This is a genomic window from Leucobacter sp. gxy201 (assembly GCF_051043335.1).
Lineage (GTDB): Bacteria > Actinomycetota > Actinomycetes > Actinomycetales > Microbacteriaceae > Leucobacter.
In genome coordinates, this window is record NZ_JAMXWS010000003.1 from 343165 (window position 1) to 399287 (window position 56123).

Annotated in this window: 55 protein-coding genes (2 of these 55 only partly in view); 45 read left to right on the forward strand and 10 right to left on the reverse strand. The window is 71.8% G+C overall.

All coding sequences use genetic code 11. From position 1 onward, the window contains the following. Positions 1 to 716 carry the 5' portion of a glutamyl-tRNA reductase gene (locus tag NHL51_RS06695; RefSeq protein WP_434142631.1) on the reverse strand. Its footprint begins 502 nt before the window's first position, so the window shows 716 of its 1218 coding nt (coding positions 1–716); the start codon lies at positions 714 to 716; the stop codon falls past the left edge of the window. Between the two features lie 115 nt (positions 717 to 831). Between NHL51_RS06695 and hemE the strand changes: the two genes are divergently transcribed. The 6 genes from hemE to NHL51_RS06725 are packed head-to-tail and all read left to right on the forward strand — an operon-like array spanning position 832 to position 7488. Then, the gene (gene hemE / locus NHL51_RS06700; protein WP_434142632.1) at positions 832 to 1950 is read left to right on the forward strand and encodes a uroporphyrinogen decarboxylase; all 1119 of its coding nucleotides are present in this window, start codon (positions 832 to 834) and stop codon (positions 1948 to 1950) included. Further along, positions 1940 to 3355, forward strand: a complete 1416-nt coding sequence (locus NHL51_RS06705) for a protoporphyrinogen/coproporphyrinogen oxidase (protein ID WP_434142633.1) — start codon at positions 1940 to 1942, stop codon at positions 3353 to 3355. Before hemE ends, NHL51_RS06705 begins: the two co-directional genes overlap by 11 nt. Next, positions 3352 to 4368 (forward strand): hydroxymethylbilane synthase, encoded by a 1017-nt coding sequence (gene hemC, locus NHL51_RS06710; protein WP_434142634.1) that lies wholly within the window; start codon positions 3352 to 3354, stop codon positions 4366 to 4368. Before NHL51_RS06705 ends, hemC begins: the two co-directional genes overlap by 4 nt. Further along, the gene (locus NHL51_RS06715) at positions 4365 to 5180 is read left to right on the forward strand and encodes a uroporphyrinogen-III synthase (RefSeq protein WP_434142635.1); all 816 of its coding nucleotides are present in this window, start codon (positions 4365 to 4367) and stop codon (positions 5178 to 5180) included. Before hemC ends, NHL51_RS06715 begins: the two co-directional genes overlap by 4 nt. Continuing rightward, the gene (gene hemB / locus NHL51_RS06720) at positions 5177 to 6154 is read left to right on the forward strand and encodes a porphobilinogen synthase (protein ID WP_434142636.1); all 978 of its coding nucleotides are present in this window, start codon (positions 5177 to 5179) and stop codon (positions 6152 to 6154) included. Before NHL51_RS06715 ends, hemB begins: the two co-directional genes overlap by 4 nt. Continuing rightward, complete coding sequence (locus tag NHL51_RS06725; RefSeq protein ID WP_434142638.1) at positions 6151 to 7488, forward strand: glutamate-1-semialdehyde 2,1-aminomutase; 1338 nt, start codon at positions 6151 to 6153, stop codon at positions 7486 to 7488. The genes hemB and NHL51_RS06725 overlap by 4 nt, the downstream gene beginning before the upstream one ends. Before the next feature lie 91 nt (positions 7489 to 7579). Here the strand turns inward: NHL51_RS06725 and lexA are convergent, their stop codons facing one another. After that, complete coding sequence (gene lexA / locus NHL51_RS06730) at positions 7580 to 8245, reverse strand: transcriptional repressor LexA (protein ID WP_434142639.1); 666 nt, start codon at positions 8243 to 8245, stop codon at positions 7580 to 7582. A gap of 259 nt (positions 8246 to 8504) precedes the next feature. On the opposite strand from lexA, the gene NHL51_RS06735 reads away from it, so the two are divergent. The 8 genes from NHL51_RS06735 to NHL51_RS06770 all read left to right on the forward strand — a co-directional run bounded on the left by NHL51_RS06735 (position 8505) and on the right by NHL51_RS06770 (position 14848). Further along, positions 8505 to 8897 (forward strand): hypothetical protein, encoded by a 393-nt coding sequence (locus NHL51_RS06735; RefSeq protein ID WP_434142640.1) that lies wholly within the window; start codon positions 8505 to 8507, stop codon positions 8895 to 8897. A gap of 18 nt (positions 8898 to 8915) precedes the next feature. Further along, complete coding sequence (locus NHL51_RS06740) at positions 8916 to 9998, forward strand: histidinol-phosphate transaminase (RefSeq protein ID WP_434142641.1); 1083 nt, start codon at positions 8916 to 8918, stop codon at positions 9996 to 9998. An 82-nt stretch (positions 9999 to 10080) separates the two neighbouring features. Then, positions 10081 to 10689 (forward strand): imidazoleglycerol-phosphate dehydratase HisB, encoded by a 609-nt coding sequence (gene hisB, locus NHL51_RS06745; protein ID WP_434142642.1) that lies wholly within the window; start codon positions 10081 to 10083, stop codon positions 10687 to 10689. Continuing rightward, positions 10686 to 11357, forward strand: coding sequence for an imidazole glycerol phosphate synthase subunit HisH (hisH, locus tag NHL51_RS06750; protein ID WP_434142644.1), 672 nt, complete (start codon positions 10686 to 10688; stop codon positions 11355 to 11357). The genes hisB and hisH overlap by 4 nt, the downstream gene beginning before the upstream one ends. Further along, positions 11354 to 12103 carry a bifunctional 1-(5-phosphoribosyl)-5-((5-phosphoribosylamino)methylideneamino)imidazole-4-carboxamide isomerase/phosphoribosylanthranilate isomerase PriA gene (gene priA, locus NHL51_RS06755; protein ID WP_434142645.1) on the forward strand — a complete coding sequence of 250 codons (750 nt, stop codon included), beginning with the start codon at positions 11354 to 11356 and terminating at the stop codon, positions 12101 to 12103. The genes hisH and priA overlap by 4 nt, the downstream gene beginning before the upstream one ends. 4 nt (positions 12104 to 12107) lie before the next feature. Further along, positions 12108 to 12998, forward strand: a complete 891-nt coding sequence (locus NHL51_RS06760) for an SseB family protein (RefSeq protein ID WP_434142646.1) — start codon at positions 12108 to 12110, stop codon at positions 12996 to 12998. Positions 12999 to 13109: 111 nt separating this feature from the next. Beyond that, positions 13110 to 14708, forward strand: coding sequence for a sodium-dependent transporter (locus tag NHL51_RS06765; RefSeq protein WP_434142647.1), 1599 nt, complete (start codon positions 13110 to 13112; stop codon positions 14706 to 14708). Continuing rightward, positions 14705 to 14848, forward strand: coding sequence for a MetS family NSS transporter small subunit (locus NHL51_RS06770; RefSeq protein ID WP_434142648.1), 144 nt, complete (start codon positions 14705 to 14707; stop codon positions 14846 to 14848). Before NHL51_RS06765 ends, NHL51_RS06770 begins: the two co-directional genes overlap by 4 nt. A 116-nt stretch (positions 14849 to 14964) precedes the next feature. On the opposite strand, the gene NHL51_RS06775 is transcribed toward NHL51_RS06770, so the two are convergent. Together NHL51_RS06775 and NHL51_RS06780 are read right to left on the reverse strand one after the other, a co-directional pair. After that, positions 14965 to 15291, reverse strand: a complete 327-nt coding sequence (locus NHL51_RS06775) for a branched-chain amino acid transporter permease (RefSeq protein ID WP_434142650.1) — start codon at positions 15289 to 15291, stop codon at positions 14965 to 14967. After that, positions 15284 to 16039 (reverse strand): AzlC family ABC transporter permease, encoded by a 756-nt coding sequence (locus NHL51_RS06780; protein WP_434142651.1) that lies wholly within the window; start codon positions 16037 to 16039, stop codon positions 15284 to 15286. Before NHL51_RS06780 ends, NHL51_RS06775 begins: the two co-directional genes overlap by 8 nt. A 98-nt stretch (positions 16040 to 16137) precedes the next feature. Between NHL51_RS06780 and NHL51_RS06785 the strand changes: the two genes are divergently transcribed. Continuing rightward, positions 16138 to 17190, forward strand: a complete 1053-nt coding sequence (locus tag NHL51_RS06785; RefSeq protein WP_434142652.1) for an aldo/keto reductase — start codon at positions 16138 to 16140, stop codon at positions 17188 to 17190. Positions 17191 to 17367: 177 nt separating this feature from the next. Here the strand turns inward: NHL51_RS06785 and NHL51_RS06790 are convergent, their stop codons facing one another. Then, the gene (locus NHL51_RS06790) at positions 17368 to 17733 is read right to left on the reverse strand and encodes a DUF1844 domain-containing protein (RefSeq protein ID WP_434142653.1); all 366 of its coding nucleotides are present in this window, start codon (positions 17731 to 17733) and stop codon (positions 17368 to 17370) included. 212 nt (positions 17734 to 17945) lie between these two features. Between NHL51_RS06790 and infC the strand changes: the two genes are divergently transcribed. The 4 genes from infC to NHL51_RS06810 all read left to right on the forward strand — a co-directional run bounded on the left by infC (position 17946) and on the right by NHL51_RS06810 (position 20164). Next, positions 17946 to 18557, forward strand: a complete 612-nt coding sequence (gene infC / locus NHL51_RS06795; protein ID WP_434142655.1) for a translation initiation factor IF-3 — start codon at positions 17946 to 17948, stop codon at positions 18555 to 18557. An 81-nt stretch (positions 18558 to 18638) separates the two neighbouring features. After that, the gene (gene rpmI / locus NHL51_RS06800) at positions 18639 to 18833 is read left to right on the forward strand and encodes a 50S ribosomal protein L35 (protein ID WP_434142657.1); all 195 of its coding nucleotides are present in this window, start codon (positions 18639 to 18641) and stop codon (positions 18831 to 18833) included. A 37-nt stretch (positions 18834 to 18870) separates the two neighbouring features. Then, positions 18871 to 19254: a 50S ribosomal protein L20 gene (gene rplT, locus NHL51_RS06805; RefSeq protein WP_434142658.1), complete on the forward strand. Its 384-nt coding sequence runs from the start codon at positions 18871 to 18873 to the stop codon at positions 19252 to 19254. A 106-nt stretch (positions 19255 to 19360) separates the two neighbouring features. Then, positions 19361 to 20164 carry a TrmH family RNA methyltransferase gene (locus NHL51_RS06810; protein WP_434142659.1) on the forward strand — a complete coding sequence of 268 codons (804 nt, stop codon included), beginning with the start codon at positions 19361 to 19363 and terminating at the stop codon, positions 20162 to 20164. Between the two features lie 102 nt (positions 20165 to 20266). Here the strand turns inward: NHL51_RS06810 and NHL51_RS06815 are convergent, their stop codons facing one another. The 4 genes from NHL51_RS06815 to NHL51_RS06830 form a co-directional block, all read right to left on the reverse strand. After that, positions 20267 to 21538, reverse strand: coding sequence for a Dyp-type peroxidase (locus NHL51_RS06815; RefSeq protein WP_434142661.1), 1272 nt, complete (start codon positions 21536 to 21538; stop codon positions 20267 to 20269). After that, on the reverse strand, positions 21525 to 22085 hold the full coding sequence (locus tag NHL51_RS06820) for a copper chaperone PCu(A)C (RefSeq protein ID WP_434142662.1): 561 nt from the start codon (positions 22083 to 22085) through the stop codon (positions 21525 to 21527). Before NHL51_RS06820 ends, NHL51_RS06815 begins: the two co-directional genes overlap by 14 nt. Further along, positions 22082 to 22756, reverse strand: coding sequence for a copper resistance CopC family protein (locus NHL51_RS06825; protein ID WP_434142663.1), 675 nt, complete (start codon positions 22754 to 22756; stop codon positions 22082 to 22084). The genes NHL51_RS06820 and NHL51_RS06825 overlap by 4 nt, the downstream gene beginning before the upstream one ends. A 97-nt stretch (positions 22757 to 22853) precedes the next feature. Continuing rightward, the gene (locus NHL51_RS06830; RefSeq protein WP_434142664.1) at positions 22854 to 23528 is read right to left on the reverse strand and encodes a hypothetical protein; all 675 of its coding nucleotides are present in this window, start codon (positions 23526 to 23528) and stop codon (positions 22854 to 22856) included. A 147-nt stretch (positions 23529 to 23675) separates the two neighbouring features. Here NHL51_RS06830 and NHL51_RS06835 point away from each other — a divergent pair, with 147 nt between their 5' ends. From NHL51_RS06835 to NHL51_RS06935, 21 genes are all read left to right on the forward strand, one after another. Then, the gene (locus NHL51_RS06835; RefSeq protein WP_434142665.1) at positions 23676 to 24464 is read left to right on the forward strand and encodes a LamB/YcsF family protein; all 789 of its coding nucleotides are present in this window, start codon (positions 23676 to 23678) and stop codon (positions 24462 to 24464) included. Between the two features lies 1 nt (position 24465). After that, entirely contained in the window at positions 24466 to 26361 is a 1896-nt protein-coding gene (locus tag NHL51_RS06840; RefSeq protein WP_434142666.1) for a 5-oxoprolinase/urea amidolyase family protein, read from the forward strand. Positions 26362 to 26367: 6 nt separating this feature from the next. Further along, a complete protein-coding gene (pheS, locus tag NHL51_RS06845) occupies positions 26368 to 27417 on the forward strand; it encodes a phenylalanine--tRNA ligase subunit alpha (RefSeq protein ID WP_434142667.1) in 1050 nt (349 codons plus the stop codon). Beyond that, positions 27417 to 29984 (forward strand): phenylalanine--tRNA ligase subunit beta, encoded by a 2568-nt coding sequence (pheT, locus tag NHL51_RS06850; RefSeq protein ID WP_434142668.1) that lies wholly within the window; start codon positions 27417 to 27419, stop codon positions 29982 to 29984. The genes pheS and pheT overlap by 1 nt, the downstream gene beginning before the upstream one ends. A gap of 238 nt (positions 29985 to 30222) precedes the next feature. After that, positions 30223 to 31143 (forward strand): VOC family protein, encoded by a 921-nt coding sequence (locus NHL51_RS06855; protein ID WP_434142669.1) that lies wholly within the window; start codon positions 30223 to 30225, stop codon positions 31141 to 31143. A gap of 132 nt (positions 31144 to 31275) precedes the next feature. Further along, complete coding sequence (locus NHL51_RS06860) at positions 31276 to 31917, forward strand: GntR family transcriptional regulator (protein ID WP_434142670.1); 642 nt, start codon at positions 31276 to 31278, stop codon at positions 31915 to 31917. Then, positions 31914 to 33437 (forward strand): MmgE/PrpD family protein, encoded by a 1524-nt coding sequence (locus NHL51_RS06865; RefSeq protein WP_434142671.1) that lies wholly within the window; start codon positions 31914 to 31916, stop codon positions 33435 to 33437. Before NHL51_RS06860 ends, NHL51_RS06865 begins: the two co-directional genes overlap by 4 nt. Positions 33438 to 33439: 2 nt before the next feature. Continuing rightward, complete coding sequence (gene prpB, locus NHL51_RS06870; RefSeq protein ID WP_434142672.1) at positions 33440 to 34339, forward strand: methylisocitrate lyase; 900 nt, start codon at positions 33440 to 33442, stop codon at positions 34337 to 34339. A gap of 44 nt (positions 34340 to 34383) precedes the next feature. Then, positions 34384 to 35571 carry a bifunctional 2-methylcitrate synthase/citrate synthase gene (locus tag NHL51_RS06875; protein ID WP_434142673.1) on the forward strand — a complete coding sequence of 396 codons (1188 nt, stop codon included), beginning with the start codon at positions 34384 to 34386 and terminating at the stop codon, positions 35569 to 35571. A 186-nt stretch (positions 35572 to 35757) separates the two neighbouring features. After that, positions 35758 to 36516 carry a GntR family transcriptional regulator gene (locus tag NHL51_RS06880; protein ID WP_434142674.1) on the forward strand — a complete coding sequence of 253 codons (759 nt, stop codon included), beginning with the start codon at positions 35758 to 35760 and terminating at the stop codon, positions 36514 to 36516. A gap of 81 nt (positions 36517 to 36597) precedes the next feature. Beyond that, the gene (locus NHL51_RS06885; protein ID WP_434142675.1) at positions 36598 to 37374 is read left to right on the forward strand and encodes an enoyl-CoA hydratase-related protein; all 777 of its coding nucleotides are present in this window, start codon (positions 36598 to 36600) and stop codon (positions 37372 to 37374) included. Positions 37375 to 37470: 96 nt separating this feature from the next. After that, positions 37471 to 38544 (forward strand): N-acetyl-gamma-glutamyl-phosphate reductase, encoded by a 1074-nt coding sequence (gene argC, locus NHL51_RS06890; RefSeq protein ID WP_434142676.1) that lies wholly within the window; start codon positions 37471 to 37473, stop codon positions 38542 to 38544. 157 nt (positions 38545 to 38701) lie between these two features. Beyond that, positions 38702 to 39859 (forward strand): bifunctional glutamate N-acetyltransferase/amino-acid acetyltransferase ArgJ, encoded by a 1158-nt coding sequence (gene argJ / locus NHL51_RS06895; protein WP_434142678.1) that lies wholly within the window; start codon positions 38702 to 38704, stop codon positions 39857 to 39859. A 96-nt stretch (positions 39860 to 39955) separates the two neighbouring features. After that, complete coding sequence (gene argB, locus NHL51_RS06900; RefSeq protein ID WP_434142679.1) at positions 39956 to 40858, forward strand: acetylglutamate kinase; 903 nt, start codon at positions 39956 to 39958, stop codon at positions 40856 to 40858. Continuing rightward, entirely contained in the window at positions 40855 to 41469 is a 615-nt protein-coding gene (locus tag NHL51_RS06905) for a prepilin peptidase (RefSeq protein ID WP_434142680.1), read from the forward strand. Before argB ends, NHL51_RS06905 begins: the two co-directional genes overlap by 4 nt. Before the next feature lie 29 nt (positions 41470 to 41498). Further along, positions 41499 to 42224, forward strand: a complete 726-nt coding sequence (locus NHL51_RS06910; protein WP_434142681.1) for an HAD-IA family hydrolase — start codon at positions 41499 to 41501, stop codon at positions 42222 to 42224. Beyond that, a complete protein-coding gene (locus NHL51_RS06915) occupies positions 42221 to 44824 on the forward strand; it encodes a glycoside hydrolase family 65 protein (protein WP_434142682.1) in 2604 nt (867 codons plus the stop codon). The genes NHL51_RS06910 and NHL51_RS06915 overlap by 4 nt, the downstream gene beginning before the upstream one ends. 145 nt (positions 44825 to 44969) lie before the next feature. Beyond that, positions 44970 to 45290 carry a ferredoxin gene (gene fdxA, locus NHL51_RS06920; RefSeq protein WP_434142683.1) on the forward strand — a complete coding sequence of 107 codons (321 nt, stop codon included), beginning with the start codon at positions 44970 to 44972 and terminating at the stop codon, positions 45288 to 45290. 3 nt (positions 45291 to 45293) lie between these two features. After that, positions 45294 to 46400 carry a succinyldiaminopimelate transaminase gene (gene dapC / locus NHL51_RS06925; RefSeq protein WP_434142684.1) on the forward strand — a complete coding sequence of 369 codons (1107 nt, stop codon included), beginning with the start codon at positions 45294 to 45296 and terminating at the stop codon, positions 46398 to 46400. Between the two features lie 250 nt (positions 46401 to 46650). Further along, positions 46651 to 48258 (forward strand): S1C family serine protease, encoded by a 1608-nt coding sequence (locus NHL51_RS06930; RefSeq protein WP_434142685.1) that lies wholly within the window; start codon positions 46651 to 46653, stop codon positions 48256 to 48258. Between the two features lie 16 nt (positions 48259 to 48274). Next, positions 48275 to 48535: a hypothetical protein gene (locus NHL51_RS06935; protein ID WP_434142686.1), complete on the forward strand. Its 261-nt coding sequence runs from the start codon at positions 48275 to 48277 to the stop codon at positions 48533 to 48535. 8 nt (positions 48536 to 48543) lie between these two features. Here the strand turns inward: NHL51_RS06935 and NHL51_RS06940 are convergent, their stop codons facing one another. Next, positions 48544 to 49707 (reverse strand): DNA alkylation repair protein, encoded by a 1164-nt coding sequence (locus NHL51_RS06940; RefSeq protein ID WP_434142687.1) that lies wholly within the window; start codon positions 49705 to 49707, stop codon positions 48544 to 48546. 160 nt (positions 49708 to 49867) lie between these two features. On the opposite strand from NHL51_RS06940, the gene NHL51_RS06945 reads away from it, so the two are divergent. From NHL51_RS06945 to NHL51_RS06965, 5 genes are all read left to right on the forward strand, one after another. Beyond that, positions 49868 to 51790, forward strand: coding sequence for a histidine kinase (locus NHL51_RS06945; RefSeq protein WP_434142688.1), 1923 nt, complete (start codon positions 49868 to 49870; stop codon positions 51788 to 51790). Then, a complete protein-coding gene (locus NHL51_RS06950) occupies positions 51787 to 53916 on the forward strand; it encodes an ATP-binding protein (protein WP_434142689.1) in 2130 nt (709 codons plus the stop codon). Before NHL51_RS06945 ends, NHL51_RS06950 begins: the two co-directional genes overlap by 4 nt. Positions 53917 to 53944: 28 nt before the next feature. Continuing rightward, a complete protein-coding gene (locus tag NHL51_RS06955) occupies positions 53945 to 54619 on the forward strand; it encodes a response regulator transcription factor (protein WP_434142690.1) in 675 nt (224 codons plus the stop codon). A gap of 257 nt (positions 54620 to 54876) precedes the next feature. Further along, entirely contained in the window at positions 54877 to 55629 is a 753-nt protein-coding gene (locus NHL51_RS06960; RefSeq protein ID WP_434142691.1) for a hypothetical protein, read from the forward strand. Beyond that, a protein-coding gene (locus NHL51_RS06965) for a hypothetical protein (RefSeq protein ID WP_434142692.1) crosses the window boundary here: on the forward strand, positions 55626 to 56123 show its 5' portion. 78 nt of this gene lie beyond the right edge of the window; the window shows 498 of its 576 coding nt (coding positions 1–498); the start codon lies at positions 55626 to 55628; its stop codon lies off the right edge, out of view. The genes NHL51_RS06960 and NHL51_RS06965 overlap by 4 nt, the downstream gene beginning before the upstream one ends.

Genomic DNA, 56123 nt, shown 5'->3' on the forward strand with positions numbered 1-56123 from the left:
AGCAGATCGGCCGATGCGAGCGCGTCCGCGAAGCCGTGCTCGGGCACGGCGCGGATCCCGCGTGCGCGAGCGAACTCGGCGGCACGGCCCGAGGGGGAGTGCACCGCGATGCGCTCGGCCCCGCGGCCGCGCAGTGCCGCGACCGTGGCGCCGGCGTACGCCCCGGTGCCGACCAGCAGCACCCGGGCTCGTTCCCAGCTGCCGATGCGCCGCTCGGCGAGCGCCAGAGCGAGGCGCACGAGCGAGCGGCCCTCGTCCTGCAGTCCCGTACGGTGCTTGACGTCGCGCGCAACGCGATGCGCCCGCTGGAACAGCCGTTCGAGCAGGTCGGTGACCGATTGCTGCTCGTGCGCCCGCGCGTGCGCGCGCCGCACCTGTCCCGCGATCTCGCCCTCGCCGAGCGCGGCCGATTCGAGCCCGCACGCGACGGCGAAGAGGTGCTCCGCGGCGGCCTCGTCGGTGCTGCAGGCGGCGATGCGCCGTATCGCGGCGGTCTCGAGGCCTGCCGCATCGGCGATGCTCGACAGCACCGCTTCGGAGGTCGCGCTCGGGATGTCGGCATAGGCTTCGAATCGGTTGCAGGTCGCGAGGACGATCGAACCGGCCACCGCTTCGTGTGCGCGCAGCGCCGCGGCGATCGCGTCGCCGCGGCGCTCGAACCTCTCGAGTTCTGGGGTCGGCGTCGTACGGTGATCAGCGGAAAAGCACAGGAGCATATCGGAAATCTCGTCAGTCGCGGGCCGGGGCATGTCGGCCGATTCGGGCCACTGAGAAAACATACCCCATAGATCTGATCTATCTCATCAGATCTATGGGTTACTATTTCGTCCGATGAATAGCCCCACCGTGAATCCCGGCCCGAACGGCACTGCCCCGCTCCCGGCGCGCCACCCGCTCAGCGACGGCCGCACCTCGACCGCACCGCTCGTGCGCGCCCTACGCGGCGAGCGCCCGGAGCAGCAGCCCGTATGGTTTATGCGGCAGGCCGGTCGTTCGCTGCCCGAGTACCGTGCGCTGCGCGCTCAGACCCCGATGCTCGAGGCCTGCTTGACTCCGGAGCTCGCCGCCGAGATCACTCTGCAGCCGGTGCGCCGGCACGGCGTCGACGCCGCAGTATTCTTCAGCGACATCGTCGTGCCGCTGCTGCTCGCCGGCGTCGACGTCGAGCTCGTCGCCGGGCGGGGGCCGGTCTTCGCGCACCCAGTGCGCACCGCCGCCGACGTCGCGCGCATGCGGGCCGAGCACCCGGCCGAACGACTCCGGCAGTCCCTGGCGCCGATCGCCCGGGCGGTCTCGCTCGCGGTCGCCGAACTCGGCGCGACTCCGCTGCTCGGCTTCGCAGGAGCACCGTTCACCCTCGCCGCCTACCTCGTGGAGGGCGGCCCCTCGCGCGACCATCTGCGAGCGCGCTCGCTCATGCACGCCGACCCCGAGACCTGGCGCGCGCTGCTCGAGTGGACCGCGGAGCTCAGCGGCGCGTTCCTGCGCGCCCAGGTCGACGCGGGCGCGAGCGCGGTGCAGCTCTTCGACTCGTGGGCCGGGTCGCTCAGCGCCGCCGACTACCGCGAGCGCGTGGCTCCCGCGTCGCGCACGGCGCTGGCACCCGTCGCCGGTACCGTGCCGATCGTGCACTTCGCCGTCGGCTCGGGCCACCTGCTCGAAGAGCTCGCGCGCGTCGGCGGCGAGCCGGGCGACGTGGCCCTCGGCGTCGATTGGCGCACCCCGCTCGACGATGCGAGCGCGCGGCTCGGCGACGCCGTGCCCCTGCAGGGCAATATCGACCCGGCGACCCTCGACGCCCCGGCCGCGGTGCTCGAAGCGCATGTGCGCGACGTGCTGCGGCGCGGCCGCCGAGCACCCGGTCACGTGCTGAATCTCGGGCACGGCGTGCCGCCGACGGCAGACCCCGACGCCCTGACCCGCATCGTCGAGCTCGCCCATGCCGGGTGACCTGCGCGTCGCCGTCATCGGCGGCGGCGTCGCCGGACTCGTCGCGGCCCGCGAGCTCGCGAGGTGCGGCGCCGCGGTCGACGTGTTCGAATCCGAGCCGCGCCCGGGCGGGAAGATCGCTCGGGCCCGGCTCGACGGGCGGCGCTTCGACATCGGCGCCGAGGCCTTCGCGACCCGCGGGGGAGTCGTAGCCGAGCTGATCGGGGAGCTGGGACTCGCCGATGCGATCGTCGCCCCGGCGCCCCTCGGCAGCTGGAGCGTGCAGGGATCGCGCGCCGTGAGGTTCCCCGAGGCCGGCGCGCTCGGCCTGCCCGCGGCGCCGCTCTCGCGCGAGAGCGTACGGGCTCTCGGTGTGGTCGGCGCTCTGCGGGCCGCGTGCGAGCCGGTGCTGCCGCGGCGCATCGGCGGCCGGGCGCGGAGCGTCGCCGAGCTCGTGCGTCTGCGGGCCGGCCGCCGCGTGCTCGACCGCCTGGTGCGCCCCATCGCCCTCGGCGTCTACTCGACCCCGCCCGAGCAGCTGCCCGTGTCGGCGGTGCCGGGCCTCGCCGAGGCGCACTCCGGCGGCCGATCCCTACTCCGGGCATCGCGCGCGCTGCGCGACCGTTCGCGGGCGGCGGGCAGCGCCGTCGGCGCGCTTCCGGGCGGCATGGGCCCGCTCGTCGACGCGCTCGAGGCCGATCTGCGCGGGCTCGGCGCCGAGCTGCATCTCGGTACGACCGTCTCGGGGGTCGCGCATCAGGGCGACGACTGGCGTATCACCGCGACCGGCCCCGCCGCGTCCGGCATCGCAGAGATCGCTCCGCGCGGCTACGACTCCGTCGTGATGGCGGCCCCCGAATCCGTGGCGCGCCGCCTGCTCGCACTGCCCGGAGCCGGTGCGCCCGCCGGCTCCACGGTCGAGATCGTGATGCTGCTCGTCGACGCCCCCGCGCTCGACGGCGCCCCGCGCGGCACCGGGGCGCTCGTCGCACCGGCCGGCGACGGCGCAGCGGCGGGAGGCACCCGTGCCAAGGCGCTGACGCACGTCACCGCGAAGTGGCCCGACCGCGGGGCAGGCCTTCCGGCGGGCCGGCATGCCGTGCGGCTGTCGTACGGCCGCGCCGGCGAGCCCCCGTGCACGCTCGGCCTTGACGACGAGCAGCTGATCGACCTCGCCGCCCGCGACGCGGGCCGCATCCTCGGCACGCCGATCGCTCGAGACCGCGTCGTCGCGTGGGCGCGGCGCCGCTGGATCATGGCCTCGCCCGCGCCGGCCGACGCGCCCGAGCCCCCCGCGGGCGTCGTGCTCGTCGGCGACTGGGTCGCCGGGACCGGTCTCGCCGCGACCATCGCCCACTCACGCGCCGCGACCCGCGGCCTCGCAGATGAGGCGGCGACCCGCCGCCGGAAGGAGCCGATCCGATGACCTCCACCGCACCGGACGCCGTCAACGAGGGCGCCGGGCTCGTCTTCCGCTCCGACGGCCCGCTGCCCGCCGCACCGGGGCTCCTCCGCGTCGGTACGCGGGGCAGCCGTCTCGCCGTATCGCAGACGACGACGGTCGCCCGCACCATCGCCGCGGCCACCGGCCTCGACGTCGCCCTCGTCATCATCACGACGAAGGGCGACATCTCGCGCGCCCCGCTCGCGCAGCTCGGCGGCACCGGGGTGTTCGTGAGCGCGCTCCGCGACGCGCTGCTCGCCGGGGCCTGCGACTTCGCGGTGCACTCGCTCAAGGATCTGCCGACGGGCCCGTGCCCCGGCATCGCGCTCGGCGCGATCCCGTCGCGCGCCGATGCGCGCGACGCGCTCTGCGCCGGGCCGGGCGGCACGCTCGCCGCGCTGCCCCCGGGAGCGCGGGTCGGCACGGGATCGCCGCGGCGCGCGGCCCAGGTGCTCGCGCGACGCCCCGACCTCGCAGTGCTCGATCTGCGCGGCAACGTCGACACCCGGCTCGGGCGCGTCGGCGTCGACCTCGACGCGGTCATCCTGGCGGCAGCGGGTCTCGATCGCATCGACCGGTCCGACGCGATCTCCGAGCGCTTCCCGCTCGACGAGGCGCCCACCGCCGCCGGCCAGGGCGCGCTCGCCGTCGAGGTGCGGGATGAGGACGCGGGCGCGCCCGCGATCGCCCGCGCGCTCTCCGCCCTCGACGACGCCGAGTCGCGCGCGACCGCCATCGCCGAGCGCACCATGCTCGCCGCGCTCGAGGCAGGCTGCGCGGCCCCTGTCGGCGCGACCGCGAAGGTCGACGCGGGCGCGCTGACCCTCAGCGCCGCGGTGTACCGCCTCGACGGCGCGTCGTCGCTGACGGCCTCGGCGCAGGCCCCGTGGTCGCCCACAGACGCGCAGGCTCCTGCCGAGCTCGGCCGATCGGTCGCGGCCGAGCTGCTGCAGCGCGGTGCCGCGGCCCTCGCCCCGCTCGGAGGCGCGAGATGACGCTCGCCGGCAGGGGGGTCCTGGTGCCGCGCGGCGGCGAGGCCGGCGAACGCTGGTCGGCAGCGATACGGCAGCGCGGCGGATGGCCGTACGTGGTGCCGCTCATCGAGACGGCGCCGCCCCTCGACCCCATCCCGTTCGAAGACGCCGTCGCCGCCTGGAACCGCGGAGGCTACGACTGGGTCGTCGTCACGAGCCCGCGCGGCGCCGAGGCCCTCGCGCGGGCGGGCGCGCAGGCGGCCGACGACCGCCCCATCGCAGCCGTCGGGCCGGCCACGGCCGCAGAGCTCCGTCGCCACGGCCTCACCGCGGCGCTCGTCCCGGCGGAGGAGTTCTCCGCCGCCGGGCTCGCGGAGCTTCTCCGCTCGGCGATCCCTGTCCCGGCGAAGCTGCTGCTGCCGCTCTCCGAGATCGCCGGCACCGAGCTCGAGACCGCGCTGCGCGACGCCGGCCACGACGTCGACCGCGTCGACGCCTACCGCACCCTGCCGACCGCCGACGACCCGGTCGCCGCCCATGCCGTCGCGGCGGGCAGCCCGGAGATCCTGCTCGCGAGCAGCGCCTCCGTCGCCCGGGAGATCGCGCGCCGATTCGCGCCCCTGCCCCCGGCCTCGTTCGTCGTCGCGATGGGGGAGCCGACCGCACGCGCCCTGCAGCGGTCGGGCATCGCCCCCGACGTCGTCGCCGCGCACCACACCATCGCCGCCATGCTCGACGCCGCGGAGCAGCTGCTCGCCGCGCGCATCACGGGCCCGGGCGCACCGCACCCCTCCGCCGAACCCACCACCGCGAACAGGAACACCGCACCATGACCCACGCACCCACCATCAGGCCGAGACGCATGCGGCGCACCCCCGCCCTGCGCAGGCTCGTGGCCGAGACCCGCCTGCACCCCGCCGAGCTGATCCTGCCGGCGTTCGTGCGCGAGGGCATCGCGAGCCCGCGCGAGATCCCGTCGATGCCCGGCACCTCGCAGCACACGCTCGATTCGCTGCGCCGGGCCGCAACGGAAGCGGCCGAGGCCGGTATCGGCGGCATCATGCTCTTCGGCATCCCCGAGAAGCGGGACGCCCTCGGTCGAGCCGCCGATGACCCCCAGGGCATCCTCAACGCGGCCGCCCGCGCCGTGACGGCCGAGGTCGGCGACGCGCTCGTCGTGCAGACCGACCTGTGCCTCGACGAGTTCACCGACCACGGGCACTGCGGCGTGCTCGACCCCGACGGCGGAGTCGACAACGACGCCACGCTCGAACGCTACCGCTCGATCGCCGTCGCGCAGGCCGACGCGGGCTCCGCGGTGCTCGGGCTCTCGGGCATGATGGACGGCCAGGTCGCCGCGGTGCGCGAGGCGCTCGACGGCGCGGGCCACGAGGAGACGGCCCTGCTCGCGTACTCCGCGAAGTACGCCTCGGCGTTCTACGGGCCGTTCCGCGATGCCGTCGAATCCCAGCTCGTCGGCGACCGCCGCGGCTACCAGCAGGATCCGGCGAATCGGCGCGAGGGTCTGCGCGAAGCGCGCCTCGATCTCGACGAGGGCGCGGATTTCGTGATGGTGAAGCCCGCGATGTCGTACCTCGACGTGCTCGCGGAGGTCGCCGCCGAGAGCCCGGTGCCCGTCTGGGCCTACCAGGTGTCGGGGGAGGCCGCGATGATCGAAGCGGCCGCCGCGAACGGCTGGCTCGATCGTCGCCGCGCGATCGAGGAATCGGTGCTGAGCATCAAACGCGCGGGGGCCGACGCCGTCCTCAGCTACTTCGCCGTCGAACTCGCGGGGTGGCTGCGATGAGCCGGGACGTCGCGTCGAGCGCCCGATTCGCCGAGCGGGCCGCGCGGGTCATCCCGGGCGGCGTGAACTCGCCCGTACGCGCCTTCGGCTCCGTCGGCGGCACTCCGCGCTTCCTCGTCTCGGGGGCCGGGCCGCTGGTCGTCGATGCAGACGGCAACGAGTACGTCGACCTGGTCGCGTCGTGGGGGCCGGCACTCCTCGGGCACGCCCACCCCGATGTGGTGGCCGCGGTGCAGCGCGCGGCGGCGCGCGGGCTCGGCTTCGGCGCATCGGCCCCCGAGGAGGCCGAACTCGCCGAGGAGATCGTGCGACGCGTTCCCGAAGTGGAGCGGGTGCGCCTCGTCTCGACCGGCACCGAGGCCACGATGACGGCGATCCGCCTCGCCCGCGGCGCGACGGGCAGGCCCCTGATCATCAAATTCGCCGGGCACTACCACGGGCACTCGGACGGGCTGCTGGCGGAAGCCGGGTCGGGGCTCGCGACGCTCGCGCTGCCGGGCTCCGCGGGCGTGACTGCCCAGACGGCCGCGCAGACGCTGGTGCTGCCCTACAACGACGTCGCCGTGCTCGAGGCCGCCTTCGCCGAGCACGGCGACCGCATCGCCGCGGTGATCTCGGAGGCCGCGGCGGCGAACATGGGTATCGTGCCGCCCGCCCCCGGCTTCACCGAGGCCATGATCCGCCTCGCGCACGCGCACGGCGCGCTCGTCATCCTCGACGAGGTGCTCACCGGTTTCCGCTCGGGCCCATCGGGGTACTGGGGCATCGAATCGGCGACGGTGGCGCCAGGGATCGCGCCCGACCTGTTCACCTTCGGCAAGGTGGTCGGCGGCGGCCTCCCGCTCGCGGCCCTCGGCGGTCGGGCCGAGCTCATGGATCTGCTCGCGCCCCTCGGGCCCGTCTACCAGGCCGGCACGCTGTCGGGCAACCCGGTGGCCGTCGCGGCGGGCCTCGCGACGCTGCGCCTCGCCGACGACGACGCCTACGCGCGTCTCGGCCGTGCCGCGGACGCGATCGCCGCGGGTCTGGCGAGCGCGCTCGATGCGGCCGGAGTGCCGCACCGGGTGCAGCGCGCGGGCACGCTGCTCGCGCCGGTGTTCGGCGACTTCCCGAGCGCCCCACGCGACTACGCCCAGATGCGGTCTCAGGAGGCGTGGCGCTATCCGGCCTTCTTCCACGCCATGCTCGACCGCGGCGTGAATCTGCCGCCGAGCGCGTTCGAGGCGTGGTTCGCGACCGCTGCGCACGACGACGCGGCGATCGGGCGCATCCTCGACGCGCTCGCGCCCGCGGCCCGCGCCGCTGCGGAAGCGCAGCCGGAGGGCGGGGAGTAGGGTCACCGACCCCGGCCTTCCCGTCGGGCGAGGCCCCGGGTCGCGCGGCCGGAGACATCGCCCGACGCGCCGTGCAGGGGCCGAGGAGCGATCAGACCGAGCGGAATACCGCGACGACCTTGCCGAGCACCTCGGCGTAGTCGCCGAGGATCGGCTCGAACGCGCTATTGCGGGGGAGCAGCCAGGTATGGCCGTCCCGGCGGCGGAACACCTTCACCGTCGCCTCGCCGTCGAGCATCGCCGCGACGATGTCGCCGTTCTCGGCCTCGCGCTGCTGCCGGACGACCACGAAGTCGCCGTCGCAGATCGCGGCGTCGATCATGGAATCGCCGACCACCTTCAGCATGAACAGCTGCCCGTCGCCGACGAGCGACCGGGGCAGCGGTACGAGCTCTTCGACCTGCTGCTCGGCGGTGATCGGCACACCGGCGGCGATCTGACCGACGAGGGGCACGTACGCCGCCTCCTCCGCCTGCTGCGACGGCGCATCGGCGATGGCCGAGCTCGTGCTCGCGAGTTCGATGAGGATCTCGAGCGCGCGGGGCCGGTTCGGGTCGCGGCGGATATACCCCGCGAGCTCGAGGCGGCTCAACTGATGGGTCACGCTCGACAGCGACGAGAGGCCGACGGCGTCGCCGATCTCGCGCATGCTCGGCGGGTAGCCCTGGGACTCGACGGTGCGGCAGATGTACTCCAGGATCGCCTGCTGCTTCTCGCTCAGCCTGCGACCCTGCGGCGGCGTATCCGAGGTGCTCATCGCGATCCTTCCGTTGCGGGAATGCCTGCGCCGATCGACGGGACTGGCGGCGGGACCGTGAATGTCAGTGGGTGCTGTTTCAGTGATCCCGTTGCTTCGAAACCCTAGCGGCCCCGCTCGATCACTGGCAAACATATGTTCGAGTGTCGCGAAAGGCGATCGGAACACGTATTCGAAGAATCGTTGCGTTTTCGATCGTTCGAAGATATATTCGAAACAGATGTTCGCGTAGGCGGATGCACCAGGAAGGAACCCAGACATGAGCGCAGTGATCTCGCACGAGGCCCCCAAGCTCCGCCTGACCCGGCGCGGCCGGGTCGTGTTCGGTTCGTTCGCGACGGTGCTGGTGGCGGCGCTGCTGGCCTTCGTCGCGGCATTCGCGGCCCCCGAGGCGCAGGCGTCGAACGCCGCCGGCGATGCGGAGTTCCAGTACGTCGTGGTGCAGCCGGGCGCAACCCTCTGGTCGCTCGCGACCGAACTCGACCCGACGCAGGATCCGCGCGATCTCGTCGCCGAGATCGTGCAGCTCAACCAGCTCCAGGGGTCCGGCGTCCAGGCCGGCGAGGCGATCGCCGTGCCGCTGCGCTACGCGCACTCCGCCTCGGTCGTCTCCGGCGCCGAGCTCGGCTTCCCCGTGGACTCGGCGGAGTGAGCGCGGGTCGACCCTAGAATGGTGAGGGTGACCAGTCTCAGTGACCTCCCGCTCCGCAGCACGCTCGTCGGCAAGGCGCCGTACGGCGCCCCCCAGGATCCGGTGCCGATCAGCCTGAACGTCAATGAGAACACCCATCCGCTGCCGGAGGCCGTGGTCGCCGACATCGCCGAATCGCTCGCTCGAGCGGTCCGCTCGGTGAACCGCTACCCCGACCGCGAGTTCACCGAACTCCGCGATGCGCTCGCCGGGTACCTCGGTCACGGGCTGGCCTCGGAGCAGCTCTGGGCCGCGAACGGCTCGAACGAGGTGCTGCAGCAGATCCTCCAGGCCTTCGGCGGCCCGGGCCGGTCGCTGCTGAGCTTCACCCCGACCTATTCCATGTACCCCCTGCTCGCGTCGGGCACCGACACCGCCTGGGTGCCGATCGAGCGCCCCGAGGGGTATGCGCTGACGCCCGAGTTCGTGGCCGAGACTCTGCGCGAGCAACGGCCCGACATCGCGATCATCTGCGGCCCGAACAACCCGACCGGAACCCGCCTCGATATCGACACCGTGCGCGCCGCCTACGACGCCTTCGACGGCATGCTCATCGTCGACGAGGCGTACCGCGAGTTCGACGACCGCGGCGAGAGCGCCATCACGCTGCTGCCGGGGCGTCACCGACTGCTGGTGTCGCGCACCATGAGCAAGGCGTTCGCGTTCGCTGGGGTGCGGCTCGGCTACCTCGCCGCGGATCCTGCGGTGATCGACGCGCTGCGCCTCGTGCGTCTGCCCTACCACCTCTCGGCCCTGACGCAGGCGGCCGCCACCGCGGCGATCCGCCATTCGGGCGAGATGCTCGCCACGGTCGCCGACATCCGCGAGCAGCGCGAACGCCTCGCCGCGGCCCTCACCGAGTTCGGCTACCGCGTGCACCCGTCGGGCGCGAACTTCCTCCTCGTGGGCGGCTTCGACGACCCCGACGCGGTGTTCGAGACGCTGTTCTCCCAAGGCATCCTGATCCGCAACCTCGGCATCGACGGGCACCTGCGGCTCACGGTCGGCACCGAGACCGAGACGAGCGCGCTGATCGACGCGATCTCGCGGCTCGAACGGTAGTGCAGCCCTCCGGCGTTTCGATCCGGGTCCCGCGCTGCCGCTCCGAGGCATCGTCGCGCCCCGTCGCACTAGACTGTTGCCCATGACATCAGCTGCACGCACCGTCTCGATCGAGCGCTCGACCAGCGAGTCGCAGATCTCCCTCAGCATCGATCTCGACGGCACCGGAGTCTCGGATATCGACACCGGCGTCCCGTTCTTCGACCACATGCTGACGGCGTTCGCCAAGCATTCGCGCACCGACCTCGCGGTGCGCGCGCAGGGAGACGTGCATATCGACGTCCATCACACCGTCGAGGACACGGGCATCCTGCTCGGCCAGGCGATCCTCGAGGCGCTCGGCGACAAGCGCGGCATCATGCGGTACGGCGATGCGGCGGTGCCGCTCGACGAGTCGCTCGCGCAGGCCGTCGTCGATATCTCGGGCCGGCCGTACCTCGTGCACTCGGGCGAGCCCGCGGGCTTCGAATTCCACCTCATCGGCGGCCACTTCACCGGTTCGATGGTGCGCCACTTCTTCGAGGCCCTCGTGCTGAACGCGCGTCTCACGGTACACCTGAAGCTCGTCGAGGGGCGCGACCCGCACCACATCGCCGAGGCGGAGTTCAAGGCGTTCGCGCGCGCGTTCCGCACTGCGAAGTCCGTCGACCCCCTCGAGAGCGGCATTCCCTCCACGAAGGGCGCTCTGTGACCGGAGCACGCGTCGCCGTGCTCGATTACGGTTCGGGCAACGTCCACTCGGTGCTGAAGGCCCTCGCGAAGGCCGGTGCCGAGCCGCTCCTCACACGCGACCCGAAGGCCGTCGCCGAGGCGGACGGGCTGCTCGTTCCCGGCGTCGGCGCCTTCGACGCCGTGATCCGGCAGCTCCGCGAGGTGCGCGGCGACGAGCTCATCGACCGGCGGCTCGCCGGCGGGCGGCCGGTGCTCGGGATCTGCGTCGGGGAGCAGGTGATGTTCGAGCGCGGTATCGAGCGCGGGCGCGAATCGGACGGCCTCGGCCAGTGGCCCGGAACCGTGCGCGAACTCCGCGCCGAAGTGCTGCCCCACATGGGCTGGAGCACGGTGCAGGCCCCTGCGGGGTCGCGGCTCTTCGACGGCATCGCCGACGAGCGCTTCTACTTCGTGCACAGCAATGCGGCGACGGAGTGGACGATCGAGGGCCGCGGCGCGTCCGTGCGGCCGCTCGTCACCTGGGCCGAGCACGGCGAGAAGTTCATCGCCGCCGTCGAGAACGGCCCCCTCACCGCCACCCAGTTCCACCCCGAGAAATCAGGCGAAGCCGGTATCCGGCTGCTGCGCAACTGGATCTCGGGATTTCCGAATCGACGCGACTCGCTAAGGAGCGAACACACATCATGACTGAACTGGCCGAAGGCCCGAAGCTGCAGCTGCTGCCGGCCATCGATATGGTCGACGGCAAGGCCGTTCGCCTCACGCAGGGCGAGGCCGGCACCGAGAAGAACTACGGCAGCCCCGTCGACGCCGCTCTCGACTGGGTCGAGCAGGGCGCCGAGTGGATCCACCTCGTCGACCTCGACGCGGCGTTCGGCCGTGGGAGCAACGTGGCCGTCGCACGCAAGATCATCAAGCGCACGGGCGGCCGGGTGAACATCGAATTCTCGGGCGGCATCCGCGACGACGCGAGCCTCGAAGCCGCGCTCGAAATGGGGGCGCGGCGCGTGAACCTCGGTACGGCCGCTCTCGAGAACCCCGAATGGACGCATGCGGTGATCGCCCGCTACGGCGAGCAGATCGCGGTCGGACTCGACGTTCGCGGCGAGACCCTCGCCGCCCGCGGATGGACCGAGGACGGCGGCAACCTCTGGGACGTGCTCGCACGGCTCGAAGAAGCCGCGTGCCCGCGCTACGTCGTCACCGACGTCACGAAGGACGGCATGATGCGCGGCCCGAACGTCGAGCTGCTGCGCCAGGTGTGCAGCCGCACGTCGCGCCCGGTCATCGCCTCCGGCGGCATCTCGAGCCTCGATGACCTGGCAGCGCTGCGAGAGGTCGTTCCGCTCGGCATCGAAGGCGCGATCATCGGCAAGGCGCTCTACGACGGCGCCTTCTCCCTCCCGGCCGCGCTGGACGTCGCGGGGCGCTAGCGCCTTGGCGATCAAGAAGCTCCCCTCCACCGGCGACGCCCCGCGCTCGACCGGAGTTCCGACGAGCCTCGTCCCGGGCGGTTCGGCGGATTCGGCGGGCTTCCCCTGGGAAGGGCGCACGTTCGACCATCATGGTTCGGCCTTTGCCGACGATGACGGCTCGACGCCCGCAGCGTACGCCGAAGCCGTCGCGGCCCTGCGCCGGACCGCGCAGGCTTTCGTGCAGGCCGGGCCGGGGGAGCAGGCCGGCGCTCTGCACGCGCTCGGCGAGGCGCACGCGACCGCGCTGCAGGAGATCTCGAAGGTCAGGCTGCTGGTGCCGCTGCTCGCCGAGGCCGGGGACACCGGCATCACTCCCGAGGGGCGCGTCGTCGAGAAATCGCAGGAGCTCTCCATCGTCACCGTCGCGGGCCCCGACGGGCGCACGGTGATGCCGGCGTTCAGCTCCACCGATGCCATGCGCCGCTGGAACCCGGAGGCCCGGCCGATCCCGGTGCCCGCTCCGCAGCTCGCGGTCGCCGCGGCGCAGGAGGAGACCGACCTCGTCATCGTCGATCCGGGCTCCGCCGATCAGGAGTTCGGGGTGCGCCGGCCCTCCCTGCGCGCGATGGCGCTCGGCGAGCGGAGGCTCCCGGCCTGGGCCGACCCCGCGGTGCGGGCGGCGTTCGTCTCGGTATCGAGCGACCCCGGGCTCGACGCGCTCGCGCTGCTCCCGGGCGACCCCGAGGCGCGGTTGCTGCAGGCAGAGGTCGATGTGCATCTGCTGCTCGCGCCGGGCACGGACGGCGCTGGCATGCAGGCACTCCTCGTGCGGCTGCAGCAGCGCTGGGCCGCATCGGAGACGATTGCGGAGCATGTCGATTCCATGCGCGTGCGTCCATCGAACGCCCAGTAGATCTCGTATCATTTTCAGCTGATCCGTACAAAGTCAAGGATGAGTGCTGGGAATTTGCTGCACGGTGCTACGCTCTTCCGAGTACGAATTTTGCGATAGGAGCGAAACAGCGTGAGCCAGAACACTGTTGTTCAGAGTGCGCCACCGCGTGCTGAGTGGACAGGCCAAATCGGATTCATCATCTCGGCGATCGGATCCGCAGTCGGCCTCGGAAATATTTGGAGATTCCCCGGAGTCGCGTACGAGAACGGCGGCGGGGCCTTCCTGATCCCGTACATCGTCGCACTGCTCACCGCGGGCATCCCGATCCTCTTCCTCGACTACGCGATCGGCCACCGCTTCCGCGGTTCGGCCCCGCTCGCGATGCGCCGCCTCGCGGGCAAGCTCGGCGAGGGCCTCGGCTGGTTCCAAGTGCTGATCTGCGTCTTCATCGCGATCTACTACACCGCGGTGCTCGCATGGGCCGCCAGCTACTTCGTCTTCTCGTTCGATCTGAAGTGGGGCGACGACGCGACCGGCTTCTTCGTCGGCGAATACCTCAAGCTTTCGGATGCGCCCTTCACGATGGAGTTCGTGCCGGGCGTGCTGATCCCGCTGATCCTCATGTGGATCATCACCCTCTTCGTGCTCGGCGCCGGCGTGGTCAAGGGCGTGCAGCGCATCAACCTGATCGCGATGCCGCTGCTCGTCATCGGCTTCGTCGCCCTCGTCGTGCGCGCCCTCTTCCTGCCCGGCGCCGCCGATGGCCTGAACGCGCTGTTCACCCCCGACTTCGCCGCGCTCGCCGACCCGGCCGTGTGGGTGGCCGCGTACAGCCAGATCTTCTTCTCGCTGTCGGTCGCGTTCGGCATCATGATGACCTACGCGTCGTACCGCAAGCGCAAGTCGAACATGACGACCCCGGGCCTCGTGGTCGCCTTCGCGAACTCCTCGTTCGAGATCCTCGCCGGCATCGGCGTGTTCGCGACCCTCGGCTTCTTCGCCTACCAGCAGGGCATCGCGATCGACCAGCTCGAAGGCCTCACGGGCGTCGGTCTGGCGTTCATGACCTTCCCGGCGATCGCGGCCGAGATGCCGGGCGGCCCGTTCTTCGGCCTCCTGTTCTTCGGCTCGTTGACCCTCGCCGCGCTCACTTCGCTGATCTCGATCCTCGAGGTCGTCTTCGCCGGCGTCATCGATAAGTTCGGCATCAGCCGCAAGAAGGCCGCTTACGGCCTCGGCGGCATCCTCGCGATCATCTCGATCATCCTGTTCGGTACGACCTCCGGCCTGATCGCGCTCGACACCATCGACAACTGGGCGAACAACATCGGCATCGTGGGCTCCGCGGTCGCCATGACCGTCATCGTGCTCTGGGTGCGCCGCGCGGGCGGCGAGCTCAGCGGCCACCTCAGCTCGCTGTCGACCTTCAAGGTCGGCCGCACCTGGATGTTCTTCGTCTCGGTGCTCGGCCCGGTCGTGCTCGGCTACATGCTGATCGTGACCATCGTGAGTCTCATCCAGAACCCCTACGAGGGCTACGATCCGATCTACCTGCTCATCGTGGGCTGGGGCTCCGTGTTCCTCATGATCGTCGGCTCCATCGTGCTGACGGCGCTGCCGTGGAAGAGCGACCCCGACGCCTTCACGCCGTGGCCGGCGCTCGACGCGAAGGGCAAGTCGTTCAGCGCTGCAGCAGCGAAATCTGACCACCAGGGAGGTGCGCGATGACTCCGATCGCGATCGTATTCCTCGTCCTCGCGGCGATCATCGTGTGGGGCGGCCTCATCGCCAGCGGCATCTATCTCGGCCGCCGAGCCGAAATCGATGTCTACCCCGAAGGCGGCGACCTCGACGGCGACGCAGGCTAACAGGCCCCGAGGCGTCCCAGAACAGCGGTGCCCCGTTCCCTTCCGGAGCGGGGCACCGCTGTCGTTCCCGCCAGTGCGCGTTTCGGGCCGTCCGCCGATGCCGGGCGCACACCCGCCTACAGCAGGTTGATGAGCGCGATGTAGCTCGCAGTGCCGGCGGCGATGCTGAGCAGCGCACGGCGCTTGCAGAGCAGATGCACGGCCACGGTGACGGCGGTGGCGACGACGACCGCCCAGACCCGATCGTGCTGCGCGAGCATCTGGTCGCGCAGCACGACGACCGAGAGGATCAGCAGGATGCCCGCCGGCATCCAGCGGCCGAGCGCCTGCACGAACCGCGACTTGCGCAGCGGCTTCAGCACCGCGAACGGGAGCGCCCGCAGCGCGAGCGTGATGATCCCCGATATCGCGACCGCCGCGATGAGATACACGTGCTCAGGCATCGGGGCCTCCTGCTGGCCCGCCGGGGGCTTCCGAAGCCGGCCGACGGCCGCGACGCCCCAGCGCGTAGCGCACGGCGAGCAGCGCGGTGAAGACGACGAGCGCGACGAGCAGCGCCTGACCGGGGGCGGCGAGCACGGCGATGCCGACCGCGAGGCCTGCGAGCAGCACCGACGGGATCTCGCGCCGGCTGCGCACCGCGTCGAGGGTCATGACGACGAACAGCGCGACGAGCGCGAACTCGAAGCCCTCGATCGGCGCCGGAAGGGCGCCCGCGATGGCCACGCCGACGAGGCCGCCGGCGACCCAGTACGCCTGCATCACGAGCTGACCGGTCACGATACGGGTCGAGCCGAGCCGCTCGGGCGGCATGAGCACGTAGGTCGCGTACGCCTCGTCGATCAGCGCATACGTCGAATAGGCACGGGGCAATCCGGGCCGCACCCGTGCGATCGGGAACGAGAGCGCATAGAAGACGTGCCGGAAGTTGACGGCGAAGACCGTCGCGGCGATCGTGAGGAGCGGTGTGGCGGCGGCGAGCAGGCTGACGAGCAGCAGCTCGACGGAGCCCGCGAAGATGCCGATCGACAGGGCCGGGGCGAGCCACCACGGCAGCCCCGCCTGCACGACGAGCACGCCGAGCGCCACACCGAGCGGGAAGATGCCGATGCCGACGCCCAGGGAGTCCCCGAACCCGGCCGAGATCTGCGCGAGACGCCCGTCTCGCGGGGCGTCGGAGTGTGCAGGCATACCCGCCATTCTCGCACGGTGCACGGGGCCCCGAGGGCGCGCCGCGGCGGCCGTGTCGCCCGGGCCGGGCGGCACCCGGGCCGCTAGGATCGGGGATCATGAGCCTCAATGATGATGACCGTACTCCACTCCGTCGCGTCGGCCGCAGCGGCCTGCATCTGCCGATGCTCTCGCTGGGCCTCTGGCAGAACTTCGGCGACGACCGCTCGCACGAGTCTCAGCGCGAGACCGTGCTCGGCGCCTACGAGCGCGGCATCTTCCACTTCGACCTCGCGAACAACTACGGCCCGCCCTATGGCCAGGCCGAAAGCAATTTCGGGCGCATCCTGCGCGAGGATCTCGCCGCGCACCGCGACGAGCTCGTCGTCTCGACGAAGGCAGGCTGGGACATGTGGCCCGGCCCGCACGGTGCGGGCGGCAGCCGCAAGCACCTCATCGCAAGCGCCGACGCGTCGCTGAAGCGGCTCGGCCTCGACAACGTCGACATCTTCTACACGCACCGACCCGATCCGCGCACCCCGCTCGACGAGACCGCACGAGCGCTCGATCACATCGTTCGCTCGGGTCGCGCCCACTACATCGGCATGTCGTCGTACTCGGCGGCCGCGAGCCGCGAGCTGTGCGCGCTGATGCGCGACCTCGGCACCCCGGTCACCATCCATCAGCCCTCGTACAGCATGCTCAACCGCTGGATCGAGACCGAGGGCCTGCTCGATGCCGCCGCGGCCGAGGGCTTCGGCGTGATCGGCTTCACGGCGCTCGCGCAGGGACTGCTCACGAACAAGTACATCGATGCCGTGCCCGAGGGGTCGCGCGGCGCTTCCGACGGCACCTTCACCTCGGACGCGCTGACCGATGATCTGCGCGTCCGTCTGCGCGGCCTCGCCGACATCGCTGCGGCACGCGGGCAGAGCCTGGCCCAGATGGCGCTCGTGTGGGCGCTGCGCGACGATCGCGTCACGAGCCTCGTGATCGGTGCGAGTCGCGTCGGCCAGCTCGACGAGAACTGGCGGGCGCTCGAGAACCGCTCGTTCGACGACGCCGAGCTCACCGCCATCGACGAGCTGCTCGTCGACGGGGGAGTCGACCTGTGGCGCGAGCCGCGCGAGGGCGGCCCGATCCGGCTGCTGCCGCGCGACGCGCAGGCCTGAGCGACCGCGAAACGAGAACGGCCGGCGGCCCCTCCGATCGAGGGGGTCGCCGGCCGTCGCCGTGCGGGGAGAAACGTCAGATCGCCGACCCGGTGTACTTCTCGCCGGCACTTCGGCGCTCGGGGCGAAGCATCGCTTCGCGCGCCGCGTGTGCCGATTCCGTCTCGGGATCGGTTTTCAGATCACCGACCCGGTGTATTTTTCACCGGGTCCCTTCCCCGGCTCGTCGGGGATCGCCGAGGCCTCGCGGAACGCGAGCTGCACCGAACGCAGGCCGTCGCGCAGCGGGCGCGCGTGCGAATCGCTGATCTCCGGAGCCGCCGCGGTGATGAGGCCCGCGAGCGCGTTGATGAGCTTGCGCGCCTCGGCGAGATCGGTCTCGTTCTCGGGATCGTCCGAGAGGCCGCACTTGATGGCGGCCGCGCTGAGCAGGTTGACCGACGCGGCGGTGATGATCTCGACCGCCGGCACCTCGGCGATGTCGCGTGCGGCCTGGGCCGCCTCGGAATCGAGGGTCGGCTGCTCGGCGATGTGCTCGTTCATGTTGTCCTGACTGTTGCGACGAAAACTGTGCTAATATCGTTTCGGTTCTCGGCGATCTGCCGAGATGCGGAAGAGGAGATTCTCCCACCCGGTTCCAGCTTCAAGGTTACCGGGTAGTTGGCACCCCGCCGGTCACGGCAGCTTCAGGGTGCGGGTGCAGCGCGTGCGCGGCCCTGATCTCCGTCCGTCGTTCCCACCGGAACGCCCGAACCATGAGAACAGAGGAGCCGGCGATCAGCGATCCCCGTACGAATGACAGAATCCGCGTCCCCGAGGTGCGACTGGTTGGTCCCAGTGGCGAGCAGGTCGGGGTCGTCCCGATCGATACCGCCCTGCGCCTGGCAGCGGATGCAGATCTCGATCTCGTCGAGGTAGCCCCGAACTCGAAGCCTCCCGTCGCGAAGATCATGGACTTCGGGAAGTACAAGTACGAGGCCGCCCAGAAGCAGAAGGAAGCCCGCCGCAACCAGGCGAACACGGTCCTGAAAGAGGTCCGCTTCCGTCTGAAGATCGACAAGCACGACTACGAGACCAAGACGAAGCGCGCCATCGGCTTCCTGTCGCAGGGCGACAAGGTGAAGGCGATGATCCTGTTCCGCGGTCGCGAGCAGTCGCGCCCCGAGATGGGCGTCCGCCTGCTGCAGCAGTTCGCCGAGGACATCGTCGAGTACGGCACCGTCGAGTCGAACCCGCGCATCGACGGCCGCAACATGGTCATGGTCATCGCCCCGGTGAAGAACAAGTCGGAGGCGAAGGCCGAGCAGAACGCTCGCCGCGCCGAAGAGAAGGCGAACCGCCGCGCGGACAAGTCGCAGGACGCCTGAGCCACACAGATCTGCGACGGTCGCCCCGTCGCGCAAGACGCAGTCGCCCCGTGCGGCGCGCACCACAACAAGGAGAAATCGATGCCCAAGCAGAAGACCCACTCGGGGGCCAAGAAGCGCTTCAAGCTGACCGGCTCCGGCAAGCTCATGAAGCAGCAGGCCGGTATGCGCCACAACCTCGAGGTCAAGTCCTCGAAGCGCAAGCGTGCACTGAACGCCGAGCAGGTGCTCGCCAAGGGCGACGCCAAGCAGGCGATGAAGCTCCTCGGCCACTGAGCACGGCCCCACAACGAACTCTTAAGGAAGAACTGAAATGGCAAGAGTAAAGCGGGCCGTCAACGCCCACAAGAAGCGTCGCGTCATCCTCGAGCGTGCCGAGGGCTACCGCGGCCAGCGTTCGCGCCTCTACCGCAAGGCGAAGGAGCAGGTCACCCACTCGCTCGTCTACTCGTACAACGACCGCCGCAAGAAGAAGGGCGACTTCCGTCGTCTGTGGATCCAGCGCATCAACGCGGGCGCCCGCGCCAACGGCCTGACCTACAACCGCTTCATCCAGGGCCTCGCGCTCGCCGGTGTCGAGGTCGACCGTCGCATGCTCTCGGAGCTCGCCACCAACGAGCCCACCGCATTCGCAGCGCTCGTCGAGGTCGCGAAGAACGCTCTCCCCGCCGACACCTCGGCGCCGAAGGCCGCGTAAGCGTCTTCCCTCTTTTCGAGAACCCCGCGGGCCTTCGGGTCCACGGGGTTCTCGCGTTTCGGCCGACGCGATCCCGCCCCGCGGGGCGTCAGGCTACCCTTGAGGGGTGAACGACACGATTCTCGAGAACCCCCGGGCCCCGCGAGTGAAGCGGGCGGCGGCGCTGGCACGCAAGAAGGATCGCCGGGAGCAGCAGCGCTTCCTCGTCGAAGGGCCGCAGGCGGTGCGCGAACTGCTCGCGCACCGGCCCGAGCTCGCCGAGGTCGTGTACGCGACCATGGGAACCGAGCCGTGGCAGCACGAGATCGACCGCCTCGCCTCCGACGCCGGGGTGCGCATCGACCGCGCCACCGACGAGGTGCTCGCGGCGATGGCCGACACGGTGCACCCGCAGGGCGTCGTCGCGGTGGCACGCATGCCCGAGACGGCGCTGTCAGGTGCACTGGCGGGTGCACGCCTCGTGGCGATCCTGCACGAGATCCGAGACCCAGGCAACGCCGGTACCGTGCTGCGCGCGGCCGACGCGGCTGGGGCCGACGCCGTCGTGTTCGCGGGGGAGAGCATCGATCCCTTCCACCCGAAGGTCGTGCGCTCGACCACGGGGTCGCTGTTCCATCTGCCGGTCGCCCTGGCGGATTCGCTCGCCGCCGCACTCGACATCGCCCGCACTGCGGGGCTCACGAGCTATGCCGCCGATGTGCACGGCGATGATCTGGTCGAGTCGCGCGCCGAACTCGCGCGCCCCGTCGCCTGGGTGTTCGGCAACGAGGCGCACGGCCTCACTGAGGCCGATCGCGCGCTCACCGATCGCGCGCTGAAGCTTCCCATCTACGGGGCGGCCGAGTCGCTGAACCTCGCGACGGCCGCCAGCGTGCTGCTCTACGAGACGGCATTCGCCCAGCGCGCCTAGCCTCGTCCGCCGCCGCCCCACCGCATGCGATCCGCCGGTGATGCGCCGCCCGATGAGTGCGCGGCATATCACCGGCGGATCGCATATGGAACGCCGGACGGTTCAGCCTGCGAAGAGCGAATCGCCCAGACGCTCGCCCCGATGGAAGCCCGGCAGGATCGCGAAGACCGCCGAACCCGTGTGCGTCACCCACTCGTTCATCAGGTCGGCCTCGTCCAGCCGCTGCTGGATCGGCACGAACTGCGTCAGCGGATCGCGCTGGTAGCACCCGAACAGCAGACCCGATTCGCCCCCGTCGTCGTAGTTCATCGCCTGGCGGAATATGCGCTCGACCGGGTCGGTCGAGTGCGCTCGGCGAATATGCGACGCGAGCGGGATGGCGCTCAACCCGAGGGAGTTCTTCGCATCGAAGTCGACCGGCGTGCGCTCGGTCGCGGTCTCCGCGGGCGCGCTGAGCGGAGACCCGTCGGCGAGGCGCCGACCCATCGACTGCTCCCGGCCCGGCCGATCGACCCGGTCCCAGGCATCGAGCTCCATGCGGATGCGCCGCAGTACGAAGGCGCTGCCTCCCTCGAACGGCCCGGCCTCGGACCCGAGCCAGACGAGCCCGTCGAAGTCGTCCTCGCCCGGAGCCGGGTTCACCGTGCCGTCGATCTGACCCATCAGGTTGCGCATGGTCGCGCCATCGCCCTCGGCACCCCGCGCCTGGCGGAAGCCGCGCTGGGTCCAGACCGGTCGGGCGAAGCCCGCCAGATCGCGGCCCAGCATGCGCAGAGCGTGCGAGACCGGCAGCAGGTCGTCGGCCTGAACGATGAGCAGCAGATCGCCGCCGTCGTACGCTCCGCTCAGCCGGTCGCGCGAGAACGCGGGCAGGGGAGCGAGCCAAGCGGGTACGTCGGCGCCAGCACGGGCGACGAACTCGGACCCGACGCCCACCGTCACCGTGAGGCGGGCGGGTCGTGCCGCGAGCTCGGGTTCCGGGTCGGCGAGCGGCCCCGCGCCCGAGGTCAGCCCCTCGATGTCATCGGTGAGTACGCGGAGCAAGCGCCCCAGAGCCGCCGCGTCGGTCTCGGGCAGCAGTGCGAACGCTGCGTAGACCGCATGAGCGGCGGGCCGGGTGGTGACCCCGGCCTGGTGCTCGCCGTGGCAATCGAGGGCCTCGCCGCCGAAACCGGCGAGGTCGCCGCCGGCCCCCGTGGAGGCCACCGTATCCGCCGTCGCCGCACCGCCGGGCGCCGGGGGAGCCGCGGCGTCGCGCAGTGCGCGCGAGCCGACGGCCCCTCCGGCTCCGAGCAGGGCCCCGGCACCGGCTGCGCCGATGCCGAGTGCCCCGCGTTTCAGCAGCGTGCGGCGGTCGACCTCAGTGCCCGCCATCGCCGGCGTCGGCGCTGTGCCCGCCGGCGGCCTCGTCGTAGCTCTCGTTCGCGCCAGCGTAGTCCTTCACCGGCACGGTGACGTCGATGCCGGCGCCATCACTGAAGACGATCGTGATTCTGACGTCGTCACCGGCGAGCAGCGGCTTCGTGAGTCCCATGAGCATGATGTGGTTCGCGCCGGGAGCCAGCTCGAAGCTCTGCCCGGCAGGGATCACGACGTCGCCCTCGATGCGCTGCATACGGCCGTCGGTGGTGACCTCGTGCAGCTCCGCGCTCTCGGAGGCCGAGGTCTCGACGCTGCTGATCGTCAGGTCCCGGTCGCTGTCGTTGTGCAGCGTGCCGAAGAGCCCCGTCATACTGCCGGTGTCTGCAGCTTTCGCCCAGCCGTCGGCCATGAACACCGAGGCGAGACGCAGCGACCCATCGCTCGCCTCGGACGGCATCGACGCCGCAGGGCTCTGCGCATCGTTCGTTCCGCCGCAGGCCGAGAGCAGCAGCGCGGCGGCGAGCGCGGCGCCGGTCAGTACGAGACGGCCCGCGCTCATGCTCGGCCGCCCTGCTCGTCGCCCGCGCCGGCCTGCGCATCGGCGGCCATGCCCCGGGCGCGGCGCCTGCGCCCCGCCGTCGCTGCGGCGATGCCGCCCGCGATGACGGCGGCGCCGCCTATGGCGACGGCGATGAGTGCTCCGACGGGTACGCTCGAAGGCTCCTCGGCATCGGCGGTCTCGCCGTCGTGGCCGTGCTCCTCGGAGCTCTCCGTCGCGGGAGCGCTCTCGGAGAGGGAGGCGGTGCCATCGGCGGCGACGACGAGGCCGAATGCGCCGTCGATCGGGTGGCCGTCGCTCGAGACGACGCGCCATGCGGCGCGGTACTCGCCCGGCGCGAGGTCTGCCGCGAGCGGCTGGGTCACCGCCGGGCCGGCGACCTGCGCGGGCCCGTCGGTCGCGTCGGCGCCGTCGGGCGACTCCACGATGAACTCGGTGCCGACCTCGACGATGCTGTTGTTGAAGCGGAGCTCGATGGCCTCCGGGGCGCCCTCGGCGTCGGCCACGAGGTCGGTCGCGATGAGCTCGTCGTGAGCGAGCGCGGGGGAGGCGGCGCCGAGGACCGCGGCGAGGCCGAGCGCGGCCGCGCCCGCGGCGCGCGCAAGACGATGCGATGCGGAGTGGCCGGTCGCGGGATGGGGCGAACGGCGGGGGGTCTGGATGGAAGTCATGCGTGTCCTGAGTTTCTCCGGGCGTGCCCGGGTCGATGCCGCCCGGGGCGCGCGCGATAGCGCGGCCGGGTCGGCTCGGAAGAGAGGGGATCGTGAATCAGAGCGCGATGCTCTGGGCGGCGGAGGGCGGGCCGCGGTGCGTGATGGCGGCGATGCCGAGCAGACGGTCGCGCAGCGCCGAGGGCGGCGCCGGCGAGAGCCGGGGCCGGGAGCATCGGGGAGCCGTCGGGGCGCCGAAGTCGAAGCGGGGAACCGCTGCGCGGCGCACGAGCCGCAGCAGGGCGAGCGCCGCGCGTTCCCCGCGATGCACGAGCGCGATGGTCAGCGCGGCGGCGACGGCGTGCCAGACCCACATGGCGGTGCCGGCCGCCGCGGGGGTCGCGGTCGGCGCGAACGATTGCAGCGCCTCGAGGTGCGCGGCGTGGAGCGGGATCGGAGTGCCGCCCGCAGGGGCGCCGGCACCGGCGCCGAGGCCCGCGAAGACCCAGTGGTAGAGGAACTGGGAGCCGCCGACCGCGACCGCGAGGCGCCAGAGCGAGGCGACCCGGCCCGCGAGCAGCACGCACAAGGGCAGCGAGAGCGTCGCGGTCACGAGCACGGCCAGCCCGGTGATCTCGCCGCCCGCGGCCGCGTGCGAGGTCGCGGCGAACAGCGTAGCGATCATCGAACCTGCGATGCCGCGCAGGGTGCGTACGGAACGGTCGGGGCCTGCGACCCGCGCCCGGCCCGTCAGGGAACCGCGCGGGCGCACGACAGCACGCGACCCGTTCATGCGGCCATCCTATCGATCGGGTCGGTGAGGATAGTGTGGAGACGCAGGCTCCCGGTCGCCCGTAGCGGGCGGGCGGACATCGAAATGAGGGTCGTGCGGTTCGGGGCCGGGGGTCTCGGCTGCACCGAAGAATTGCGAGGGCGGAACATGGGCGGGGGATCGAACATCGCCACCATCGACCTGAACGCCGATCTCGGCGAATCGTTCGGGCACTACTCCGTCGGCGACGATGCCGCCGTGCTCGAAGCCGTGTCGAGCGCGAACATCGCCTGCGGATTCCATGCGGGCGACCCGCACGGCATCCGCACGGTCTGCCGCCTGGCCGCCGGCCGCGGCGTCTCGATCGGCGCGCACCCCGGCTATCGGGACCTCGTCGGGTTCGGCCGCCGCCGCATCGAGTACGACCTGCACGAGCTCACCGACGAGGTGATCTACCAGGTCGCCGCACTGCAGGGCATCGCGGCGAGCGTGGGCGACCGCGTGCGCTACGTGAAGCCGCACGGCGCCCTCTACAACGCGATCGCGGTGCGAGAGGACGAGGCGCGGGCCGTGGCGCGCGCGATCACGGAGCTCGACGACGGGCTGCCGCTCATGGTGCTGCACGGCTCGGTCGCCGAACGGGTCGCGCGCGCGAGCGGACTGCGCACCGTCTCCGAAGCCTTCGCCGATCGCGGATACACGGCGCACGGCACGCTCGCCCCGCGTGGCGCGCCGGGCGCGATCCTGCCCGCCGACGCAGCCATCGCCCAGGCGGTGCGCATCGCGATCGAGGGGCGCATCGCCGCGATCGACGGCACCGAGATCGAAGTCGCTGCAGACAGCATCTGCCTGCACGGGGACAACCCGCAGGCGGTGCAGCTGGCGCACCGCATCCGCGCAGGGATCGAAGCCGCCGGCGTGCGCATCGCGGGCATCGGCAGCGGGGCATCGGGCTGACATGAGCATCCGCCCCGCGGCGCAGCACCGGGCCGTCGGCGACCGCGCCGTCATCTACGACCTGCCCGGCCTCGACCGGGTGCTCGAGTTCGCGGCCGTCGTGCGGGAGCTGGGAGTCTCGGGCGTGATCGACATCGTGCCGGCGAGCCGCACGGTGCTCGTCGTCTGCGAGAGCCGCGCAGCGGTGCGGGCGGTCGTTGCGGCGGTCGCCGGCGCGGGCGCGGCGGCCGGCGTGCGGGAAGCGGGCCGCATCGCCGAACGCCCGGGCGATGGCGCGGGCGGGCCGATCGTGCACGACATCGCTGTGCGCTACGACGGCGAAGACCTCGATGAAGTCGCCCGCCTCACCGGGCTCGGCCGCGAGGCGGTCGTCGCCGCCCACACGCGAACCGTCTGGCGCGCGGCGTTCGGCGGCTACGCGCCCGGCTTCGCCTATCTCGTGGGCGGCGACCCGCGCCTGCGAGTGCCCCGCCTCGACTCGCCCCGCACAGCGGTGCCCGCGGGCTCCGTCGCGCTCGCCGGCGAGTACTCGGCCGTGTACCCGGCCGAGGCGCCCGGCGGCTGGCGGCTGATCGGCCGCACGGACGCCCCGATCTGGGATGCGACGCGACCCCGCCCGGCGCTCATCGCGCCCGGCGACGGCGTGCGCTTCACCGCCGTGCGCGAGCGCGTCGATCTGCCTGCTCGCGACGGGCGGATCGCGCCCGAGGCACCGCCGCCCGCCGGGCCCGCCGAGCACGCCGCTGCTCCGAAGCCGGACGAGCACCTGCACGCCCCCGCCGCCTGCACCGTGCAGTGCACCGGCATGCTCGCGCTGCTGCAGGATCTCGGCCGGCCCGGCAACGCCGCGATCGGCGTCGTCGCCTCGGGCGCGCTCGACCGCGATGCCCTGCGTCGGGCGAACCGAGCGGTCGGCAACGCCGAGAGCGCGACCGCGATCGAGTTCCTGAACGGCGGCCTCGCGATCACGGCGGAGCGGCCGCTCGTCATCGCCCTCGACGGCGCCGAATCCGCCGCGCTCATCGACGGCGCCCGCCACGCGCCCTGGGGCGCAGCGTTCGCGCTCGGAACCGGGGAGACCCTGCGCATCGCCGCGCCCGAGCACGGCCTGCGCGGCGTGCTCGCGATCGCCGGAGGCATCGCGGCGCGGCGAGTGCTCGGCAGCGCCGCGCACGACAGCCTGTCGCGACTCGGGCCGCCGCCCCTCGCGTCGGGCGACCGCCTCGAACTCGCGGAGGACCCGGCCCCGGCGATCCCTGGTGAAACGACCGCAGCTCGGCCCGCGGCCACCTTCCCGGGCCGAGCTGCCCCTGCCTCCCCGCGGCGACCCGACCCGCGCCCCGTGCTGCGCTTCGTGCCGGGCCCGCGCGACGATTGGTTCGCGCCCGAGGCCCTCGCCTCGTTCGCCGCGCAGCGCTGGCAGATCGATTCGCGCTCGAACCGCATCGGGCTCAGGCTCGCGGGCGCCCCGCTCGAGCGCGCGAAACCGGGCGAACTGCCGAGCGAGGGCATGGTGCACGGTTCGATCCAGGTGCCGCCGAACGGGCAGCCGCTCGTCTTCCTCGCCGACCACCCCACGACCGGGGGCTACCCGGTCATCGGCACCGTCGTCGACGCCGACCTCGACCGCGCGGCCCAGTTGCGGCCCGGCACCGAGGTGCGCTTCGCCGCGGTGGACCCCGACGGCATCGGAGATCCGCTCGACGACGGCGCCCCGCCCGGGCCGGAGGCGCCCGAGCGCGTCGAGGTGGTGCTCGAGGTCGATGGGCGCAGACGCGCCGTCGTGATACCCGGTGCACTCGCCGCAGCCCTCGACGCCGCCGCGAGCGCGGGTGATCGGCGGCCCCTCGAGCTGATCGTGCGGCAGATCGTGCGCGCGCTCGAACGGGTAAGATAGAGCCTCGTGTCAGACACTCCTAGCACCCATCCGATCAATCAGGAAGCCGTCGAGGCCGCCGTCGAGGCCGCGCTCGCCGCATTCGCCTCCGCAGCGACCGTCGCCGAGCTGAAGGCCGCGCGCACCGAGCACTCGGGCGACGCCTCCGCCATCGCGCAGCTCAACGCGCAGATGCGGCAGGTTCCGAAGGACGAGAAGGCCGCGACCGGCAAGCTCATGGGCCAGGCCCGCGGCCGCATCGAGGGCGCCTACAAGGGGCGCGAGGCCGAGCTCATCGCGAAGGAGGCGGCCGAGCGGCTCGTCGCCGAGACCGTCGACGTCACCCGGGCGCCCGTGCGCGCCCGCATCGGCAGCCGGCACCCGCTCGCGCAGCTGCAGGACGAGGCCGCCGACATCTTCATCGGCATGGGCTGGGAGATCGCGGAGGGCCCCGAGCTCGAGCACGAGTGGTTCAACTTCGACGCCCTCGGATTCGACCCCGACCATCCGGCGCGCGCGATGCAGGACACCTTCTTCGTGGAGCCCGCCGACCGGCACCTCATTCTGCGCACCCACACCTCGCCGGTGCAGATCCGCTCGCTGCTGAGCCGCGAGCTGCCGGTCTACGTGGTGTGCCCGGGCCGGGTCTACCGCACCGACGAGCTCGACGCGACGCACACCCCGGTGTTCCAGCAGATCGAGGGCCTCGCGATCGACAAGGGGCTCACCATGGCCCACCTGCGCGGCACGCTCGAGCACTTCGCCCGCCAGATGTTCGGCGAAGCGGCGAAGATCCGCCTGCGCCCGAACTTCTTCCCGTTCACCGAGCCGTCGGCCGAGATGGACGTGTGGCAGCCGAACGCCAAGGGCGGCGCGCGCTGGGTCGAGTGGGGCGGCTGCGGCATGGTCGACCCGCGGGTGCTCGCCGCTGCAGGGATCGACGCCGACGAGTACCAGGGGTTCGCCTTCGGCATGGGTATCGAGCGCACCCTGCAGTTCCGCCACGACCTCAACGACATGCGCGACATGGTCGAGGGCGACGTCCGTTTCAATCGTCAGTTCGGAGGGCTGGTCTGATGCGTATTCCGCTGAGCTGGTTGAATGAGTTCGTCGCGCTGCCCGAAGGGACGACGCCCGAGTCGGTGCACGCCGATCTCGTGCGCGTCGGCTTCGAGGAGGAGGACATCCGCCGTTTCGATCTGAGCGGGCCCCTCGTGGTCGGCCAGGTGCTGTCGCGCGAGCCCGAGCCGCAGTCGAACGGCAAGACGATCAACTGGTGCCAGGTGCGCGTCGCGCCCGAGGGCCGGCAGGCCGCCGACGGGGGAGCCGACGTGCGCGGCATCGTCTGCGGCGCGCACAACTTCGAGGTCGGCGACAAGGTCGTGGTGACGCTGCCCGGCTCGGTGCTGCCCGGCGGCTTCGAGATCGCGGCGCGCAAGACCTACGGCCACGTCTCGGATGGCATGATGGCCTCGGCGCGCGAGCTCTCGCTCGGCGAGGATCACGACGGCATCATCGTGCTCTCGCGCCTCGGCCTCGACCCCGAGGTCGGCGCGTTCGCGCTCCCGCTGCTCGGCATGGACGACAGCGCGGTCGAGATCAACGTCACGCCCGATCGCGGCTACGCCTTCTCGATCCGCGGCGTCGCGCGCGAGTACGGCCACTCGACCGGCCGCGACTTCACCGACCCCGCCGGGCTCGTGACCCCGGCGACGCCCGAGGGCTTCCCGGTCGCGCTCGAGGACGCGCAGCCGATCCGCGGCCGCGTCGGCGCGACCGGCTTCGTCGCCCGCGTCGTCACCGGCATCGACCCGTCGCGACCGACCCCGCCGTGGATGGTCGCGCGGCTGCAGCTCGCGGGCATCCGCTCGCTCTCCTTGGCGGTCGACATCTCGAACTACGTGATGCTCGAACTCGGCCAGCCGCTGCACGCCTACGATCTCGCGAAGCTCGACGGCGGCATCACGGTGCGCCGTGCGCAGAGCGGCGAGACGCTCGTCACGCTCGACGGCAAGGAGCGGGCGCTCGACCCCGAGGATCTGCTGATCGTCGACGGGTCCGGCCCGATCGGCCTCGCCGGCGTCATGGGCGGGGCGTCGACCGAAGTCGGCGAGAGCACCGTCGACGTGCTCATCGAGGCCGCCGCCTTCGACCCCGTGTCGATCGCGCGCACCTCGCGCCGGCACAAGCTGCCGAGCGAGGCGTCGAAGCGCTTCGAGCGCGGCGTCGACCCGCTCGTCGCGCGCGCCGCGGCGCAGCGCATGGTCGATCTGCTCGTGGAGCTCGCCGGCGGCACCGAGAGCGCGCTCGGCGCCGAGATCGTCGAGCCGCGCGAGCCGCAGCAGGTTTCGCTGCCGATCGCCCGCGTGAACGGACTCACCGGTGCCGACTACACTGAGGCCGAGATCCGCTCCGCCATCGCGATGATCGGCTGCGAGGTCGCCGACGGCGCCGACGGCGAACTGCTCGTCGCGCCGCCGAGCTGGCGCTCGGACCTGTCGCGCGCCGCCGACCTCGTCGAAGAGGTCGCCCGCATCGTCGGCTACGACCGCATCCCGACAGTGCTGCCGGTCGCGCCCGCCGGTCGCGGTCTGACCCGCGAGCAGCGCCTGCGCCGCCGCGCGGCGAACTCGATCGCGGCCGCCGGTCTCGACGAGGTGCAGAGCTACCCGTTCGTGTCGCGCGCGCAGCTCGACGCCTTCGGCGCCGGGGCCGAGGAGGGCGAGCCGGGCGAGCAGGTCGCCGCGATCCGCCTCGCGAACGCGCTCGACAGCGAGCACTCGTTCATGCGCCGTTCACTGCTGCCGGGCCTCGTCGGCGCCGCCCAGCGCAATGTGTCGCGCGGAGTTACCGATCTCGCGCTCGTCGAGTTCGGTTCGGTGTTCGTGCCGGCGGAATCCCGGCTCGGCACCGACTTCGTGCCGCCGCTCGCGGAGCTGCCGAACGACGAGGTGCTCGCCGAACTGAACGAGTCGATCCCCGACCAGCCGCGCCGCGCCGCCGGCCTGCTGCTCGGCGACGCCGTCGCGAAGCAGCCGGGCACACCGGAACGCGAAGCTGACTGGGCCGACGCGCTCGATGCGGTGCGCGCGATCGCTGCCGCCGTTTCGGCCGAGATCGTGGTCGCGCAGGGATCGCATCGCGCCTTCCACCCCGGCCGAACCGCGGAGATCTCGGTGCGCGTCGCGAACGACGTCGAGGGCGACGAGGGCGGCCTCGAAGTCATCGGCGTCGCCGGCGAGCTGCTGCCCGAGCTCGTACAGGGGCACCACCTGCCGGGCCGCGTCGCGGCGTTCGAGCTCGACCTCGAGCGTCTGATCGAGCTCGCCCCGCGCGAGCCGCAGCCGGCACCGCTGTCGAGCTACCCCGCGGCGACACAGGATCTGACGCTCGTCGTCTCGGCCGACATTCCCGCCGGAGACGTGCTCGCCGTCGTGGTGGCGGGTGCGGGCGAGCTGCTCGAGAGCGCCCGCATCGTCGACGACTACCGGGGGCAGGGCATCGTCGAGGGCGAGAAGGCGTTGACCTTCGCCCTGCGCTTCCGCGCCGCCGACCGCACGCTGAAGGCCGAAGAGGCGAGCGAGGCGAAGCTCGCGGGCGTCGCCGCCGCCGAGACCGCGTTCGACGCGCACCTGCGCGAGTAGCCCGCCGACCCGATGCGCTGCCAGGGGCGCCGGTCGGGGGAGCCGGGATTCCCGGCGCCCCGACCGGCGTTCTGCACGAGCGCCTCGTGGCCTGCAGCTCCCTTCGGTGCCGGTGCCGGAACCTGCGACGGCGCCGGACCCGTTGCCTGAACGGCCGCTCCGAGCGCCGGCGATGGCTCTGCCGTTTCGGGCGATTCCGTGCCACTCTGGAGGGAGAGCCGGACGAAGGGCAGCGATCATGGGGCAGCAGCGCATCACACCGCACATCTGGTGTCACGGGAACGCCGAAGAGGTCGGGGCGTTCTACGCCTCCGTGCTGCCGAGCACCCGGTCGAGGATCGAATCGCGATATCCCGAGACGGGGCTCCTCGACTCCCAGCGACCGCTCGCCGGCGAGCCGCTCACGGTGGGCGTCGACATCGACGGCTACCGCCTCGTACTCATCAACGCCGGCGACGAATTCACCCCCGGGCCGTCGCTGTCGTTCGTGCTGAACTTCGATCCGCTCATGTTCGGCGGTGACGAGGCCGCGGCCCGTGCCGGCCTCGGCAACATCTGGCGCGAGCTCGCGGAGGGCGGCAAGGAGCTCATGCCGCTCGGCGAATACCCGTTCAGCAAGCGCTACGGCTGGGTGCAGGATCGATTCGGCGTGAACTGGCAGCTCATGCTGACCGACCCGGCCGGCGACCCGCGCCCCTTCGTCATCCCGGCGCTCATGTTCGACGGCGCGGCGCAGGGGAGCGCGGCGCAGGCGGCCGACGCCTATGTCGCGCTGTTCGCGGGCACCCCGGGCGGCTCCGAGATCGGCCACCGCATGCCGTACGGCGAACCCACGGGCAAGGCGAGCGGCGAAGCTCTGGCATTCGGCGAGTTCCGCATCGGCGAGCAGTGGTTCATGGCGTCGGACAACGGTTCGGGGGTCGACTTCGGCTTCGACTGCGGCGTCTCGCTCGAGGCGACATGCGACGACCAGGCCGAGATCGATCGGCTCTGGGAGGCGCTCTCGTCGGAGCCGCGCGCCGAGCAGTGCGGCTGGGCGCAGGATCGCTTCGGGGTGAGCTGGCAGATCGTGCCCGCGCACCTGGACCGGCTCCTCGAGCGGCCCGGCGCCTACGACAGGCTCATGCGGATGAAGAAGATCGTCATCGACGAGCTGTGATCCTGGCGCGGAGCACTCCCGCGTCGGCTCCCACTGATCGGCTTTTGTGTACGCAATTTCCTGATTCACGCCAAAAGTGTTGAGAAGCCTCCCTTTTATGTATACGCTAAGGGTGTCCGAGGGAGGTGCACCATGCGAGCGAGCGATCGAGCCTACGCCACGCTGCTGGAGGAGATCCAGAGCGGCGCGCTGGTGCCCGGGGCCGTCATCGCCGAGTCGGAGCAGGCCGAGCGCCTGGGCGTGAGCCGTACTCCCATGCGCGAGGCGATCGGCCGTCTCGAAGCCGACGGACTCGTGCTGCAGCAGTCGCCGCGCGTCACGGTCGTGTCGGGCTTCGACACCGACGTCATCCGCGATCTCTTCGAGACCCGTCGCGTGCTCGAGGAGGCCGTCGCCCGCCTGGCAGCGAAGCGCGGCGACCGCGCGGTCTTCCTCGAACTCGCCGCAGCTTTCCGCGCCGCCCACCCCGAAGCGGGCGAGGTCGCCGCCGACGACTACTACGCGCTCATCTCGCGCTTCGATGCCGCCGTCGATGCGGCAGTGGGCAACCCGTACCTCACGCAGGCGCTGCGCACCATCCGCACCCACCTCGTCAGGGCACGACGGCTGGCCCGGGACAACGCAGAACGTCTGCGCGCCTCGGTCGCCGAGCACGAACTCATCGCCGAGGCCATCGCGGCCGGCGATACCGAACTCGCGGCACATGCGACGCATCTGCACCTGCATCATGCGCTCACCGCGATTCTCACCTCAGTGAAGGAAGGACAGCAATGACCGTCAACCACCACGTTCGCGTCTACAAGAGCGAAGAGAACCTGGCACGCGAAGACCAGCTCGCCTGGAAGATCGCCGAGGTCGCGACCGATGCGGTAGAGGTCGAGGCCGACGTCGTCGACATGATCATCAACCGCATCATCGATAACGCCTCGGTCGCAGCGGCATCGCTGAACCGCGGCCCGATCATCGCGGCGCGCGCGCAGGCGCTCTCGCACCCCGTCTCGACCGGCGGCCAGGGGTCGTCGATCTTCGGTCTCGCCGCTGAGCAGAGCAGCCCCGAATGGGCCGCCTGGGCGAACGGCGTCGCCGTGCGCGAGCTCGACTACCACGACACCTTCCTCGCGGCCGAGTACTCGCACCCCGGCGACAATATCCCGCCGATCCTCGCCGTCGCCCAGCACGTCGGAGCCGACGGCCGCGCGCTCGTGCGCGGCATCGCGACCGGCTACGAGATCCAGATGGACCTCGTGCGCTCGATCTGCCTGCACAAGCACAAGATCGACCACGTCGCCCACATCGGTCCGTCGGCCGCCGCCGGCATCGGCACCCTGCTCGGTCTCGACACCGAAACCATCTACCAGGCCGTCGCCCAGGGGCTCCACACCACCACCGCCACCCGCCAGAGCCGCAAGGGCGAGATCTCGACCTGGAAGGCGCACGCCCCCGCCTTCGCGGGCAAGATGGCCGTCGAGGCCGTCGATCGCGCCATGCGCGGCCAGACCTCGCCGTCGCCGATCTACGAGGGCGAAGACGGCGTCATCGCCTGGATGCTCGACGGCCCCGACGCATCGTACGAGGTGCCGCTGCCCGCGCCCGGCGAGGCCAAGCGCGCCATTCTCGACAGCTACACCAAGGAGCACTCGGCCGAGTACCAGGCGCAGGCCTGGATCGATCTCGCGCGCAAGCTCCACGGCGAGCGCCCCGAGCTCGCGGACCCGGCGAACATCACGGCGATCGTGCTGCATACGAGCCACCACACGCACTACGTGATCGGCTCGGGCGCGAACGACCCGCAGAAGTACGACCCGCAGGCCTCGCGCGAGACGCTCGACCATTCGATCCCGTACATCTTCGCCGTCGCGCTGCAGGACGGCGGCTGGCACCACGTCGACTCGTACGCACCCGAGCGCGCCGCCCGCCCCGACACCGTCGAGCTGTGGCACAAGATCACGACCGCAGAAGACGCGGAGTGGACCCGCCGCTACCACTCGGAGGACCCGGACGAGAAGTCGTTCGGCGGCCGCGTCGAGATCGAGCTCGCCGACGGCACCCGGCTCGTCGACGAGATCGCCGTCGCAGACGCGCACCCGCTCGGCGCGCGCCCCTTCGCCCGCGAGCAGTACATCGCCAAGTTCCGTCTGCTCGCCGATCCCGTGCTCGAGCCCGCCGAGATCGAGCGCTTCCTCGAGCTCGTGCAGCGCCTGCCCGAGCTCACGGCCGACGAGGTGCGCGAGCTCAACATCATCGCGAAGCCGGGCCTGCTCGACCTCGCGGCGGCACCGAAGGGCCTGTTCTGATCATGCTGTACAGCAAGACGAACCCGGCCGAGAAGCGCAGGCTGTTCCGCGAGCGGCTCGCGAGCGGCGAACTCCTGCGCTTCCCCGGGGCCTTCAACCCGCTCTCGGCGAAGCTCATCGAACGCAAGGGCTTCGAAGGCGTCTACATCTCGGGCGCCGTGCTCGCCGCCGACCTGGGCCTGCCCGACATCGGTCTGACCACGCTCACCGAGATCGCGACCCGCGGCGAGCAGATCGCCCGCATGACCGAGCTCCCCGCAATCATCGACGCCGACACCGGTTTCGGCGAGCCGATGAACGTGGCGCGCACCATTCAGACCCTCGAGAACGCCGGCATCGCCGGCTGCCACATCGAAGACCAGGTCAACCCGAAGCGCTGCGGCCACCTCGACGGCAAGGCGACCGTCGACGAGAGCACGGCGATCAAGCGCATTCGCGCCGCCGTCGATGCCCGCCGCGACGAGAACTTCCTCATCATGGCGCGCACCGACATCCGCGCCGCCGAAGGGCTCGACGCCGCGGTCGACCGGGCGAAAGCCCTGGTCGACGCCGGCGCCGACGCGATCTTCCCCGAGGCGATGCGCTCGCTCGAGGAGTTCGAGGCGATGCGGAAGGCCGTCGACGTGCCGCTGCTCGCCAACATCACCGAGTTCGGCAAGAGCGAACTGTTCTCGGCGCAGCAGCTCGCCGATGTCGGCATGAACATCGTCATCTGGCCGGTCTCGATGCTGCGCATCTCGATGGGGGCGACGGGCCGCGCGCTCGACACCCTGAACGAGGAGGGGCACCTGACCTCGAAGCTCGATGAGATGCAGCATCGCGCCGACCTGTACGACCTCATCGACTACCAGGACTACAACCACTTCGACACCAGCGTCTTCAACTTCTCCGTGGACCGCTAGCGGTCCGCGCCGAATTTCCCAGTCGCCAAACAAGGAGTCAGAACATGACTGAGACCGAGATCAAGAAGGGCCTCGCGGGGGTCGTCGTCGACTACACCGCGATCTCGAAGGTCAACCCCGAATCGAACAGCCTGCTGTACCGGGGCTACCCGGTCCAGGAGCTGGCCGCGACACAGCCGTTCGAGGCGGTGGCCTACCTGCTGTGGAACGGCGAGCTGCCGACCGCGGAGCAGCTCGCCGGGCTGCGCCGCGAGGAGCGCAGCCACCGCGTGCTCGCCGACAACGTGAAGGCCGCGATCGATCTGCTGCCGCTCGACGCCCATCCGATGGACGAGGTGCGCACGGCGGTCAGCGTCATCGGCGCCTCCGACGCCACGGGCTCGGGATCGGTGCTCGATGCCTCGGGCAGCCCGGAGGAGAACCTGGCCCGCAGCGTGCGGCTCTACGCCGCGCTGCCGAGCATCGTCGCGTACGGCCAGCGCCGCCGCCGCGCCCTCGACGTCGTGGAGCCGCGCGACGACCTCGACTACTCGGCAAACTTCCTCTGGATGACCTTCGGCGAGGATCCCGAAGAAGTCGTGGTCGACGCGTTCAACCGCTCGATGATCCTCTACGCCGAGCACTCGTTCAACGCTTCGACGTTCACCGCTCGCGTGATCACCTCGACGATGTCCGACCTCTATTCGGCGGTGACCGGCGCGATCGGCGCGCTCAAGGGACCGCTGCACGGCGGCGCGAACGAGGCCGTGCTGCACATCATGAGCGAGATCGGCTCGGCGGACCGGGTGGAGGCGTGGCTCGACCAGGCGCTCGCCGAGAAGCGCAAGATCATGGGCTTCGGCCACCGCGTCTACAAGAAGGGCGATTCGCGCGTGCCGACGATGAAGGCCGCGCTCGACACGCTCATCGAGCACTACGGCCGTCAGGACGTCGCCGAGCTCTACACGAAGCTCGAGAGCGAGTTCGTCTCGCGCAAGGGCATCTACCCGAATCTTGACTACCCGTCGGGCCCGGCCTACAACCTCATCGGTTTCGACACGCTGACGTTCACGCCGCTGTTCATCGCGTCGCGCATCACCGGCTGGACGGCGCACATCATGGAGCAGGCCGCCTCGAACGCGCTGATCCGCCCGCTTTCGGCGTACAACGGGGTCGACGAGCGCCACATCGACGGCTATGTCGCCGATGCCGCGGCGATCGACGCCGCGAACCGCGAGCCCGAGCAGGCCTGACCGGGTCGTCGCACCGCGGCGAAACGCCCGGCCGGAACGATCCGGCCGGGCGTTTCAGCGCGCCCCTGAGCAAGATGCCCGGGCGCATCGGGGCACGGGCTGACTAGAATCAGTCGCACAGGGGGTCGGCCGCAGCGGCCGGGAGTTGAGGATGGCAGAGTGGCAGTGAATTCGGAGCAGCTATCCGTGCCACTCGATCGAGCGATGACGGCCGTGGAGGTCTCCGAGGCGATCTGGGACCAGGCGAATGCCGACGGACTCGGCCCGGGCGACCGGATCGGCGCCGAGCGGGAGCTCTCGGCACGGTACGGCGTCAGCCGCTGGGTGGTCAGGAAAGCGCTCGAGCAGCTCGAGAACCAGGAGCGCGTGCTGCGCACGAACGGACGCAACGGCGGAGTCTTCCTCGCCCGCAGCAAGGTCATGCGCGATCTCGGCGGACCGACCGCGCTCCCGGAGTACGTGCAGCCGCACGGTCTCGCGGTCGGCGCCACCGTGCTCGGAACCGCGACCATCGTCGCCGATGTGCGGCTCGCCGCGCTGATGGAGGTGCGCGAGGGAATCTGGCTGCTGCAGGTCGACCGCATCAGGCTCGTCGGAGACCAGCCTCTGAGCCTCGAGACGACATGGCTGCGGGCAGACCTCTTCCCGAACCTGCTCAACCGTTCGCTCCAGGGGTCGCTCGTCGAACTCCTCGAGACCGAGTACGGTCTGGTGCGCGGCGAGGCCGTGGAGACGATCAGCGCTCGACCGGCGGCGCGCGAGCACCTCGCTCCGCTCCAGGTGAGCGCCGGCACGCCGATCCTCGAGGTGACGCGCGCCGCCCGCATGTCGAACGGCGAGATCTACGAGTACAGCGAGGAGCGCTTCCGCGCCGATCGCACCGAGATGGTGCTGCGCTCGCCGGCGGGCGGAGGCACGGTGCGCCGTTTCATCGGGCGCGAATAGTCGCGCAGTCGCGACCGCATCGGCGAAGACGGTAGCGTGGGGCTCAGCCCATCGGCACGATCACCCGAACGAGGAGCGCGCATGACCGAGTACACCGCCATTTCGACCGAGACCGCCGGCCGCGTCGCGACCATCACCCTCAATCGGCCGGAGGCGCTGAACGCGCTGAACTCGACGCTCGTGCGCGAACTCATCGATGCGGCGCTCGGCTTCGACGCCGACCCGGGAGTCGGAGCCATCGTCATCACCGGGTCGGAGAAGGCATTCGCCGCCGGAGCCGACATCAAGGAGATGGCCGACGCCGGCTACTCCGACATGCTGCTCGGCGGCCCGTTCCCGAGCTGGGGCGGGTTCGAGCGCATGCGCACGCCCGTCATCGCCGCGGTCGCCGGCTACGCGCTCGGCGGCGGCTGCGAGCTCGCCATGATGTGCGACATCATCATCGCCGCCGACACCGCCAAGTTCGGCCAGCCCGAGATCAATCTCGGCATCCTGCCCGGGTTCGGCGGCTCGCAGCGTCTGCCGCGCGCCATCGGCAAGTACAAGGCCGCCGAGATGGTGCTGACCGGCCGCCAGATGGGGGCCGAGGAAGCGGAGCGCAGCGGGCTCGTCTCGCGCGTCGTGCCGGCCGCCGAGCTGCTCGCGGAGGCGGCGAAGACCGCACAGGCGATCGCGTCGAAGTCGCTCGTCGCCGTGTACGCGGCGAAGGATGCGCTGCAGGCCGCGCAGGAGATGCCGCTCGCGGAAGGCCTGCGATTCGAACGCCAGGCGTTCGCGGCGGCCTTCGCGACCGCCGACCAGAAGGAGGGGATGGCGGCCTTCGCCGAGAAGCGCGCAGCCGACTTCACCCACCGCTGAGCGCACCGCTGGGCCGACCGCCGACCGGGTGTCGTGGGAAGTGCCAGAATAGGGAGCGTGCGGGCTCGCGGGAGCCGGGTGAGTGAAGGAGCGTCGATGAGCTATTCGGTTGCGGTCGCTGGAGCGAGCGGATACGCCGGGGGAGAGCTGCTGCGCCTGCTCGCGCAGCACCCCGAATTCGAGATCCGTACGGTCACGGGGCACTCCTCCGCCGGGCGCCCGCTCGCGGAGTCTCAGCCGCATCTGCGATCACTGGCCCACCTCGTGCTGCAGCCCACCGACCCCGCGGTGCTCGACGGCCACGATATCGTCTTCTTCGCGCTGCCCCACGGGGCTTCGGGCGAACTCACCGCGCAGCTGAACGACGTGCGGCTCGTCGTCGACTGCGGCGCCGACCACCGCCTCACGAGCGCCGACGACTGGGCGCAGTTCTACGGCGGCGACTACTACGAGGCCTGGAGCTACGGCGTGCCCGAGCTCATCGTCGCCGAGCGCGCCCCAGACGGCGCCGTGGTGCACCGCCGGCAGCGCGAGCACCTCGTCGGTGCGACCCGCATCGCGGCTCCCGGCTGCAACGCCTCGACCGTCTCGATGTCGCTGGCCCCCGGCATCGCCGCGGGCGTCATCGAAGCGGGCGATATCGTCTCCGTGCTCGCCGTCGGCCCGTCGGGCGCCGGCAAAGCCGCGAAGACGCACCTGCTCGGCGCCGAACTCATGGGCACCGCCAACCCCTACGCCGTCGGCGGTTCGCACCGCCACATCCCCGAGATCAAGCAGGCGCTGCGCGGTGCCGGCGCCGCGCACGAACCGAGCATCAGCTTCACCCCGGTGCTCGTGCCGATGAGCCGCGGCATCCTCGCCACCTCGACGGCGCGCATCGCGCCCGGCACGACCGCGGCAGAGGTGCGCGCCGCCTGGGAGACCGCCTACGCCGACGAGCCGTTCGTGCACCTGCTGCCCGAAGGGTCGTTCCCGCGCACGGCCGATGCGCTCGGCGCGAACACCTGCCTCATCGGGCTCGCCGTCGACGAAGCGGCCGGCCGCGTCGTCGTCGTCGCGGCGCTCGACAACCTCGCGAAGGGCACCGCCGGGGCCGCGATCCAATCGGCGAACATCGCGCTCGGCCTCCCCGAACCCACGGGGCTGCCGATCGACGGAGTCGCGCCGTGAGCCGCGCGACCCGGCTGACTGCTGCCGATCCCTGCCGATGCCCCAGGGGCACCGCCGAAGGGCGAGAAACCGGGCTGAATCGTCGCGAGCAGCGGAGTTTCTCGCCCCTCGGCAGGATTGCCCCCAGAACCATGACCACGACGGAGGAACTGCAAGCATGAGCGTCACCGCACCGAAGGGGTTCCGTTCCGCGGGCCTCGCCGTCGGCCTGAAGTCGACCGGCAGACCCGACCTCGCCCTCGTCGTCAACGACGGCCCCGCCCCGTCGAGCGCCGTCGTGTTCACGAGCAATCGCGCGCAGGCGAACCCCATCATCTGGAGCCGGAAGGTCGCGCAGAACGGCGCGGCGCGCGCGGTCATCCTGAACTCGGGCGGGGCGAACTGCTTCACCGGCGACTTCGGCTACGAGACCACCCGGTTGACCGCCGAAGCCGTCGCCGCAGCGCTCGACGAAGCCGACGCATCGCGCATCCTCGTCTGCTCCACCGGCCTCATCGGCACCGGCGATCAGACCTTCCGCGACAAGATCGTGACCAACGTGCCCGCGCTCGCAGCGGCGCTGGCCGACGACGACACGACCGCGCCCGCCGCGATCCTCACCACCGACTCCGTCGAGAAGACCGCCGTGCACACGGGCGACGGCTGGTCGATCGGCGCGATGGCGAAGGGCGCGGGCATGCTCGCCCCGGGTCTCGCCACCATGCTCGTCGTCATCACGACCGATGCCGTCGTCGAAGCAGCGGTGCTCGACCGCGCGCTGCGCCGCGCGACCGCGGTGAGCTTCGACCGGCTCGACAGCGACGGCTGCATGTCGACGAACGACCAGGTGACGCTGCTCTCGAGCGGCGCATCGGGGATCGCTCCGGGCGAGGACGAGTTCGCCGAGGCGCTCGTCGCGGTGTGCGACAGCCTCGCCGGCCAGCTGCAGGGCGACGCCGAGGGCGCGAGCCACGATATCGACATCGAAGTGCGCGGTGCCGCGAGCGCCGCCGACGCAGTGGAGGTCGGTCGTTCGGTCGCCCGCAACAACCTCTTCAAGGCCGCGATCTTCGGCAACGACCCGAACTGGGGCCGCGTGCTCGCCGCGATCGGCACCACGAGCGCGGCTTTCGACCCCTACGCCATCGACGTGAGCTTCAACGGCGTGCGCCTGTGCCATGCCGGCGCCCCCGACCGCCCCGTCGATGAGTGCGACCTCGCGCCGCGCCGCACGCATGTCGAGATCGACCTGTTCGCGGGCGAGTACGCCGCGACCATTCGCACCAACGACCTCACCCACGACTACGTCCACGAGAACAGCGCCTATTCGAGCTGACGGCGCCGCGGCCGGGGCCCGTCGATCGCACGGAGGTGCGACGTGCCCGGCGCGCAGCACCGAAGCCCGCGCTGCACCCATGTTCAAGGAGCCGAGATGACCAGTACGACCACCGCACTCGATCGGAAGCAGGCAGCCGCGAAGGCGGGCGTGCTCATCGAGTCGCTGCCGTGGCTGAAGAAGTTCCGCGGCAAGATCATGGTGATCAAGTTCGGCGGCAACGCGATGGTCGACGACGCGCTGCTGCGGGCTTTCGCGGAGGACGTCGTCTACCTGCGCCACACCGGCATCATGCCGGTCGTCGTGCACGGCGGCGGCCCGCAGATCAACCGGATGCTCGAGCGCCTGGGCATCGAGAGCGAGTTCAAGGGAGGCTACCGCGTCACCACCCCGGAGACGATGGAGGTCGTGCGCATGGTGCTCACCGGCAAGGTGAACCCCGAACTCATCGACGAGATCAACGCGCACGGTCCGCTCGCGGCCGGCACGACGGGCGAGGACGCCGGCCTCTTCGTGGGCCGCCGCCGCCCGCCGTTCGAGGTCGACGGCGAGACCGTAGACCTCGGGCTCGTCGGCGACGTGGTCGACGTACGGCCCGGGCCCGTCCACGCGCTGCTCGAGGCGGGGCTGATCCCTGTCGTGTCATCGATCGCCCCCGACATCGACCGCCCCGGCGACTCGCTCAACGTGAACGCCGATGCGGCGGCGTCGGCGCTCGCGACGGCGCTCGGGGCCGAGAAGCTCGTCATCCTGACCGATGTCGCCGGGCTCTACGCGAACTGGCCCGACACCGACTCGCTCGTGTCGTCGATCTCGGCCGACGAGCTCGAAGCGATGCTGCCCGCGCTCGAATCGGGCATGATCCCGAAGATGCGCGCCTGCCTCGACGCCGTGCAGGGCGGGGTGCCGAAGGCCGCGATCATCGACGGGCGCGAGGCCCATTCGGTGCTGCTCGAGATCTTCACCGAACACGGGATCGGCACGGAAGTCACGCCGTGAACCCGGCCCTGGGCGCCGCCGTCTCGACGGTGCTCTGGGGTGCGGGCGCGGTCGCCTTCCTCGTGAGCACGGTCTGGCTGAGCGTCGTCGACCTTGCGACGCAGCGCCTGCCGAACCGGCTCGTGCTCGGCACGACCGTCGTCACTCTCGGGCTGCTCGCGGCCGCGGAACTCGTGATGCTGCCGACTCTTCTGGCAGCGGGGCGCTCGGGCGGGCTGCGCGCCTGGCAGGGGCTCCTCATGCTGGCGCTCGGAGCGCTGCTGCTCCTCGGCCTCTTCGCCCTGCTGTGGCGAGTCGCGCCCGGCGGCATCGGCGGCGGCGACGTGAAGATCGCGCCGCTCATCGGCGGGACGCTCGGTCTGATGGGCGGGCTCTGGGCGGTGCTCGGGGCGGTGCTCATCGCAGCCCTGTGCGCCGCGATCTGGAGCGCGATGCGCGGTGCCGCGCTGAGACGACGACGCTCGACGCGTGCAGCGGAGGCACCCGGAACCGCGCCATCGGACGCGCCTCCCGCACCGGCCGAACCGGTCGGCATCCCATTCGCACCGTGCCTGTTCGCCGGCGCCTGGATCGCGATCGCGATCGGACCGCTCGCCGCTCGCCTCTTCTGAACGCACCGCGCCGAGGCTAGCCTGGAACGGTGACTGCAGCACTCGGACCGGAACTCGCGGGCTTCGACGCCTTCCTCTTCGACCTCGACGGGGTGATCACCCCGACGGTCGATCTGCACATGCGCGCCTGGGCGGAGACGTTCGATGCGTTCTTCCGCAGCCGAAGTCTGCCGCCGTACCGGCAAGAGGAGTACTACCTCGCGCTCGACGGCCGCCCGAGGTTCGAGGGCGTCGTCGCGCTGCTGGAGGCCCGGGGGATCCTCCTGCCGATGGGCGCCCCGGGCGAAGAGGGGCTCGACTCGGTGATCGGCATCGGCAACCTCAAGAACCGCACCTTCACCGAAGTCCTCGAGCGCGACGGCATCGAGCCGTATCCCGGATCGCTGCGCCTGCTCGACGCCCTGCGCGAGGCGGGGGCCGCGTGCGCGGTCGTGTCGAGCTCGCGCAATGCCGAGCCCGTGCTGCGGGCGTCCGGGCTGCGCGACCGATTCCTCGCCGTCGTCGACGGAGTGGTGGCCGCGCGGGAGGGGCTGCGGGGCAAACCGGCCCCCGACACCTTCGAGCGGGCGGCCGAGCTGCTCGGCACCGCCCCGACGCGCGCCGTCGTGTTCGAGGACGCGGCCTCGGGCGTCGTGGCGGGCAGGGTGGGCGGCTTCGGCCTCGTGGTCGGCGTCGACCGGGGCGCCGGGCGTGCGGCGCTCCAGGCGGCCGGTGCGGAGACGGTGGTCGACGATCTCGATAGGCTGGTGCGATGAATCCCGAGCACTTCGACTCGCCCGTGCGCGAGCTCTCGCGCGACTTCGGGGCCGACCCGTGGCGGCTCGTCGTGCACGGCGTCGACCCCGCGCTCGCGGGGCAGGATGAAACGCTGTTCGCGCTCGCCAACGGCTATCTCGGCCTGCGCGGCAACTATGAGGAGGGCCTGCCGCTCGGCGCCCACGGCACCTTCATCAACGGGCTGCACGAGACCTGGCGCATTCAGCACGCCGAGAACGCGTACGGCTTCGCCGAGCAGGGGCAGACGATCGTCAACGCCCCCGATGCGAAGACGATCCGCATCTACGTCGACGACGAGCGATTGAACCTCGAGACCTCCGACATCATCGACGTGCACCGCGCGCTCGACCTGCGCGACGGCACGCTCACGCGCACGCTCGTGTGGCTCACGCCGACGGGCAAGCGCGTGCGCGTCGAGACGCGGCGCATGGTCTCGTTCACCGACCGGCACATGGCGACCCTCGAGATGCGCGTGACGGTGCTCGACGACGACGCCGATCTCACCGTCAGCAGCCTCATCATCAATCGTCAGGATCTCAAACGGGTGACGAGTGAGACGCCGGGCGACGAGGGCGGCATGGCCGACCCGCGCAAGAGCGAGCAGCTCGGCGACCGGGTGCTCGATCTCGGACCCGTGCTGCACGATGAGCGCCGCAGCGTGCTCAGCTATCGGGTGCGCGACTCGCAGATGGCGCTCGGCGTCGGCGTCGATCACGAGTTCGATCCGGGCGTCGACGGCGCGGCGCTCGTCTTCGACGGCGTCGCCGACACCGCCGAGGCCGACACCCTCGTCGACGAATCGTCGCCCGGAGCCTGGCGCGCCCGCGTCGAGGTCTCGCCCGACCGCGTGCGCCACGCTTTCCAGGGCGTCGCCCGCCGGGGACGCACCGTGCGCCTCGTGAAGACGCTCGCCTACCACGCCTCGGCGACGGCCGGCCTGCCCGAGATGCTCGACCGCTGCGTGCACACGCTCGAGAAGACCGCCGCCGAGCCCGCGGAGGAGCGGTGGGCGAAGCAGCGCCGGTTCCTCGCCGACTTCTGGGAGCGCAGCGATGTCCGCGTCGACGCCGACCCCGGCGTGCAGCAGGCGATCCGGTGGAACCTCTTCCAGCTCGCCCAGGCGTCGGCGCGCGCCGACGGCCGCGGCATCTCCGCCAAGGGGCTGACCGGCTCGGGCTACAGCGGCCACTACTTCTGGGACACCGAGATCTACGTGCAGCCGTTCCTGTCGTACACCTCGCCGCAGTGGGCGCGCAATGCGCTGCGCTCGCGCGAGGCGATGCTCGACCAGGCGCGTGCGCGGGCCCGCACGCTCAGCGAAGACGGCGCGCTCTTCCCGTGGCGCACCATCAACGGCGAGGAGGCGAGCGCCTACTACGCCGCGGGCACGGCGGCGTACCACATCAACGCCGACATCTCGTACGCCCTCGCCCGCTATGTCGCGGCGACGGGCGATCTGGAGTTCATGCTGACGGGGGCGAGCGCGATCCCTGTCGAGACCGCGCGGCTCTGGGCGAGCCTCGGGTTCTGGCGGCACGAGCCGAACGGCGAGCGGCGCTTCCACATCCACGGCGTGACCGGCCCCGACGAGTACACCACTGTCGTGAACGACAACCTCTACACGAACGTCATGGCGCGCCTCAACCTGCGCTTCGCCGTCGAAGTGGTGCGCCGCATCGCCGCCGAAGCGCCCGACTACTCCGCACGGCTCGTCGAGCAGCTCGACCTCGACCCTGCCGAGGTCGACGAGTGGGAACGCATCGCCGACGGCATGCACGTGCCCTACTCGGAGACCATGCGCATCCATCCGCAGGACGAGCACTTCCTCGAGCACGAGGTGTGGGACCTGGCGGCCACGCCGCCCGAGCAGAAGCCGCTGCTGCTGCATTTCCACCCGCTCGTGATCTACCGGTTCCAGGTGATCAAGCAGGCCGATGTCGTGCTCGCCCTGCTGCTCGCCAGCGACGAGTTCACCCGCGAGCAGAAGCTGCGCGACTTCGAGTACTACGACGCGCTCACCACCGGCGATTCGACGCTGTCGGCGGTCGTGCAGTCGATCATCGCGTCCGAGGTCGGGTACCGCGAACTCGCCTACCGCTACTTCGATCATGCCCTCCGCGTCGATCTCGACGACCTGCACCAGAACTCGGCCGACGGCGTGCACGTCGCGTCGGCCGGCGGTGTCTGGATGATGCTCGTGCAGGGCTTCGCCGGGATGCGCGACGCCGGGCGCACGCTGCGATTCGACCCCCGCATGCCGGCCCACTGGGGCGCCATGGACTTCTCGCTCACGTGGCGCGGATCGCGCTTCGCGGTGCGGCTCGAGCGCGAGCGCATCCGCTTCGAGATCGTCGACGGCGCCGCCCCCGTTCCGCTCGAGGTGCGGGGGAGCGGCTTCGTGCTGCGGCCGGGGGAGCCGCTCGAGGTGCCGCTCATCGACCAGGGCCCCGACCTCGGGCAGTTCCACGGACTCTCCGCCGGCATCCTGCCTCGCGAGGGCGAGACGGGCACGGCCCCGATCATCGCGCCCGGGGTGCCGTTCGTGACGACGGTCATCCCGACCCGCGAGGAGTTCTGAGCGCGGGCGCGGGCGCCCGTGCGCGCCGCGGGCAGCGGGCGGTTCGGGCGACGGGCCGCGACAGGGATCGTTCGGCCCGTGTCGTCGCGCTGCGGTCGGAGCGCCGCGAGTAGACTGGGACCACCCCGAGTGAAAGGCTGGCCTCGTGACCTATGTGATCGCACTGCCGTGCGTGGACGTGAAGGATCGCGCATGCGTCGACGAATGCCCGGTCGACTGCATCTACGAGGGTGAGCGCTCGCTCTACATCCACCCGGACGAGTGCGTCGACTGCGGCGCCTGCGAGCCCGTCTGCCCCGTCGAGGCGATCTACTACGAGGACGACCTGCCCGAGGAATGGGCCGACTACTACAAGGCGAACGTCGAGTTCTTCGACGAGATCGGTTCGCCGGGCGGAGCGGCGAAGGTCGGCGTGTACGACTTCGACCACCCGATCATCGCGGCCCTGCCGCCCCAGGCAGGCTGACCCGTGCGCGCACCGCTGCCCGACTATCCGTGGGACGCGATGGCGCCCTACCTGGCCACCGCCGCAGAGCATCCCGAGGGGGCGCTGAACCTCTCGATCGGTTCGCCCATCGATCCGAGCCCGCAGGCGGTGCGCGATGCGCTCGCCGCAGCGACCGACGCGCACGCGTACCCCGCGACCTCGGGAGAGCCCGCGTTGCGCGAGGCGATCGCCGGATGGTTCGCGCGGCGGCGCGGGGTGGCGCTCGACGCGAACGCCGTGCTGCCGACGATCGGCTCGAAAGAGCTCGTCGCGCTCATGCCGCTGCTGCTCGGACTCGGCGCCGGCGAGGCGGTCGTGTTCCCGCGCATCGCCTACCCGAGCTATGCGATGGGGGCCGCGCTCGTCGGAGCCGACGCCGTCGCCGCCGACGACCCGACCGAATGGCCCGAGCACACCCGCCTCGTATGGGTGAACTCGCCGTCGAACCCCGACGGGCGGGTCATGGACGTCGGAGCGCTGCGCGCGGCGGTCGAACGCGCGCGCGAACTCGGAGCCGTCATCGCAGGCGACGAGTGCTACGCCGAGTTCGGCTGGGATGCGCCGTGGGACGCCGCGCCGATCCCGTCGATCCTCGATCCGAGAGTCGTCGGTGACGACCACACCGGGGTGCTGAGCGTCTACTCGCTGAGCAAGCAGTCGAACCTCGCCGGCTATCGCGCGGCGTTCGTGGGCGGCGATCCCTCGCTCATCGACACGCTGCTCACGGTGCGCAAGCACGCCGGGCTCATGCAGCCCGCCCCCGTTCAGGCCGCGATGATCGCCGCGCTCGGCGACGAGGCGCACGTGGCCGAGCAGCGCGCCCGCTACCGCGCCCGCCGCGACGTGCTGCTCCCGGCCCTCGAGGCCGCGGGTTACCGCGTCGACGGCAGCGAAGCGGGCCTCTATCTCTGGGCGACGCGCGGCGTCGATGCGTGGGAGAGCGTAGCGGAGTTCGCGAAGATCGGCATCGTGGTGGGCCCCGGGCACTTCTACGGCGACCACTCGCCGCAGCATGTGCGCCTGGCGCTCACCGCGAGCGACGCCGACATCGCAGCGGCCGCCGGGCGCCTGGAGCAGAGCGCACCCTGACGCTCCCGCACAGCGTGAGCGAACACGGCGGGGCGAGAGCACACGCCGGGGACCCTCCCCGGGGTGTTCGTTCGTACCGGAGTGTTCGTTCGCAGCGATGGCCGGGCCGGGCGATGTGGCCCGGCCCCTTCGAGGACTTCGGCCCGTTCCGCATGGGACGGGCGCGCTCCTAACCTCGGTGGCGATGCGACGGATCCGTCGCACGACCGACCGCCGACTCCCGTCGGCGCGCTGCCGCAGAGGAGCTCTCATGACCGCACACCCGGATTCCGAGTCCGCGCCCGAACACGGGCGCCCGCTCCGCAGGCGCCGCCCGCGCTGCGGCATGCGCACGGCCACGACGGTGACGACGGTGCTGGCCGCCGCCCTCGCGCTGCTCACCGGTTGCGGCATGCTGCCAGGCGCCGCGGGCCAGGGCGGGGCCGAAAGCGGCGGCGGGGGAGTCGACTTCGACGGGGTGCAATCGGCGACGCTGCAGATCGAGGCGCAGGGCACCTTCGTGCACCCGGAGGTGGGCGCCTACGAGGCCGCGGGCGCCGGATCCGGCTTCCTCGTCTCGCACGACGGGCTCGCCCTCACCAACAATCACGTCGTGGTCGGGGCGGGCACGCTGAAGGTGTGGCGCGACGCCGACCGGTCGAAGGCGATGAACGCGAAGGTGCTCGGGTCGTCGGAGTGCCTCGACCTCGCCGCGATCCAGCTCGAGGAGGGCGACTACCCCTACTTCGAGTGGAAGAAGGGCGACATCTCGACGGCGGAGGAGGTCTACGCGGCCGGCTACCCGCACGGCGATCCGGATTTCACCATGACGAAGGGCATCATCTCCACCGCCCAGACCTCGTACGACAGCCCGTGGGCCTCGGTCGACGGCGTGATCGAGCACGACGCGAAGATCCGCGGCGGCAACTCCGGCGGTCCGCTCGTGACGCCGGAGGGCGAGCTCGTCGGCGTGAACTACGCGGGCAGCGACCTCACCGACGAGAACCTCGCCATCCACCGCGACGAGGTGACCGCCGTGGTGGAGCGCCTCGCCGCGGGCGAGGACGTGCTGAGCCTCGGCGTGAACGGCATGGGTCTCGTCGACGAGGAAGGCGCGGGACTGGGCATCTGGGTGTCCTCGCTCGAATCAGGCGGCATCGCGGACAAGGCCGGGCTGAAGCCGGGAGACCTCATCACACGCATGCAAGGCGTGCCGGTGGGCGCCGACGGCACCATGGCGGCGTACTGCGACGTGCTGCGCACGCACGGGACGGACTCCTCGATCGATGTCGACGTGCTGCGGCCGTCGGAGGGCGTGTTCTACCGCGGCAAGTTCAACGGCGACGAGAAGCTCGAGCCGGTCTCCGTGCTGGGCGACGCCGGAGGTGAGAACCAGGCGACCGGCGAGTACGTGACCGTGACTGACGACAGCGGTCGGGTGAGCGTCGAGGTGCCGGCATCGTGGACCCAGGTCGACGGCACCGCGATCGTCGACGGGAGCACCGAGGTGCAGTCGATCATCGCCAGCCCCGACCTGCAGGCCTACCGCAGCGGCTGGGCCGTGCCGGGCGTCAACGTGCTCGCGTCGCAGCAGGACGTCTCCGAGGCGACGGCGCGCGATTTCGTGGAGCTCATGGCGGGCGACCTGCCCGGCCACGGCTGCACCTCGGCGGCGAGCGAGGACTACGCCGACGGCCTGCACACCGGCGTCTACGAGCTGTGGGAGAACTGCGGGCCCGAGAAGGCGAAGTTCCTCGTCGTGGGAGCGGTGGCCGACAGCGGCGAATACGTCGTGCTCGTCGCGGTGCAGGCCGTGCGGGAGTCGGACCTGGACGCCATCGACCGCGTGATCGGCAGCTTCGTCGCCGACTACAGCTGACCGGAGCGGGGTCGGCATGGGCGCGCAGGTGAGGGATCGACGCCTCGCAGTCGCCGCACTCGTGCTGGCATCGCTCACGGCGCTCGGGTGGTGGGTGCCGTTCGTGCCCGTAGCGACGGGGACGGCCGCGCTCGTGCTGGCGGTCCTGACGCTCGCGCGGCGGGGGTCCCGGCCGCTCGCGATCAGCGCGCTCGTGCTCGGCACCCCCGCGCTCCTCGCCTCGGCCTGGTGGAGTCTGTTCCTGGTCGGAGCGCTGCTCGCCGAGGCGGGACGGTGAGGGATCCCTCAACGATGCGAAGGGTCGGTCCCGCGGCGCGGCCGCGACCGATCCCTCGCCGAACGGGGCGCGGCCTCCTCCCCTCCGAACGCGAAGTCGGCTCGGTCGTGGAGCACGCCGTTGATCTGCAGCGCGAGGCCGTGGCGGCCCGGGTAGTACCTCCGGGTCGAGATCTCGCGGAAGACGTGCCTGCCCTCCACGAGTGCGCGTTCGCCCGGCGCGAGCGTGCGCTGCGCGAGCTTGAACACCTTGCGGCGCTCGTCGCCGCGTGCGCCGGGGAAGAAGAGCACGTAGTCGATCACGAGCCTGGCCTCGCTCGCTCCCCGGTTCTCGACGGCGGCGGCGAAGGCGGCCGCCCCACCGAGGGCGACCGCCTCGGGGGTGACGCGCAGCGGGGCGACCGAGAGCTCGGCCGGAGGGAAGCCGAGCAGCTCGAGCGCGCCGGAGTCGCCGCGCTTCACGAGGGTGCGCATGGCATGCCGCGCCGTGCGTTCGGCGCCGTTTCCGCCTCGGACGAGCCAGCCGCGCGCCGCCGCGACGGCGAAGGCCGAGTGCGCGCGGCTGTGGTCGTTGAGGTGGTTGGCGACCGAGCGCCGCACCGACTCCTCGGGGTCGTCGAAGAGGGCGTCGAGGATCGGCAGGGTCGGCGAGGGGTCGGTGACGAGGCGAGGGATCCGCTCGGCCCACGGCAGCAGCGGCCGACTGCCCTCGGACGCGAGCCTGCGCACGTTCCAGTCCTGATCGGCAGTCCACGAGAGCAGGTGCTCGAGCCCGCGATCGAGGTCGTGCCGCAGCAGCGGGCGGATCGCGAACTCCGAGGTCATGCGGGGCGGGAGCTCGCGCAGCACCTCCAGCGCCCCGTCGAAGCTCTCCGCCGATCCCTCATCGACTCCGCGCAGCGCGACGGCGAGCCCGACCGGCCACAGCAGCCAGCCGTCGAAGTCCGGCCGATCGAACGCGCGCCGCACCGCTGCGGCGATGACCGCGTGGTCGCCGCCGACATCGGCGAGCAGCCCCGCCGCGAGCGCCCGCGCCCTCCCGCTGAGGGAGAGGCCGTCGAGGCCCCGCGCGGTCTCGGCTGTGGCCGCGAGCGGCCGACCGGCCGCATCGCCCATGATCGACACGAGCGCCTCGGCCTGCTGCGCTCCGAGCATCTCGTCGGCGAACGGCATCCGGGCTCCCTCCGTCGTCTCCGTCTCCGTCGAAGCTAGCATGAGGAAGACATCGGTCGGCCGCCGCGCGACAACCGGGACATCTGCCCCTGCCGTCGGGCGCGCGGGCGGGGGAGGATTGAGTCGGGCGCGGCGTCGGCCGCGCGGATCGGGAGACGGTGTGGGCGAGCCGGATCGGACGCGGGCCGCGCGGCTCGGGGCAGGGGTGATCGTCGCGCTCGCCTGGCTGCCCGCGCTCTCCGCGTGCGCCGTCGGCAGCCTGTGCGGGGTCGGGTGGGAGCACGTGCTCCGCATGGTCGTGACCGCGCTCGTCTACGCCCCGGCGGCGGGCATCCTGCTCGCGATCCGGCAGCGCGCTGTCGCGTCCGTCCTGACAGGGCTGGCCGTGAGCTCGAGTCTGTCTGCGCTGATGATGGTGCTCGGGCGGCTTCCCGGCACCGGGGCCCTGATCGAGGCGGCGAGCGCCGTCACCGCCTATGCCATGCATCTCTCGGAGCTGGCGGCGCTCGGCATCCTCATCTGGCTGCTCGGCGATTCGCCCCTCAGGAGGAGCGGGCTCCGGCTCGGCGCCCTCGCCATCGCGCTCGACCTCGGCATCGGCGGTGCCGGCGGGCTGTGGCAGACGGACGCCCCGCTCCCGCTCCAACTGCTGCCGCTCGGCGTCGCGCTGCTCGGCTTCCTGCTCGGGGTGTGCACCACGGTGCGGCGGTGGTGGCGCGGGCGCGGCATCGAACGGGTCGTGCTGATCTGGTTCGCGCTCGGCGCCGCCCTCCTGATCGTGAGCTATCTCACCCTGCTGCCGGGCACCGAAGCCGCGTCGAGCATCGGGACGGGTCTCTTCATCGTCGCCCAGGGCCTGCTGCCGACGGCGATCCTCGCCGCCGTGTTCGGCGGTTCGGGAACGGTGATCGACCGCCGCCTGCTCGCCGGGATCGTGTGGGCGCAGGCGCTCGCGAGCGCGATCGGCCTCTACGTGCTGCTCCACGCCGTCGCGCGCGGCCTCGGGGCGGGCGAGACGCTGGCCGGCGGTCTCGCCGCCGCGATCCTCGCGCTCGGCTTCAGCGTGATGCTCGGGGTGCTCCGCGAACTCACCGGACTCATCTTCTTCGGACCGGGGAGCAGCGTGCGGCGGATCCTCGCCCGACTCGGCGAACCCGTCTCGGCGAGCGGCGACCGCGGCGGGCTCGCCGGGCTCGCCGAGGCGCTCCGCGAGATCTGGCACCTGCGATCGGTGTCGCTGCTGGTCGGCGCCGACTCCGTCGAGATCGCGCGGGCGGGCGCCGACGGCCCGGCGGTGCTCTCGCATCGCCTCGACGCTGCGGGGGCGGCGGAAGGCGAGGGATCTGCGGCTCCGCTCTGCACCGTCGTGTGCACCGCCGACGACCCCGCGCTGCTGAGCAACCTGGTCGAGCCCATGCTGGCGAAGACCGCGGGGCTCGTGGCGGTGGCCGTGCAACTCGCGCAGGCGAATCAGGATCTGGCGGCGCTGCGGGATCGTACCCGCGGCGTGAGCCGGGAGGAGCGCCGCATGCTGCACCGCGAACTGCACGACGAGCTCGCTCCCGCCCTCGCCGGGATCGGCTTCGCGATGGCGGGCACGCGGCGGCTCATCGCCTCGGGCGTCCCCGGCGCGCCCGTGGCGCTCGAGGAGCTCCGCGCCGAACTCGCGGAGACCACCGAGGGGGTGCGCCGCCTCGCCAGGGCGCTGCTGCCAGCCGCGCTCGACGCCGGGGATCTGGACGGAGCGCTGCGCGAGCTGTCGCGTCGATTCAGTGGGGCGACGTGCGCGGTGAACGCCTCCGCTCCGGGCACCGATGAGCTCGAGGGCGAGCAGCAGGTCGCCGTCTACCTGGTCATCGCCGACACCGTCGAGATCCTCCTGCGCGAGTGCCGCCCCGCCCGGATCGGCATCGTCGCCGGAGTCGCGGGAGCGTCCGTGCGGGTGCGCCTCGACACCGATGCCGTCGGCGGCGACGCCGCCAAACGATCCCGATCGGCGATCGCGGAGCGCTGCGCGCAGGCGGCAGGCACCCTCACGGGCGACCTCGCATCCGGTCGTGCGACGGTGGTGATCCCCGTATGACCGCGTCGGGCGCTCCTCAGACGGGCGGTGTCGATCGCCGCCGGGTCGCGCTCGCCGCTGCGGTCTGGACGCTCTCCTGGGCGTTCGCGCTCGCCGCCGTCTGGATTGCGCTGGCGCACGAGCTGCCGGCACGTCCCCTGCCCGGGCTGGTGCTCGCCCGTCCGCCCGCGGAGGTGCTGGATCTCTTCCCGGCGATCGGCCTCACGGTTGCCCTCGTCTACGGGCCGGTGTCTGCGCTGCTCCTCTCCAGGCGCGTCGGCGCGGTCGGGGCGATCCTCGCCGTGCACGCGCTCGGCTCGGGCCTCGCGGTGCTCGGCGGGCAGTGGGGGCTGCTCGGCGAGGAGCTGCCTGGGCTGCCGCTCTGGGGCCTGCTGGCCCACGCATCGGGCTGGGGCTACATCCCCGGCACATTCATGACGGCTGTTCTCCCGGTGCTCGTCACGCGCGCGCGGCTGCCGCGCTGGCAGCGCTGCCTCGTTGCGATCGGCGCGGCGAACGCCTGTGTCGCGACGGCTGCGGCGCTCGTGCACCAGTCAGCCTCGAATCCCCGCAACCCGCTCGCCCCCGGCGATGGCGCGCTCCAGTCGTCGCTGCCCGGCATCTATCTGGTGAGCTCCTTCGTCGCGGTCGGCCTGGCCCTCGTCACGGGAGGGATCCTGGCGACGCGCTGGGCGCGGGCGAGGGGCGCCGGGCGCACGGGGCTCGCCTGGCTGACGCTCGGGCACCTCTTCCTGAGCGGCAGCTACGCCGTGCTCGTGCTCCCCGCCCCGCTGCGGCTCCCGGGCGCGTTGGCGGAGGTCGCGCTGCTGGCACCGGTGCTCGGGCAGGTGATCTACCCGGCGGGCATTCTCGTCGTGGTGCTCGGGCAGGGGCTCTGGGGACAGCGCGTGGTCGTCAGCCGCATCCTCCTGTGGACCCTGCTGACGATCAGCGGCGCCGCGCTCTACCTCGCGATCGTGCTCGCCGCGCCGCGCTTCGTGCCGTGGCCCGAGGGCCTTGAGATCGCCGTTCCGATCCTCATCGCGTTGGCCATCCAGCCCCTGCGCGGGTGGATCCAGAGCCGTATCGACCGGCTCGTCTACGGCGAGGGCGCCGAGCCGGCCGCCATGCTCGCGAGGCTCGGGGCGGGGATCGGTGAGCTCGAGGCCGGGCCCGCCGGTCTCAGGGAGCTGTGCGAAGCGCTGCGCCGCGTGCTGCGCCTCGCCTCCGTCGAGGTGCGATCCGGTGTCTCGCGCACCGTCGCCATCGCAGGCGACCCCGGGGGCGCGGCCGTACGGATCCCTCTCCCCGGATCAGCCGGTGAACTGGTGGCGACGGCTCCCGTCGGGCAGCGGCTCGACCGGCGCTCGATCTCCGCGCTGCGCGATCTTGCCGGGCTCGTGGCCGCCGCCGTGCACCTGATCGACTCGAACCGGCACCTCGATGTCGCGCGCGAAGACTTCTTCGCGAGACGCGCGGGGGAGCGGAGAGCCGTGCAGCAGGAGCTGCACGACGGCCTCGGACCGGCGCTCGCGGGCATCGGATTCGGGCTCGCGGCGGTCGCGAACCTCGTCGAGACGAACCCGGGCCGGGCGGTGGAGCTGCTCGCGGAGCTCGAGCAGGACGTCGCACGGCGCACCCGCGCCGTGCGACAGCTCGCGGGAGAGGTATCCCCCTCGCCGCTCGACGGATCGTCGCTTCCCGAAGCGCTCGCCGAGCTCGCCGCCCGCTTCCGCACCGAGCGGATGGCGGTAGCCGTCGAGATCCGCCCGGAACCGCTCGCGGCAGAACTCTCCCAGGGCGTGCAAGACGCGGTCTACCTCATTGCCGCGGAGGCGCTGACGAACGCGGCGCGCCACTCCGGTGCGAAAGCGGTGCGGATCGTGCTCGAGACGCAGCCCGGCGCGCTCCGGCTCGAGGTGAGCGACGACGGACGGGGGCTGCCCGAGGCGCACGCACCCGGTGTCGGGCTGCTCTCGCTGCGGAGGCGGGCCGAGGCGTTCGGCGGGTCCATGTCGCTGACCTCGGGGCCGGAGGGCACGAGCGTGGCCGTGACGCTGCCGCTCGCGGGTGATGGGGACTCCGCGTCCTCGCCCGAGCCGGGACATCCGCCCGTGGCCGGAAGCGCGGCGCAGGGGCACAATTGAGACGACAGCAGCTGTGCGAGGAGGGCCGATGGCATCGGGCGGAACGATCGGTGTGATGGTGGTCGACGACCACCCGCTCTTCCGCCGCGGCATCATCTCCCTGCTCGACACGCTCGAGGGCGTCGAAGTCGCGGGATCGGCCGCCAATACGGAGGAGGCGATGCGCATCCTTGATGCGGTGCAGCCCGACGTCGTGCTCATGGACCTCGATCTCGGCGACGAGTCGGGCATCGATGCGACGCGGGCCATCCTGGGGCGGAAGCCCGAGACCGCGGTGCTCGTGCTCACCATGCTCGGCGATGACCGCTCCCTGCTCTCGGCGCTCGCCGCGGGCGCGCGCGGCTACCTGCTCAAGGTGGCCTCGCCGACCGAGGTCGAACGGGCGATCCACGCGGTCGCCGACGGAGAGGTGCTCTTCGGTGCGGACGTGGCCGCGCGCGCCGTCTCGTTCTTCGGCAGCGGAGCCGATCGCGCAGAGGCTAGGCCCTTCCCCGAGCTCACCGACCGCGAAGTCGAGGTGCTCGACCTGGTCGCGCGCGGCCTCGACAACGGCTCCATCGCGCGCACGCTCGTGCTCACGAGCAAGACGGTGCGCAACTACGTCTACGCGATCATCACGAAGCTCGGCGCGCCCGACCGCAGCGCGCTCATCGTGATGGCGCGCGAGGCCGGCTTCGGCTCGGGCAGGCTCGCGCGCCCGTAGCGCCGCGGCGCCCACCGCTGCTCGAGCGAGGCGGAGCCGAGTCGAAATCGAGGCCCGCCGTTCGGGTTCCGACTCGCCTCGCTGCGCTCGTTCCACCGCCGGTCCGACGTCTCCGCGTCCCGGCCGCGCGTCCCCGCCGGCGTCCCGGGCCGAACGAGGACATCGGAATCTGCCGGCCCGGGACGCCCCGGCGGGATCGTGGTCATCGCAACCATCCGATCCGGGGCCCCGCGCCCCAGGTACGAAAGAGAACGAACATGACCGCACTCCCAGGTCAATCGAGCGTCGCCGCCTCCGCGCAGGCGACGCCGCCAGCCCCCGCCGCAGCCGCCAGACCGGCGAAGCAGGGCTTCACCGCGTGGCCCCTCTGGGCCTCGGCAGCCGGGGCTCTCGGCTTCGCGGGCACGATCGTCTTCGACGTGCGTCCCGATGCCGAGACGGAGGCCTGGCTCTCGGGCGAGGACTACTCGGTTACGAGCGCCGACATGCTCGGCCTGGCGGTGCTGCCCGGCCGCCTCGGCTGGACGGCGGGCCTCCTCGCGATGGCGCTGCTGCTGGTCTTCGCGGCCGTGTGGTGGAGGCGCACGCAGCGCTTCGAGCGCTCCGTCGGGGCGAAGGTCGTCGCCTTCGGCGCCATCGCCACGGCCGCTGCGGGTCTGCTCGGCTACGGCTGGAAGGGCGCGCTCGCGAACTACCTCGGTCCGGAGGCCGGGCTCTACGACGAGCAGGGGCTCTTCGTCTACTACATGCTCACCGACTTCGGCGCCTACTTCCCGTGGTTCGGCGTGCTCGTCTCGGCCCTCGCGATGGCCTGGATGGCCTTCGCCGAGCGCCTCGTGTCGCGCGTGCTGGGCGTGGTCAGCGCTCTGTTCGGGCTCGGCCTGCTGACACTCATGCTCGTCTCGGGCGTGCCGGGCATCCCTGGCACCCTCATCCAAGGCTGGCTGGTCATCGCCGGTCTCTGGCTCGCCGTCGGACGCAGCCGTATCACCGAAAGGGATCCTGCATGAGCGCCGCAGAACGGCACCGGGCCCGCGGCCCGGTGAGGGACTACGGCTCAGCCGATCCCTCGCCCCGCCTTCGACTGGGAGCCCTGATCGGATGCCTCGCCGCGGCCGGACTCCTTGCGCTCACCGGCTGCTCGGGCGGTCCGGACGCCGAGGAGAAGGCTCCGGCCGACGCGGTGGAGGAAGCGACGCTGCCCGCGGAGCCTGCGCCCGGCGTTCCGGAGGAGTGCGGGGAGATCTACCCCTGGGCCACGGGTCCGGCGAGTCTCGACGACCTGGAGCTCGTGCCCGAGGGGTGGCCGGCAGCACCGGAGGGCGCGACCATCTGCACGACGCAGTCGGGCGGCGCCGTGGAGACCGCGAGCTACGTCACCGAGGTGCCGAGCGACGAGGTCTTCAGCCACTTCGAGGAGGCGCTCGCGCAGTACGCGCCGGTGCGCATCTCGGGGGACGAAAACGGCACGAGCTACGCCTCGCTCGACAGCTCCGACGGCGGA

Excerpts from the sequence above, each read along its gene's own strand:
- hemE (WP_434142632.1), top strand. The coding sequence starts at position 832 with ATGAATAGCCCCACCGTGAATCCCGGCCCGAACGGCACTGCCCCGCTC.
- NHL51_RS06705 (WP_434142633.1), top strand. The coding sequence starts at position 1,940 with ATGCCGGGTGACCTGCGCGTCGCCGTCATCGGCGGCGGCGTCGCCGGA.
- hemC (WP_434142634.1), top strand. The coding sequence starts at position 3,352 with ATGACCTCCACCGCACCGGACGCCGTCAACGAGGGCGCCGGGCTCGTC.
- NHL51_RS06715 (WP_434142635.1), top strand. The coding sequence starts at position 4,365 with ATGACGCTCGCCGGCAGGGGGGTCCTGGTGCCGCGCGGCGGCGAGGCC.
- hemB (WP_434142636.1), top strand. The coding sequence starts at position 5,177 with ATGACCCACGCACCCACCATCAGGCCGAGACGCATGCGGCGCACCCCC.
- NHL51_RS06725 (WP_434142638.1), top strand. The coding sequence starts at position 6,151 with ATGAGCCGGGACGTCGCGTCGAGCGCCCGATTCGCCGAGCGGGCCGCG.
- lexA (WP_434142639.1), bottom strand. The coding sequence starts at position 8,245 with ATGAGCACCTCGGATACGCCGCCGCAGGGTCGCAGGCTGAGCGAGAAG.
- NHL51_RS06735 (WP_434142640.1), top strand. The coding sequence starts at position 8,505 with ATGAGCGCAGTGATCTCGCACGAGGCCCCCAAGCTCCGCCTGACCCGG.
- NHL51_RS06740 (WP_434142641.1), top strand. The coding sequence starts at position 8,916 with ATGGTGAGGGTGACCAGTCTCAGTGACCTCCCGCTCCGCAGCACGCTC.
- hisB (WP_434142642.1), top strand. The coding sequence starts at position 10,081 with ATGACATCAGCTGCACGCACCGTCTCGATCGAGCGCTCGACCAGCGAG.
- priA (WP_434142645.1), top strand. The coding sequence starts at position 11,354 with ATGACTGAACTGGCCGAAGGCCCGAAGCTGCAGCTGCTGCCGGCCATC.
- NHL51_RS06770 (WP_434142648.1), top strand. The coding sequence starts at position 14,705 with ATGACTCCGATCGCGATCGTATTCCTCGTCCTCGCGGCGATCATCGTG.
- NHL51_RS06775 (WP_434142650.1), bottom strand. The coding sequence starts at position 15,291 with ATGCCTGAGCACGTGTATCTCATCGCGGCGGTCGCGATATCGGGGATC.
- NHL51_RS06780 (WP_434142651.1), bottom strand. The coding sequence starts at position 16,039 with ATGCCTGCACACTCCGACGCCCCGCGAGACGGGCGTCTCGCGCAGATC.
- NHL51_RS06785 (WP_434142652.1), top strand. The coding sequence starts at position 16,138 with ATGAGCCTCAATGATGATGACCGTACTCCACTCCGTCGCGTCGGCCGC.
- NHL51_RS06790 (WP_434142653.1), bottom strand. The coding sequence starts at position 17,733 with ATGAACGAGCACATCGCCGAGCAGCCGACCCTCGATTCCGAGGCGGCC.
- infC (WP_434142655.1), top strand. The coding sequence starts at position 17,946 with ATGAGAACAGAGGAGCCGGCGATCAGCGATCCCCGTACGAATGACAGA.
- rpmI (WP_434142657.1), top strand. The coding sequence starts at position 18,639 with ATGCCCAAGCAGAAGACCCACTCGGGGGCCAAGAAGCGCTTCAAGCTG.
- rplT (WP_434142658.1), top strand. The coding sequence starts at position 18,871 with ATGGCAAGAGTAAAGCGGGCCGTCAACGCCCACAAGAAGCGTCGCGTC.
- NHL51_RS06815 (WP_434142661.1), bottom strand. The coding sequence starts at position 21,538 with ATGGCGGGCACTGAGGTCGACCGCCGCACGCTGCTGAAACGCGGGGCA.
- NHL51_RS06820 (WP_434142662.1), bottom strand. The coding sequence starts at position 22,085 with ATGAGCGCGGGCCGTCTCGTACTGACCGGCGCCGCGCTCGCCGCCGCG.
- NHL51_RS06825 (WP_434142663.1), bottom strand. The coding sequence starts at position 22,756 with ATGACTTCCATCCAGACCCCCCGCCGTTCGCCCCATCCCGCGACCGGC.
- NHL51_RS06830 (WP_434142664.1), bottom strand. The coding sequence starts at position 23,528 with ATGAACGGGTCGCGTGCTGTCGTGCGCCCGCGCGGTTCCCTGACGGGC.
- NHL51_RS06835 (WP_434142665.1), top strand. The coding sequence starts at position 23,676 with ATGGGCGGGGGATCGAACATCGCCACCATCGACCTGAACGCCGATCTC.
- NHL51_RS06840 (WP_434142666.1), top strand. The coding sequence starts at position 24,466 with ATGAGCATCCGCCCCGCGGCGCAGCACCGGGCCGTCGGCGACCGCGCC.
- pheT (WP_434142668.1), top strand. The coding sequence starts at position 27,417 with ATGCGTATTCCGCTGAGCTGGTTGAATGAGTTCGTCGCGCTGCCCGAA.
- NHL51_RS06855 (WP_434142669.1), top strand. The coding sequence starts at position 30,223 with ATGGGGCAGCAGCGCATCACACCGCACATCTGGTGTCACGGGAACGCC.
- NHL51_RS06860 (WP_434142670.1), top strand. The coding sequence starts at position 31,276 with ATGCGAGCGAGCGATCGAGCCTACGCCACGCTGCTGGAGGAGATCCAG.
- NHL51_RS06865 (WP_434142671.1), top strand. The coding sequence starts at position 31,914 with ATGACCGTCAACCACCACGTTCGCGTCTACAAGAGCGAAGAGAACCTG.
- prpB (WP_434142672.1), top strand. The coding sequence starts at position 33,440 with ATGCTGTACAGCAAGACGAACCCGGCCGAGAAGCGCAGGCTGTTCCGC.
- NHL51_RS06875 (WP_434142673.1), top strand. The coding sequence starts at position 34,384 with ATGACTGAGACCGAGATCAAGAAGGGCCTCGCGGGGGTCGTCGTCGAC.
- NHL51_RS06885 (WP_434142675.1), top strand. The coding sequence starts at position 36,598 with ATGACCGAGTACACCGCCATTTCGACCGAGACCGCCGGCCGCGTCGCG.
- argC (WP_434142676.1), top strand. The coding sequence starts at position 37,471 with ATGAGCTATTCGGTTGCGGTCGCTGGAGCGAGCGGATACGCCGGGGGA.
- argJ (WP_434142678.1), top strand. The coding sequence starts at position 38,702 with ATGAGCGTCACCGCACCGAAGGGGTTCCGTTCCGCGGGCCTCGCCGTC.
- argB (WP_434142679.1), top strand. The coding sequence starts at position 39,956 with ATGACCAGTACGACCACCGCACTCGATCGGAAGCAGGCAGCCGCGAAG.
- NHL51_RS06915 (WP_434142682.1), top strand. The coding sequence starts at position 42,221 with ATGAATCCCGAGCACTTCGACTCGCCCGTGCGCGAGCTCTCGCGCGAC.
- NHL51_RS06930 (WP_434142685.1), top strand. The coding sequence starts at position 46,651 with ATGACCGCACACCCGGATTCCGAGTCCGCGCCCGAACACGGGCGCCCG.
- NHL51_RS06935 (WP_434142686.1), top strand. The coding sequence starts at position 48,275 with ATGGGCGCGCAGGTGAGGGATCGACGCCTCGCAGTCGCCGCACTCGTG.
- NHL51_RS06940 (WP_434142687.1), bottom strand. The coding sequence starts at position 49,707 with ATGCCGTTCGCCGACGAGATGCTCGGAGCGCAGCAGGCCGAGGCGCTC.
- NHL51_RS06950 (WP_434142689.1), top strand. The coding sequence starts at position 51,787 with ATGACCGCGTCGGGCGCTCCTCAGACGGGCGGTGTCGATCGCCGCCGG.
- NHL51_RS06955 (WP_434142690.1), top strand. The coding sequence starts at position 53,945 with ATGGCATCGGGCGGAACGATCGGTGTGATGGTGGTCGACGACCACCCG.
- NHL51_RS06960 (WP_434142691.1), top strand. The coding sequence starts at position 54,877 with ATGACCGCACTCCCAGGTCAATCGAGCGTCGCCGCCTCCGCGCAGGCG.